This window comes from Streptomyces sp. NPDC042336, assembly GCF_055581985.1.
This window is the reverse complement of record NZ_JBVJEA010000022.1, coordinates 57,230-113,257: the sequence shown is the minus strand read 5'-3', so window position 1 is coordinate 113,257 and position 56,028 is coordinate 57,230. Positions and strand designations below refer to the sequence as shown.

50 protein-coding genes and 1 pseudogene (2 of these 51 only partly in view) are annotated in these 56,028 nt (G+C 71.3%); 28 read left to right on the top strand and 23 right to left on the bottom strand.

Annotated elements, in window-relative coordinates; translation table 11 throughout:
* A protein-coding gene (locus ACZ6IM_RS33410) for an aldehyde dehydrogenase family protein (protein ID WP_469561808.1) crosses the window boundary here: on the bottom strand, positions 1-411 show its start. Its footprint begins 1,056 nt before the window's first position; 411 of the gene's 1,467 nt are visible here — the first part of the coding sequence; its start codon is at positions 409-411; the stop codon falls past the left edge of the window.
* Positions 412-517: 106 nt separating this feature from the next.
* Entirely contained in the window at positions 518-850 is a 333-nt protein-coding gene (locus ACZ6IM_RS33405) for a hypothetical protein (RefSeq protein ID WP_399936888.1), read from the bottom strand.
* A 205-nt stretch (positions 851-1,055) separates the two neighbouring features.
* Here ACZ6IM_RS33405 and ACZ6IM_RS33400 point away from each other — a divergent pair, with 205 nt between their 5' ends.
* Complete coding sequence (locus tag ACZ6IM_RS33400; protein WP_469561805.1) at positions 1,056-3,797, top strand: helix-turn-helix transcriptional regulator; 2,742 nt, start codon at positions 1,056-1,058, stop codon at positions 3,795-3,797.
* Positions 3,798-3,818: 21 nt separating this feature from the next.
* Here ACZ6IM_RS33400 and ACZ6IM_RS33395 read toward each other — a convergent pair whose 3' ends face one another.
* Entirely contained in the window at positions 3,819-4,562 is a 744-nt protein-coding gene (locus ACZ6IM_RS33395; protein WP_469561802.1) for an SDR family oxidoreductase, read from the bottom strand.
* Positions 4,563-4,742: 180 nt separating this feature from the next.
* On the opposite strand from ACZ6IM_RS33395, the gene ACZ6IM_RS33390 reads away from it, so the two are divergent.
* Positions 4,743-5,150, top strand: coding sequence for an OsmC family protein (locus tag ACZ6IM_RS33390; protein ID WP_402678285.1), 408 nt, complete (start codon positions 4,743-4,745; stop codon positions 5,148-5,150).
* 20 nt (positions 5,151-5,170) lie between these two features.
* Here ACZ6IM_RS33390 and ACZ6IM_RS33385 read toward each other — a convergent pair whose 3' ends face one another.
* The 5 genes from ACZ6IM_RS33385 to ACZ6IM_RS33365 all read right to left on the bottom strand — a co-directional run bounded on the left by ACZ6IM_RS33385 (position 5,171) and on the right by ACZ6IM_RS33365 (position 11,260).
* On the bottom strand, positions 5,171-7,942 hold the full coding sequence (locus tag ACZ6IM_RS33385; protein ID WP_469561799.1) for an ATP-binding protein: 2,772 nt from the start codon (positions 7,940-7,942) through the stop codon (positions 5,171-5,173).
* Positions 7,943-8,176: 234 nt separating this feature from the next.
* The gene (locus ACZ6IM_RS33380; RefSeq protein WP_402678283.1) at positions 8,177-8,518 is read right to left on the bottom strand and encodes a hypothetical protein; all 342 of its coding nucleotides are present in this window, start codon (positions 8,516-8,518) and stop codon (positions 8,177-8,179) included.
* A 103-nt stretch (positions 8,519-8,621) separates the two neighbouring features.
* On the bottom strand, positions 8,622-9,341 hold the full coding sequence (locus ACZ6IM_RS33375) for an alpha/beta fold hydrolase (RefSeq protein ID WP_402678282.1): 720 nt from the start codon (positions 9,339-9,341) through the stop codon (positions 8,622-8,624).
* A gap of 79 nt (positions 9,342-9,420) precedes the next feature.
* Positions 9,421-10,371 carry an alpha/beta hydrolase gene (locus ACZ6IM_RS33370; protein ID WP_059296909.1) on the bottom strand — a complete coding sequence of 317 codons (951 nt, stop codon included), beginning with the start codon at positions 10,369-10,371 and terminating at the stop codon, positions 9,421-9,423.
* Between the two features lie 100 nt (positions 10,372-10,471).
* Positions 10,472-11,260 (bottom strand): DUF427 domain-containing protein, encoded by a 789-nt coding sequence (locus tag ACZ6IM_RS33365; protein ID WP_402678281.1) that lies wholly within the window; start codon positions 11,258-11,260, stop codon positions 10,472-10,474.
* Between the two features lie 305 nt (positions 11,261-11,565).
* Here ACZ6IM_RS33365 and ACZ6IM_RS33360 point away from each other — a divergent pair, with 305 nt between their 5' ends.
* The 3 genes from ACZ6IM_RS33360 to ACZ6IM_RS33350 all read left to right on the top strand — a co-directional run bounded on the left by ACZ6IM_RS33360 (position 11,566) and on the right by ACZ6IM_RS33350 (position 14,227).
* Positions 11,566-12,036: a carboxymuconolactone decarboxylase family protein gene (locus tag ACZ6IM_RS33360; RefSeq protein ID WP_159324460.1), complete on the top strand. Its 471-nt coding sequence runs from the start codon at positions 11,566-11,568 to the stop codon at positions 12,034-12,036.
* Positions 12,037-12,151: 115 nt separating this feature from the next.
* On the top strand, positions 12,152-13,687 hold the full coding sequence (locus tag ACZ6IM_RS33355) for an MFS transporter (RefSeq protein WP_402678280.1): 1,536 nt from the start codon (positions 12,152-12,154) through the stop codon (positions 13,685-13,687).
* 45 nt (positions 13,688-13,732) lie between these two features.
* Positions 13,733-14,227 carry a cupin domain-containing protein gene (locus tag ACZ6IM_RS33350; protein WP_399936909.1) on the top strand — a complete coding sequence of 165 codons (495 nt, stop codon included), beginning with the start codon at positions 13,733-13,735 and terminating at the stop codon, positions 14,225-14,227.
* A 125-nt stretch (positions 14,228-14,352) separates the two neighbouring features.
* Here ACZ6IM_RS33350 and ACZ6IM_RS33345 read toward each other — a convergent pair whose 3' ends face one another.
* Positions 14,353-14,805, bottom strand: coding sequence for a cupin domain-containing protein (locus ACZ6IM_RS33345; protein ID WP_159324463.1), 453 nt, complete (start codon positions 14,803-14,805; stop codon positions 14,353-14,355).
* Between the two features lie 287 nt (positions 14,806-15,092).
* Between ACZ6IM_RS33345 and ACZ6IM_RS33340 the strand changes: the two genes are divergently transcribed.
* From ACZ6IM_RS33340 to ACZ6IM_RS33330, 3 genes are all read left to right on the top strand, one after another.
* A complete protein-coding gene (locus ACZ6IM_RS33340) occupies positions 15,093-15,833 on the top strand; it encodes an SDR family oxidoreductase (RefSeq protein ID WP_402678278.1) in 741 nt (246 codons plus the stop codon).
* A gap of 115 nt (positions 15,834-15,948) precedes the next feature.
* Positions 15,949-18,636 carry a pyruvate dehydrogenase (acetyl-transferring), homodimeric type gene (aceE, locus tag ACZ6IM_RS33335; RefSeq protein ID WP_469561790.1) on the top strand — a complete coding sequence of 896 codons (2,688 nt, stop codon included), beginning with the start codon at positions 15,949-15,951 and terminating at the stop codon, positions 18,634-18,636.
* A 109-nt stretch (positions 18,637-18,745) separates the two neighbouring features.
* A complete protein-coding gene (locus ACZ6IM_RS33330) occupies positions 18,746-20,035 on the top strand; it encodes a 2-oxo acid dehydrogenase subunit E2 (RefSeq protein WP_469561787.1) in 1,290 nt (429 codons plus the stop codon).
* A 90-nt stretch (positions 20,036-20,125) separates the two neighbouring features.
* Here ACZ6IM_RS33330 and ACZ6IM_RS33325 read toward each other — a convergent pair whose 3' ends face one another.
* The 4 genes from ACZ6IM_RS33325 to ACZ6IM_RS33310 all read right to left on the bottom strand — a co-directional run bounded on the left by ACZ6IM_RS33325 (position 20,126) and on the right by ACZ6IM_RS33310 (position 24,594).
* Positions 20,126-20,617, bottom strand: coding sequence for a GNAT family N-acetyltransferase (locus tag ACZ6IM_RS33325; RefSeq protein ID WP_469561784.1), 492 nt, complete (start codon positions 20,615-20,617; stop codon positions 20,126-20,128).
* Between the two features lie 107 nt (positions 20,618-20,724).
* Positions 20,725-21,567, bottom strand: coding sequence for an alpha/beta fold hydrolase (locus ACZ6IM_RS33320; RefSeq protein WP_469561781.1), 843 nt, complete (start codon positions 21,565-21,567; stop codon positions 20,725-20,727).
* A gap of 137 nt (positions 21,568-21,704) precedes the next feature.
* Entirely contained in the window at positions 21,705-23,324 is a 1,620-nt protein-coding gene (qcrB, locus tag ACZ6IM_RS33315; protein ID WP_402678274.1) for a cytochrome bc1 complex cytochrome b subunit, read from the bottom strand.
* 331 nt (positions 23,325-23,655) lie between these two features.
* On the bottom strand, positions 23,656-24,594 hold the full coding sequence (locus ACZ6IM_RS33310; protein WP_469561777.1) for a 2-hydroxyacid dehydrogenase: 939 nt from the start codon (positions 24,592-24,594) through the stop codon (positions 23,656-23,658).
* A 179-nt stretch (positions 24,595-24,773) separates the two neighbouring features.
* Between ACZ6IM_RS33310 and ACZ6IM_RS33305 the strand changes: the two genes are divergently transcribed.
* From ACZ6IM_RS33305 to ACZ6IM_RS33285, 5 genes are all read left to right on the top strand, one after another.
* Positions 24,774-25,538, top strand: a complete 765-nt coding sequence (locus tag ACZ6IM_RS33305; RefSeq protein ID WP_469561774.1) for a class I SAM-dependent methyltransferase — start codon at positions 24,774-24,776, stop codon at positions 25,536-25,538.
* Between the two features lie 147 nt (positions 25,539-25,685).
* Positions 25,686-26,948 (top strand): NAD(P)/FAD-dependent oxidoreductase, encoded by a 1,263-nt coding sequence (locus tag ACZ6IM_RS33300; RefSeq protein WP_402678271.1) that lies wholly within the window; start codon positions 25,686-25,688, stop codon positions 26,946-26,948.
* Positions 26,945-27,688, top strand: a complete 744-nt coding sequence (locus ACZ6IM_RS33295) for a PIG-L deacetylase family protein (protein ID WP_402678270.1) — start codon at positions 26,945-26,947, stop codon at positions 27,686-27,688. The genes ACZ6IM_RS33300 and ACZ6IM_RS33295 overlap by 4 nt, the downstream gene beginning before the upstream one ends.
* 91 nt (positions 27,689-27,779) lie before the next feature.
* Positions 27,780-28,880, top strand: coding sequence for a phenazine antibiotic biosynthesis protein (locus ACZ6IM_RS33290; RefSeq protein ID WP_469561770.1), 1,101 nt, complete (start codon positions 27,780-27,782; stop codon positions 28,878-28,880).
* Positions 28,880-30,271, top strand: a complete 1,392-nt coding sequence (locus ACZ6IM_RS33285) for an aldehyde dehydrogenase family protein (protein WP_469561767.1) — start codon at positions 28,880-28,882, stop codon at positions 30,269-30,271. The genes ACZ6IM_RS33290 and ACZ6IM_RS33285 overlap by 1 nt, the downstream gene beginning before the upstream one ends.
* 6 nt (positions 30,272-30,277) lie before the next feature.
* On the opposite strand, the gene ACZ6IM_RS33280 is transcribed toward ACZ6IM_RS33285, so the two are convergent.
* The gene (locus ACZ6IM_RS33280) at positions 30,278-30,895 is read right to left on the bottom strand and encodes a DUF5134 domain-containing protein (protein WP_402678268.1); all 618 of its coding nucleotides are present in this window, start codon (positions 30,893-30,895) and stop codon (positions 30,278-30,280) included.
* Positions 30,896-31,148: 253 nt separating this feature from the next.
* On the opposite strand from ACZ6IM_RS33280, the gene ACZ6IM_RS33275 reads away from it, so the two are divergent.
* Together ACZ6IM_RS33275 and ACZ6IM_RS33270 are read left to right on the top strand one after the other, a co-directional pair.
* Positions 31,149-32,045, top strand: a complete 897-nt coding sequence (locus ACZ6IM_RS33275) for an RNA polymerase sigma-70 factor (RefSeq protein WP_469561764.1) — start codon at positions 31,149-31,151, stop codon at positions 32,043-32,045.
* A 123-nt stretch (positions 32,046-32,168) separates the two neighbouring features.
* The gene (locus tag ACZ6IM_RS33270) at positions 32,169-32,666 is read left to right on the top strand and encodes an Ohr family peroxiredoxin (RefSeq protein ID WP_402678266.1); all 498 of its coding nucleotides are present in this window, start codon (positions 32,169-32,171) and stop codon (positions 32,664-32,666) included.
* A 105-nt stretch (positions 32,667-32,771) separates the two neighbouring features.
* Here the strand turns inward: ACZ6IM_RS33270 and fdxA are convergent.
* A pseudogene (gene fdxA / locus ACZ6IM_RS33265) lies at positions 32,772-33,083 on the bottom strand (ferredoxin); the annotation flags it as partial.
* 174 nt (positions 33,084-33,257) lie between these two features.
* Here fdxA and ACZ6IM_RS33260 point away from each other — a divergent pair.
* From ACZ6IM_RS33260 to ACZ6IM_RS33250, 3 genes are all read left to right on the top strand, one after another.
* Positions 33,258-34,988 (top strand): L-aspartate oxidase, encoded by a 1,731-nt coding sequence (locus ACZ6IM_RS33260; RefSeq protein ID WP_399936933.1) that lies wholly within the window; start codon positions 33,258-33,260, stop codon positions 34,986-34,988.
* Between the two features lie 155 nt (positions 34,989-35,143).
* The gene (locus ACZ6IM_RS33255; protein WP_361462692.1) at positions 35,144-35,890 is read left to right on the top strand and encodes an SDR family oxidoreductase; all 747 of its coding nucleotides are present in this window, start codon (positions 35,144-35,146) and stop codon (positions 35,888-35,890) included.
* Between the two features lie 110 nt (positions 35,891-36,000).
* Positions 36,001-36,597: a YceI family protein gene (locus ACZ6IM_RS33250; protein ID WP_361462689.1), complete on the top strand. Its 597-nt coding sequence runs from the start codon at positions 36,001-36,003 to the stop codon at positions 36,595-36,597.
* A gap of 99 nt (positions 36,598-36,696) precedes the next feature.
* On the opposite strand, the gene ACZ6IM_RS33245 is transcribed toward ACZ6IM_RS33250, so the two are convergent.
* Positions 36,697-36,963 carry a WhiB family transcriptional regulator gene (locus ACZ6IM_RS33245; protein WP_003972036.1) on the bottom strand — a complete coding sequence of 89 codons (267 nt, stop codon included), beginning with the start codon at positions 36,961-36,963 and terminating at the stop codon, positions 36,697-36,699.
* Between the two features lie 383 nt (positions 36,964-37,346).
* On the opposite strand from ACZ6IM_RS33245, the gene ACZ6IM_RS33240 reads away from it, so the two are divergent.
* Positions 37,347-38,273, top strand: a complete 927-nt coding sequence (locus ACZ6IM_RS33240) for an RNA polymerase sigma-70 factor (RefSeq protein ID WP_402678264.1) — start codon at positions 37,347-37,349, stop codon at positions 38,271-38,273.
* A gap of 42 nt (positions 38,274-38,315) precedes the next feature.
* Here the strand turns inward: ACZ6IM_RS33240 and ACZ6IM_RS33235 are convergent, their stop codons facing one another.
* The gene (locus tag ACZ6IM_RS33235; protein ID WP_469561757.1) at positions 38,316-39,200 is read right to left on the bottom strand and encodes a sigma-70 family RNA polymerase sigma factor family protein; all 885 of its coding nucleotides are present in this window, start codon (positions 39,198-39,200) and stop codon (positions 38,316-38,318) included.
* Between the two features lie 478 nt (positions 39,201-39,678).
* Between ACZ6IM_RS33235 and ACZ6IM_RS33230 the strand changes: the two genes are divergently transcribed.
* Together ACZ6IM_RS33230 and ACZ6IM_RS33225 are read left to right on the top strand one after the other, a co-directional pair.
* Entirely contained in the window at positions 39,679-39,930 is a 252-nt protein-coding gene (locus ACZ6IM_RS33230) for a hypothetical protein (RefSeq protein ID WP_469561754.1), read from the top strand.
* 193 nt (positions 39,931-40,123) lie between these two features.
* Positions 40,124-40,663 (top strand): hypothetical protein, encoded by a 540-nt coding sequence (locus ACZ6IM_RS33225; protein WP_469561751.1) that lies wholly within the window; start codon positions 40,124-40,126, stop codon positions 40,661-40,663.
* Positions 40,664-40,697: 34 nt separating this feature from the next.
* On the opposite strand, the gene ACZ6IM_RS33220 is transcribed toward ACZ6IM_RS33225, so the two are convergent.
* Together ACZ6IM_RS33220 and ACZ6IM_RS33215 are read right to left on the bottom strand one after the other, a co-directional pair.
* On the bottom strand, positions 40,698-42,053 hold the full coding sequence (locus ACZ6IM_RS33220; protein WP_402678260.1) for an NAD(P)/FAD-dependent oxidoreductase: 1,356 nt from the start codon (positions 42,051-42,053) through the stop codon (positions 40,698-40,700).
* A gap of 96 nt (positions 42,054-42,149) precedes the next feature.
* Positions 42,150-42,929, bottom strand: a complete 780-nt coding sequence (locus tag ACZ6IM_RS33215; protein ID WP_469561748.1) for an alpha/beta fold hydrolase — start codon at positions 42,927-42,929, stop codon at positions 42,150-42,152.
* A gap of 173 nt (positions 42,930-43,102) precedes the next feature.
* Between ACZ6IM_RS33215 and ACZ6IM_RS33210 the strand changes: the two genes are divergently transcribed.
* The 3 genes from ACZ6IM_RS33210 to ACZ6IM_RS33200 all read left to right on the top strand — a co-directional run bounded on the left by ACZ6IM_RS33210 (position 43,103) and on the right by ACZ6IM_RS33200 (position 45,566).
* Positions 43,103-44,005, top strand: a complete 903-nt coding sequence (locus tag ACZ6IM_RS33210; RefSeq protein WP_402678258.1) for a sigma-70 family RNA polymerase sigma factor family protein — start codon at positions 43,103-43,105, stop codon at positions 44,003-44,005.
* Between the two features lie 186 nt (positions 44,006-44,191).
* Positions 44,192-44,683 carry a hypothetical protein gene (locus ACZ6IM_RS33205; protein ID WP_402678257.1) on the top strand — a complete coding sequence of 164 codons (492 nt, stop codon included), beginning with the start codon at positions 44,192-44,194 and terminating at the stop codon, positions 44,681-44,683.
* 430 nt (positions 44,684-45,113) lie between these two features.
* On the top strand, positions 45,114-45,566 hold the full coding sequence (locus ACZ6IM_RS33200; protein WP_469561744.1) for a MarR family winged helix-turn-helix transcriptional regulator: 453 nt from the start codon (positions 45,114-45,116) through the stop codon (positions 45,564-45,566).
* Positions 45,567-45,593: 27 nt separating this feature from the next.
* On the opposite strand, the gene ACZ6IM_RS33195 is transcribed toward ACZ6IM_RS33200, so the two are convergent.
* Positions 45,594-45,938: a hypothetical protein gene (locus ACZ6IM_RS33195; protein ID WP_402678255.1), complete on the bottom strand. Its 345-nt coding sequence runs from the start codon at positions 45,936-45,938 to the stop codon at positions 45,594-45,596.
* A 236-nt stretch (positions 45,939-46,174) separates the two neighbouring features.
* Here ACZ6IM_RS33195 and ACZ6IM_RS33190 point away from each other — a divergent pair, with 236 nt between their 5' ends.
* Together ACZ6IM_RS33190 and ACZ6IM_RS33185 are read left to right on the top strand one after the other, a co-directional pair.
* On the top strand, positions 46,175-47,131 hold the full coding sequence (locus ACZ6IM_RS33190; protein ID WP_469561741.1) for an alpha/beta fold hydrolase: 957 nt from the start codon (positions 46,175-46,177) through the stop codon (positions 47,129-47,131).
* Between the two features lie 165 nt (positions 47,132-47,296).
* Entirely contained in the window at positions 47,297-48,508 is a 1,212-nt protein-coding gene (locus tag ACZ6IM_RS33185) for a globin domain-containing protein (protein ID WP_402678253.1), read from the top strand.
* A 111-nt stretch (positions 48,509-48,619) separates the two neighbouring features.
* Here the strand turns inward: ACZ6IM_RS33185 and ACZ6IM_RS33180 are convergent, their stop codons facing one another.
* The gene (locus ACZ6IM_RS33180) at positions 48,620-51,430 is read right to left on the bottom strand and encodes a helix-turn-helix transcriptional regulator (RefSeq protein WP_469561737.1); all 2,811 of its coding nucleotides are present in this window, start codon (positions 51,428-51,430) and stop codon (positions 48,620-48,622) included.
* A 244-nt stretch (positions 51,431-51,674) separates the two neighbouring features.
* Between ACZ6IM_RS33180 and ACZ6IM_RS33175 the strand changes: the two genes are divergently transcribed.
* Positions 51,675-52,190 carry an SsgA family sporulation/cell division regulator gene (locus ACZ6IM_RS33175; RefSeq protein ID WP_469561734.1) on the top strand — a complete coding sequence of 172 codons (516 nt, stop codon included), beginning with the start codon at positions 51,675-51,677 and terminating at the stop codon, positions 52,188-52,190.
* Positions 52,191-52,591: 401 nt separating this feature from the next.
* Here the strand turns inward: ACZ6IM_RS33175 and ACZ6IM_RS33170 are convergent, their stop codons facing one another.
* A complete protein-coding gene (locus tag ACZ6IM_RS33170; protein WP_402678250.1) occupies positions 52,592-53,014 on the bottom strand; it encodes a hypothetical protein in 423 nt (140 codons plus the stop codon).
* Positions 53,015-54,612: 1,598 nt separating this feature from the next.
* Positions 54,613-55,818, bottom strand: coding sequence for an alpha/beta hydrolase family protein (locus tag ACZ6IM_RS33165; protein WP_469561731.1), 1,206 nt, complete (start codon positions 55,816-55,818; stop codon positions 54,613-54,615).
* A gap of 111 nt (positions 55,819-55,929) precedes the next feature.
* Here ACZ6IM_RS33165 and ACZ6IM_RS33160 point away from each other — a divergent pair, with 111 nt between their 5' ends.
* Positions 55,930-56,028, top strand: partial view of a TetR/AcrR family transcriptional regulator gene (locus tag ACZ6IM_RS33160; protein WP_311584972.1) — the 5' end (the start) only. Its footprint extends 498 nt past the window's final position; only the first 99 of its 597 coding nucleotides appear in the window; the start codon lies at positions 55,930-55,932; its stop codon lies beyond the right edge, outside the window.

Below are 56,028 nucleotides of genomic sequence, written 5' to 3'. Positions count from 1 at the left end.
CTGCTCGACCGCGGCGATCGCGGCCAGGGTGGACGCGACCGGGAATCCGACCTGCGCCTGCCGGGAGAAGGCGATGGGAGCGCCCATCTCCAGGGTGATGGTGGCCGCCAGCTCCTCGCTCCGCTTCTGCAGGCCGTCGGCCAGGCGTCGCATGACGTCCGCACGGTGCCGCGGGGACGTCGAGGCCCATCCGGGGAAGGCGGCGACCGCGGCGTCGACGGCAATGTTCACGTCGTCGGCGGTGGCCTCGTGGAGGTGGGCGATGACCGATTCGTCGGCGGGGTTCACCACGTCGATCAACGGTCCGGAGCCGGTGACGGCACGGCCGTCGATCCAGTGGGAAGGAGTCGGAAAGGGCATCCTGGGGCTTTCGTTCATGTCACCCAGCGAACACCGCGCGGTGCGGGACATCCATGCCCTCCCGGACCCATGATCCGGGTCACAGGAGCGTGCGCGCCTGGCACTGCCGTGGGACGTCGCGGCCGTGGCGCGAGGCGCCGCCCGACGCTCCGGGCCCTCACCACGAGGACGCGGCCCACCGGTCGCCGGGGCCCTCCAGGCGCGTGCGCCCGAGGGCGTCCAGCGTGATCCTGCGGACCTCCAGCTCCTCCGCCGTGACGGACCCACCGCCCCGCGCCTGCCTCTCCTGAGCACTGTTGGCACGCGCCAGGGCGACGCGCACCGCTCGGGAGACGTCACCCGCCTCGCCCACCACGTAGTACATCCAGACCACGCGGGAAGCGGTGGATCGGAACGGCACGCCGATCAGCCACTTGCCGGGCTGTGCGCACCCGTGGGCCCCTGTCTCCGTGGTGCCCGAAGGGCTGGAACGGTCCATCGCGGTCAGCATGTGAGGTCCTCTCCTCTCGGCTCGCGATGCCGGGCCGAAGGGGTCCGGCGCCGGGACACCGGCGCGAGTGGGCGGGAAAGCGTTCTGCCCTCTTGATGAGACGGCTCGCCGTTCTGTGACAGCCGCCGCCGAATACGGCCGCGGCAGCCGCCCCCTGCCCCGGCCGCACGCCGTGTTGTTATGCTCACCGCGTGTGGGGGGCTGCGTGAGCGGGGACGGTCCGGAGCGGCTGCGTGGCCGGCGCCGTGAGTACGACGTGCTGGACGGGCTGGTCTCGGAGGTGGAGGCAGGCCGCAGCGCGGTGCTGGTTCTGCGCGGCGACGCCGGTATCGGGAAGTCCGCCCTCATGGATCATCTCGCGGCACGCGTCACGGCACACCGGGTCGCCCGTGGAGCGGGTGCCGAGTCGGAGATGGAGCTTCCGTTCGCGGGACTGCACCAGTTGTGCGCGCCCTTCCTCGGGCACGTCGGCTCCCTCCCGCCGCCGCAGGCGGAAGCGCTGGCCACGGCGTTCGGGGTGAGCGCGGGGCCGCCCCCGGACCGGTTCCTGGTCGGTCTGGCCGTGCTCGGGCTGCTGACCGACGTGGCCGCCCGGCGACCGCTGTTCTGCCTCGTGGACGACGCCCAGTGGCTCGACCGGGTCTCCGCGCAGACGCTGGCGTTCGTGGCGCGAAGGATGCTCGCCGAACCGCTGGCTCTGGTCTTCGCCACCCGTGAGCAGCGGGGACGCGACGACCTGGCCGGCCTGCCCGAGCTGACGCTGCACGGGCTGGACGACACCGACGCCCGCGCGCTGCTGGACGCGGGCGCCGAAGGCCCGATGGACGAGCGGATCCGCGACCGCGTCCTCGCCGAGGCCCGCGGCAATCCCCTCGCGCTGCTGGAACTCCCCCACGGCCGCGTCGACGCGGAAGCGGTGGAGGGGTCCGCTCCGCACGGTCCCGGAAAGGTGACCGGCCGTATCGAGCGGAGCTACCTCGCGCGGGTCCGCGCGCTTCCGGAGCCGACGCAGCGCCTGCTGCTGACGGCCGCCGCCGAGCCGGTCGGTGACGTGTCGCTGCTCAAGAGCGCCGTCGAGCGACTGGGCATCGATCCGGACGCGGTGGAACCGGCGGTTTCGGCGGGGCTGCTCGACGTCGGCACGCTGGTGCGTTTCCGGCATCCGCTGCTGCGCTCCGCGGTCTACCGGTCGGCCGGGCTCGCGGAGCTGCGGGAGGTGCACCGCGTGCTGGCCGAAGCGACGGACCCCGGCCTCGACCCCGACCGGCGTGCCTGGCACCTCGCGCGGGCCACGGTCCGGCCGGACGAGGCCATCGCCGCGGAGCTGGAGTCGTCGGCCGGACGGGCGCGGGCACGGGGCGGCACCGCCGCGGCGGCCGCGTTCCTCGCCCACGCTGCCGTCCTGACGCCGCACCCGCGGCGCAAGGCCACGCGTGCCCTCGCCGCGGCTCAGGCGAAGCTGCGCGCCGGTGCGCCCGCCGCCGCGCGCGACCTGCTGGAGCTGGCACGGGCCGGCACGCTCGACGAACTCGGCCGGGCCCGTGCCGATCTCGTCGAGGCCCGCATCTCCTTCGCCTCCAGCCGCGTGGACGAAGCGCTCCCCAGGCTGTTGGCCACCGCGCGCCACATGGTCCCGCTCGATGTGGGCCTGGCCCGCGAGACCTTCCTGGACACCCTGTCGGCCGCCATGTTCGCCGGGCGCCTCGCGTCCGAAGCGCACGTACGCGAGGTGGCGGCGGCCGCGCGCGGGACGGCCCCGCCCCGCACGGGAACGCCGCGCAGCGCCGATCTGCTGCTGGACGCCCTCACCACCCGTTTCCTCGACGGGTATCGCGACGCGGTCGCCGTCTCGCGCGACGCGGTACGCGCATTCCGCCGGGAGACCGAGCCCGACGAGGTACTGCGCTGGTCGTGGGCGGCTTCGGCACTGGCGGCCGAGATGTGGGACCACGAGAGCTGGACGGAACTGGTCACCCGCCATGTGCGCACCGCCCGTGCCGTCGGGGCGCTGACCGAGTTGCCGCTGGCGCTCAATTCGCGGGTGGTCGTCCACACGACCGCCGGTGAACTGGACGCGGCGGCGCTGCTCATCGCGGAGACCGGCCGGGTCCAGGAGTCGGTCGGCAGCGGCTTCTCGCCGTACGGCACGATGACGCTCGCCGCCTGGCAGGGGCGCGCGAGCGAAGCCGCACCGTTGATCAAGGCCGGCACGGAGGAGGCCCTCGGCCGCGGTGAGGGCATCGGGGTGGCCGTCGCGTGCCGGGCCCAGGCCGTGCTCCTCAACGGCCTGGGCAGGTACGAGGAGGCGCTGGAAGCCGCCCGTCGGGCGAGCGCGCACCCGCAGGACATGGTCGCGGCCGGCTGGGGCCTGGTCGAGCTGGTGGAGGCCGGGGCGCGCAGCGGCCGGCTCGACGTGGCCGAGGCGGCACTGGTCCGGCTGACCCGGGACACGGACGCCGCCGCAACGGACTGGGCGCTGGGCGTCCAGCTGCGTTGCCGCGCCCTGCTCAGTGACGGAACGGCTGCCGACGAGCTGTACCGGGCGGCGATCGAGCGACTTGGCCGCACCCAGGCAGCCATGGAGACGGCCCGGGCACGGCTGCTGTACGGGGAGTGGCTGCGGCGGGAGGGCCGCCGCGCCGACGCCCGTGCGCAGTTGCGGACGGCCCACGCCCTGTTCACCCGGTTCGGCGCGCAGGCGTTCGCCGAGCGCGCCGTCCGCGAACTGCGGGCCACCGGCGAGACGGTGGCCCGCCGCGACGCCGCCGCCGTGGCGGCGCTCACGCCTCAGGAGAGCCAGATCGCGCGCCTGGCCCGGGACGGGCTCACCAACTCCGAGATCGGCGCCCAGTTGTTCCTGAGCCCGCACACCGTGGAATGGCATCTGCGTAAGGTGTACGCCAAGTTGGGCATCAGCTCGCGGCGCCTCCTGAGCACGGTCCTGTGAGCGGCGCCGCCTGACCGGGTGTCAGGCAGCCCGGAGGGACGCGAGATGGGCCTCGAACGTCCGGCGTCCGCGCAGGTACTCCCCGCGTGGCAGCAGACCGCCCGAGGTCATGGCCTTGCCGACCTTGCCCGGGAGCGTCACCGGCACGACGAGGCGGCGTCGGCCCCGCGCACGCGCGATGCGACGCGCCATGTCGACCATGTCCAGCTGGTCGGGCCCCGCGATCTCGGGTGCCATCCCCGCCGGCTCCGCGACGGCGTGTCCGACGAGCGTCTGGGCGACGTCCTGGGCGGCGACGGGCCGGGTCAGCATCCTCGGCACCATGACCACGGGTGACACGCTGTTCAGCAGCGGTTCCGGGAACTCGAAGAACTGCGTGGCCCGCACCACCGTCCACGGCACGCCTCCGTCGCGGACCAGTTCCTCCTGGGCGCGCTTGCCGAAGTAGTACCCGAAGTCGACCTCGTCGCTGCCGACGATCGACAGGGTGACCAGATGCGCGACCCCGCCGGTGCGCGCGGCGGCGATCAGGTGGCCGGTCGTCCGGGAGAAGAAGTCGACGGCGGTCTTCCTTCTCGTGGTGACGATGTTCGCCACGTCGATCACCGCGTCGCTGCCGGACAGTTTCTCGGCCAGACCCGCGCCGGTGGTGAGGTCCACACCGTGCGAACGGGCGAGGACCACTGGTGTGTGCCCGGCGGCTCGCAACTCGGCGACTACGTACTTGCCCACCAGACCGGTTCCTCCGGCCACCGCCACCCGCATGTGCTGCCTCTTCCCGCCGACATGGTCCGTGCGCTACACCCTGGTGACAGGACACCCGCCCCGTCTGTGACACCCCCTCACCGGCCGCACTGTCACACACGCCCGCGCCGCTCGGTCACTGCGGAAGAGGGACCTGTCGGACCCCGCCCGGTCCCCGTACCTCGGCCGAGAGGAAAACCCATGATCACGCGCATCGTGACCGTCGCCGAAGGCGCACGGCTCACCCGTTCCGTCTCGATCGGCACGCACCACCTGACCGCCGACGAGCCCGAGCCCGTCGGCGCCGACGAGGGCCCCACCCCGGGCGAGCTGCTGCTGGCCGCCCTGGGGTCCTGCACTTCCATGGCCGTGCGGGCTCTGGCGGACCGGCACAACTGGCCACTGGAGCGGATCGACGTGGCCGTGCGGTTCGGGAAGCAGGGTGACATCGTCAAGAACGTCGGGCTGACCGGCGACCTGGAGCCCGCTCAGCGGGAGCAGTTGCTGGCGGCGGCCGGGCGCTGTCCCGTCCACCGCCTGCTGGCCCGGGAGGCGAACATCCTCACCGTGCCCGCCCTGCTGGCGGAACCCGAGGCGTCGCACGTCTGAGCGGGCCTTCGCCGGGCGGGTCAGGGCGCGGTCGCCATCGCCTCCAACCGCACCGAGCCGATCTCCTTGCGGGAAGAGACACCGAGTTTCGCGAAGACCTTGCGCAGGTGCCATTCGACCGTGTGCGGGCTGAGGAAGAGCCGCGCGCCGATCTCCGGATTGGTGAAGCCTCCCTGCACGAGCCGGGCGATCTCCACCTCCTTCGCGGTGAGGACCGCGGTCTCCGCCGTGGCGCGACCGCGCACCGTCACGCCGACGGCCTTCAACTCACGTCGGGCGCGCTCCGCGAACGCCTCCGCCCCGGCGGCTTCGAGCATCTCGTATGCCTCGCCCAGCCGGGTACGCGCCTGCGCACGTCGCCGTTCCAGGCGCAGCCACACACCGTGCCGAAGCCGCGCGCGGGCGCTGTCCATCCGGACCCCGGCCGTGTCGAGCCGCTCGATCGCTTCCCGGTGCAGGGCATCGGCCGTCTCGCCCTCGCTCACCAGGGCACGCGCGGCGGCGCAGGTACCGAGCGCCCAGGGGGTCCCGCTGACCTGGGCCATCTCCTCGATCGTGCGTACTGCTTCGGCGGCCCGCTCGGTACGCCCGAGGCGCACGGCTGCTTCGACGAGTTCGACCCGGGACTGGAGGGACAGGCCCAGCTCCTGCGGGTTCTCGCAGCCCCGCTCGGCCGCGGCGTAGGCCTCCTCGTACCTGCCGAGGCCGTTGTAGAGGACGGCGGCGGCCCATTGGGTGGCCGTCGTCACCTTGCCCTCCCCGCGCAGGAGGCGGTCCTGGGTAAGCGTCTCGATCGCTTGCCGGGTGGCCGACTCCCGCCCTTTGAAGGGCTCCAAAACGAGTGCGCCGTAGTGGGCGAGGATGCTGCTGTCCGTGGCTTCGCCGATCGCACTCGCCTCCACGGTCAGGGAGGCGGCCCCGCGCAGGTCGCCGGCGAACACCCGGTTCGACAGGCGCAGCAGAAGGGCCGAGGGCAGCACGGCGAGCGCTCCGTTGGCGCGGGCCAGGTCGACCAACCGCGCCGACAGCTCGGACCAGGCTGCGAAGTCCCAGGTGTTGTGTGCCATGCGGCACGCGAACGGCAGCCAGCCCAGGCCCTCCTCCCGGGAGAGTTCTCCCTCCCGGAACGCCGCCACGGCGTCCAGGAGGATCGGCGCGCCCACTGCGTAGCCCTCGGTCACCACCCGGGCGAGACCGGTCAGGAGGCGGGTCTCCCGGCTCTCGGTGCCGGTGTGGCCCGGCGTGCTGAGCACCGCCTCGGCGACGTCACGGACCCCGCCCGTGGCGAGTCGGCCCGCGGTCAGGGCCGCGTAGATCGCGTCCCGGTACGTCTGGTCGGCGAGTGCGGAGTCGAACGGCTGGAGCCTCTTCGCCGCTTCGAGCAGCAGCGGCAGCCCGGCGCTGGCGCTCTTGGCCGCCGACATGATCTGCCCGCGCAGCAAGGTCGCGCGTCCGGCTCCGACCTCGTCGAGCGGGCCCAGCTCCGCCGCGTCGACCAGTTCCCGCGCGGTGTCGAAGGCGCCCGCCTGGTACTTCGCCTCCGCCGCGGCCAGTGCCCTGGCTCCGCGGCGCACCGGATCGGGGGTCAGCTCGGCGGCTCGGTCCAGGAAGGCCGCCGCGGCGGCGACACCACCGCGGGAGTGCGCTCGCCCGGCGGAGCCCTCCAGTTCGGCGGCGACGTTCTCGTCCGGGCCCGTCGCGGCACTGGCGAGGTGCCAGACACGGCGTTCGGGATAGAGGGTGGCGTCGATGGAGTCGGCCAGGGCCGCGTGCACACTACGGCGTTCCTCGAAGCCGACGGCGCGGTACGCCGCGGAGCGCACCAGTGGGTGGCGGAAGCGGACCCAGGTGCCGAGGGTCATCAGGCCTGACGCCTCGGCCTCGGTCGCGGCGTGGTCCACATCGATGCCGAGGCGTTCGGCGGCGCTCCGCAGCAGGGACACATCACCGACCGGTTCGGTGGCGGCGATGAGCAGCAATTGCTGCGCCTGCGCGGAGAGGGACCGGATGCGGCGGAGGAAACCCGCCTCGATCTGGCTGGACAGGGGACGGCTCTCCGGTACGCCGAATCCTCCGGCCAACTCGAGGAGGGTCAGGCCGCGCGGCAGCTCCACCAGGGCCAGCGGGTTGCCGCGCGTCTCGGCGACGATGCGGTCGCGTACCCGCTGGTCGAGCGGGCCGGTGACGACCGAGTCGAGGAGTTCGCGGGAATCGCGCTCACCGAGTCCGCGCACGGCCAGCTCCGGAAGGTCTGCGAGCACCTCGCGGGAGCCGGACTCGCGGACGGCCAGGACCAGCAGGACGGGTTCGGCGAGCAGCCGTCGGGCGACGAACTCCAGCGTCTGGGCCGAGACGCGGTCCAGCCACTGCGCGTCGTCGACCGTGCACAGCAACGGCTGGTCGCCGACGGCGGCGGCGAACAGGCTCAACGTGGCCAGGCCGACCAGGAACCGGTCGGGAGCATCACCGACCTGCATTCCGAAGGCCGTGCGCAGGGCGTTGCGCTGTGGCTCGGGGAGACCGTCCAGGTGGGAGAGCAGAGGTGCGCAGAGCTGGTGCAGCCCGGCGTAGGAGAGCTCCATCTCGGACTGCACGCCGGCCGCTCTGACGACGCGGCACCCGGTGGCCCGGTCGCGGAGGTGGTTCAGCAGCTCGGTCTTGCCGATGCCCGCCTCACCGCGCACCACCAGCACTCCGCTGCGGCCCGCTCTGGCCTGGGCGAGGAGGTCGTCGAGGATCTTGCACTCGTCCTGCCGCCCGATGAGCTCGGTCCGTACGCCGTCCCTCACCATGGCAGCCTCCCGGCTGTCACGATACCCCGGCGTTTCACTTTCCGTAGAGCTGTCTCAAAATGATTGCCCAGGTTCACGCGCAGGTGCTCGGGATCCGGGGGTCCGACGCCCCCGCCTGCGCCTGCCTATGCCTCCTTCCGCGCGCTCGTCCTCCCTACCTCGCCTTCCGGCCGGGCCCCCTGGCCGGAAGCCGCCGCTACGGATCCTGCGGTGACCTGGTGCCGCTTCGGTGGATCAGGTCATCGATCCCACGACGACCGCCGTGCACACGAAGATGGTCAGGCCGATCGCGGTCATGGCGATCAGCGTGCCGCGCAGCCAGCGGCCGAACCGGAGGCGATTCGCCGCCTCGGCCGCGCCGATGCGTTCCGCGATGTGCTCGGTCACCATGCGGGCGACGTACTTCTGTTCCTCCAGATACCACCGCTCCAGGTCCATCCTCTGCCCGTGGGTCAGCCCGTCGGCCTTCGCCGTGAAGGCGGACACCCGCCGACGAGCGGCGCTGAGGTGCGCCTCGCGGTACAGAAACGCCTGTAGGTCGGCCAGCCCGCGAGCGGCCTGTTTGCTCGTGTTCATGAGGTACTCCCGTGTCACTCCGGTCGGGACGTGACGCGGCGCCGCGGCGGGCGCTGTGCCGGTGGGCCGCCGCCGGTACTCCCTGGGGCGGCCCACCCGCCGCTCAGCCGGTCGCCTGCGCCGCCTCGTTGATCAGCCGGGCGACATCGCCCGGACGCGACACGCTGACCGCGTGGGAAGCGGTGACGTGCACCACCGTGGCCTTCGCGCGCTCGGCCATGTACGTCTGCACCTGGGCCGGGATGTTGCGGTCGTCCGCGGCCACGAGGACCCAGGACGGAATGTCCTTCCACGCCGGCGCCGAGGCGCCCTCCGCCAGCGCGACGTCGGCCACGGGCCGCTGGGTGGCCGCCATGACCGCCGTGGTCTCCTCCGGGACGTCAGCGGCGAACTGCTGGTGGAACCTGCTCTGCTCGATGTAGAGGTCCGCGGCCCGGCTGCCGTCGGGGAGCGTGACCGGCACCGGGCGGAGCGTCTCCCCGAGGGTGCTGCCCGGGAACTTGCCGGACAGGTCGACCGCGCTCTCGCCTTCGTCCGGCAGGAACGCCGCGACGAACACGAGAGCCTTGACGTGGTCGAGCCCCGTCGCGGCGTTGCTGATGACCGAGCCGCCGTAGGAGTGCCCGGCGAGGACCACGGGCCCGTCGATGGACTCCAGGAGCTGCCTGACGTACGCGCTGTCCTCGGTCAGCCCGCGCAGCGGATTGCTCGCGGCCACCACCGGGTAGTCGTGCGACCGGAGCCTGGCGACGACGCCGTTCCAGCTGGACGAGTCCGCGAACGCGCCGTGCACGAGGACTACGGTCGGTTTCTGTGCACTCATGAGAGTGGCCTTTCGTTGAGCCGGCTCCCCACGCGCGTCATCGGGCGCACCAAGGGCCGGAAGTGCCGTGCGAAGCGGATCAGTCGGTGCCGAGGGCCTTGCGCAGCACGTGGATCGCCTGCTCGATCGCCGCGGTGGAGGCCTGCGTTCCGCGGACCGGGTTGAGCATCATGAAGTCGTGCAGGGTGGCGTTGTAGCGGACGGTCGTGGTCGGCACCCCGGCCTGGATCAGCTTGCGGGCGTACGCCTCGCCCTCGTCGCGCAGCACGTCGTTCTCGTCGACCGCGACGAACGCCGGAGGCAGCCCCTGGAGGTCCTCCAGGGTGGCTCGCAGCGGCGAGGCCGTGATCTGGTCCCGCTCCGCCGGATCGGGGGCGTAGGCGTTCCAGAACCACTCCATGGCCTTCGCGGTCAGGTGCGGTCCGTGCGCGAAGACGCGGTAGCTCTCCGTGTCCTGCCCGGCGTCGGTGACGGGGTAGTAGAGGGACTGGTGCAGGAAGGTCACGTCGCCGCGCCGCTTGGCCATGTGAGTGAGGGCTGCGGTCATGTTGCCGCCGACGGAGTCGCCGGCGACGACCATGCGGGAGCCGTCCAGGCCCTCATCGGCGCCCTTGGTGGTGACCCACTGGGCGGTGGCGTAGGCCTGCTCGATGGCGACGGGGTACTGCGCCTCCGGAGAGCGGTCGTACTCGACGAAGACCACGGCCGCCTCCGCGCCCACGGTCAGCTCCCGCACCAGGCGGTCGTGGGTGCCGGCGTTTCCGAGGATCCAGCCGCCGCCGTGCACGTAGAGGATCACAGGCAGCACGCCGGTGGTGCCGACGGGCTTGAGGATGCGCACCCGCACGTCACCGACCTCGGCGGGCACGGTGATCCACTTCTCGTCCACGTCCGGCTTCTCCACCGGACCGGACTGGACGTCGTCGAGCAGCTTGCGGGCTCCCTCGACACCGAGTTCGTACAGCAACGGCGGCTTGGCGGTGGCGTCGGCGAAATCCTGCGCGGCGGGCTCGAGAACGATGTCGCTCATGGTCACTCCTTGCGGTGATGAGGCTTTTGGATGGCTTTCCACCTCATGAGACCGTGTGAGGAGTCGATGTGTGACGCTTCGGGCCCGCACAACGCTTCGGCTAGTCGGAGGCCACCCGGGTGGGATCCACCGGCTTCGGCAGCAGGAAGCCGTCGACGTACAGATCGACGTGCTCGTTGTAGAACGCGGTCAGTCCGGCGATGCGGTTGGCGTGGATGGTCGGGAAGTCGTACGTCCAAGCGATGTCCTCGTGGGCGCCGGTGTCGCCGTCGAACGACCAGTAGTCGCTCGTCGTTCCCTTGTAGGGGCACCGGGTCACCGTGTCTGAGTGCCGCAGCCGGGTCCAGTCGATGTTCATGGGGTCGAGGTAGTAGCGGGTCGGCAGACCGGTCTCGAACAGCTTCACGCAGCCGGAGGCTTCCGCCAGTACGACGCCGTCCAGCTCGACCCGGACGGTGCTGCGCGAACGCAGCGCATCCACGCGCGAGTACGGGCTCCGCGGATGGACGAAGACCGGCTCGTCCTCCTCGAACCAGGCGTCCAGCGCCTCCCATTCGAAGCGCACCGTGTCGCGCAGGGCTTCGGGGGATCCCTCGCCCCAGACCCACGCCGCTCCCGCACGGACCTCCGGGCCGACCCGCAGGGTGTGGCGGTGAGCGGGCCCGGCACCGAGCTGTTCGGTGTGCTTGTCGTCGTCGAGCACACCCTCCGCCAAGTCCTCGATCGGGATGCTGAACTGCGGGTACGCCTGCCACTCCCAGACGTACAGCGCGCGGCGGGTGTCGAAGACGACGCGGCCGCCGACCATGCCCCGGATGCGGCGGGGAACGGGTTCGACGTGTCCGATCGGGACGATGAGACTCGGGTGCAGGACGCTCTCGGTAGCCATGGTGATCACCTTGGGTTCGCTGAGGGATGGTGCGCTCGCCGTACCCGGGGCCCGGGAGGGCGGCGCCGACTCGGGCCGACGGGCCTGGTCCACCGGTTCGATGCTATCGCCCGCGCCCTGCGAGCACACCGAATGCGGCCCGCGATGCGCTTTTCTTCACACCGTGTGCCCTGAGGTGTGTAGGCCTGCGGACTCCGAGACCGGGGAACGGAAGGTGGCGCGCATGCGGGCGGATTCGGTTGTCACAGAACGCGCGGGCACCCGGTCAATGGTCCGTAACCGTTCCACCCTTGAGGAGATACGTCATGGACGCGCGCATCAACTACTTCGGCAACGCACTCGCGGGCAAGGTCATGAAGCACCTGAACTCGGCCGGAGCGGCGGTCCAGGCTGCACTGCCGGTCGCCACCCAGGAACTGGTGAAGATCCGGGCCAGCCAGATCAACGGCTGCGGCTTCTGCACGGACATGCACACCAAGGACGCCGCCGCGGCGGGCGAGGACCAGCAGCGACTGAACCTGGTCGCCGTGTGGCGCGAGGCCACGGTCTTCTCGGACGCCGAGCGCGCCGCCCTCGCGGTGACCGAGCAGGGGACCCGCATCGCGGACGCCTCCGGCGGTGTCTCGGACGAGGTGTGGGCCGAGGCCGCGAAGCACTACGACGAGGACCAGCTCGCCGCGCTGATCTCGCTGATCGCCGTCATCAACGCCTACAACCGCATCAACGTCATCAACCAGCAGCCCGCGGGCGGTTACAAGCCCGGCATGTTCGGCTGACGCAGCCTCTCCGGCCGCGCGGCAGCTCGGCCGGACGCGTGCCGTCCGTCGCCTGCTCACCCCGACCCCCGAGCAGGCGACGGACCGCTCGGGCCACGCCACCCCAGGACTCGACATGAATCGCTCCCCCGCTCCCGAGAGCACCGCTCCCCTCCGCATCGCCGGCGCCCGTGGGCGGTGGACCCTGCTGGCCACCGTCCTGGGCTCGGGCGTCGTACTGCTCGGCTCGACCGTCACCAACATCGCGCTCCCGCGCATCGGCCAGGACTTCGACGCCGATCTCGGCGTCCTCCAGTGGACGGTGAACGCCTACATGCTGACCCTGGCGGGACTCATCCTGCTGGGCGGTTCCCTGGGCGACCGGTTCGGGCGGCGTCGCATCTTCGTCCTGGGCCTGGTGTGGTTCGCGGTCGCGTCGCTGCTGTGCGCCCTGGCTCCGGACACCACCACGCTCATCGCCGCCCGGGCCCTGCAGGGTGTCGGGGGTGCGCTGCTCACGCCCGGTTCACTGGCGATCATCGAGGCCTCCTTCCATCCGGACGACCGGCCGCGCGCGATCGGCCTGTGGTCCGGCTTCGGCGGCATCGGCGCCGCTCTGGGGCCGTTCGTGGGCGGGTGGCTGGTGGACGGGCCCGGCTGGCGCTGGACCTTCGTGCTGAGCGCCGTCCCGGCGCTGCTGTGCGTCCCCGTCGCCCTGCGCCATGTTCCGGAGTCCGTGGGCGCACGGCGCAAGGAAGCGGTCGCCACGGCCGGCGCGGGAGCCCGGCGCGGGGTCGGCTTCGACGTCCCGGGCGCCGCCCTGGGAGCCCTGGCCCTGGCGCTGGTCACCTACGCGCTGACGGAGGCGCGCGACGGCGGGACCGTGGCCGTCGCCGCGGCCGTCGGCGGTGTCGTCGCGGGGGCCGCGTTCCTCCGCGTCGAACGACGCAGCGGCGACCCCATGATGCCGCTGGCGATCTTCTCGTCCCGGCAGTTCAGCGCGGTCAACGTGATCACCCTGTGCGTCTACGCCGGGACGGGCGGGTTCTTCTTCCTCACCGCGCTGCAGTTGCAGATCGTCGTCGGGTACTCGGCGTTGGCCGCCGGGGCGGCGATGCTGCCGAACACCGTGCTGATGCTGCTGTTCTCGTCCCACGCCGGGATGCTTGCCCAGCGGCTGGGGCCGCGGGCCCCGCTCACCGTCGGCCCGCTGGTGTGCGGAGCGGGGATGCTGCTGATGCTGCGGGTCGGTCCGGGCGCGTCCTACGTCCATGACGTCCTCCCGGCCCTCCTGGTGATGGGCGCCGGCATGGTCGTCATGGTCGCCCCCCTGACCGTGACCCTGCTCGCCTCGGTGGACGCCTCGAACGCCGGGCTGGCCAGCGGCATCAACAACGCCGCGGCCCGGGCGGCGGGGCTGGTGTCCGTCGCGGCGCTCCCGCTGCTGGTCGGGATGGGACCGGAGGCCTACCGGTCGGACGCGGCCTTCGACGCCTCGTTCGGGCGGGCCATGCCGCTGTGCGCGGTCCTGCTCGCCGTCGGGGCGGCGGTCGCTTTCGGCACGCTGCGGCGGTCCGTCACCGTCCCTGGTCCGGCGCTCGGGCACTCCCACGGCTGCCTGACGGAACCACCGCTGGTGTCCCGCTTCGCCCATCATCAAGCCGTCGAATGACAACCGGCGCCCCGCGCAGCGCCGGCCGTACGAAAGGAACCAGACATGTCGTATCCGTACCCGGAGCAGAAGTACTGGGGTGAGGACGGTGAGGTCAGCGCCGTCTTCCGGCCGGCCACCACACCGCCGAACCTGGGTGAGAGCGGCACCGGAAAGGACGCCACCCACTACCTGGCCACCACGGCCACCACACGGGGCGAGTTCGGGCTGTACCGGGTGGAGATGCGGCCCCGGGCGGGCGGCCCCAAGACCCATTTCCACAAGCGGATCTCGGAGTCCTTCTTCATCCTGGACGGCACCGTGCGCGTCTTCGACGGTGTGCAGTGGGTCGACGCCCGCAAGGGTGACTTCCTGCACGTCCCCCAGGGCGGGCTGCACGCCTTCCGCAACGACTCCGACGCACCGGCCGACATGCTGCTGCTGTTCACCCCGGGCGCCCCGCGCGAGGAGTACTTCGAACAGGTCTCCCAGCTGGGGCACGCTACCGAGGAGGAGCGTGCCGCGTTCTTCGACCGGCACGACTCGTACTTCGTGGAGTAGGAGCGGGGTAGGGGCAGGAGTGGAAGCCACCGATACCGCACGCACGACGGGGCCCCGCATCCGTGACCTCCCGGCCTGGCCGGTGTCACGGGTGCGGGGCCCCGTCGTGCGTGCCCGACCGAGGGTCAGGCGGTGGGCCGGGGTGCGCGCAGGTGGGCGCGCTCCTTCAGCTCCGCCTCGTCGACCAGTTCGAGCATGGGCTTGCCGGGCGCGCACATCATCGTGACGACGAACTCCGTCTTCTGGTCGCTGAGCGCGTTGCCGTCCTGGTAGTGGATGGCGTCGCCGCCCGGCTCCCAGAAGGTGCCGCCGGCCTCGACCACACGCTCGGGCTCACCCTCCAGTTCGAAGCGGACGGCGCCCTTGATGACGTAACCGAACGCCGGGCCGGAGTGGCGGTGCGGCGGGGTGCCGGGGTCGCCGGGCTCCCACTCGACGTGGATGGTCATCGCCGAGGCGCCCTCGGGGACGACGATCGGCGAGGCGTCCTGGATCATCTTCGCCGCGCGGGTCCAGCTCGGGCCGTCCGCGTCGCCGGTTCCGTGTCCGTGGTGGGCGTGCTGTGCATTCTCCGACATCGAGTCGCACCTTCCGTGGTTCCGCCGTGACCGGGCGGCACGTCGTCCGCCGTCACGGGGTCGTCTCCGGTCGTGATGACCGCTCGCCCTCCTGACCGGATACCGGGCGGGTCTGTGACACCGCGCCACGCCGGTCGGGGGCGGTGGTCGGCCGCACGGTGTCACACGAAAGACACGCGTTCTGTCTAGGAGAGACGGGCCCGGTGGCACTCCGGCATCCGCCACCGTCCGCCCAGGACACCCAGGACACCCAGCGGGGTCATCGGCCCCCGACGGAGGAGACGCAGATGAGAGTCGTCGTTGCAGGTGCCACCGGACTGATCGGTTCCCGGACCGTCGCGCGGCTCCGGGACCACGGTGTGGAGGTCGTGCCCGTGTCGCGCGGGGAAGGAGTCGACGTCAGCACCGGCCAGGGCCTGGACGGGGCGCTGCGCGGCGCCGAGGTGGTCGTGGACGTCACCGACGCGCCCTCCCGGCGGCAGGAGGCCAGCACCGCGTTCTTCACCACCGCGACGGGCAACCTCCTCCAGGCGGCCGCCGCCGCGGACGTCGAGCACTACGTGGCGCTGTCAGTGGTGGGCGCCGACCGGATCGGGGCGGGCTACTTCCAGGCCAAGGCGACGCAGGAGGATCTGGCCCGGCACACGACCGTGCCGTACTCCGTGGTGCGTGCCACGCCGTTCCACGAGTCCGTGGAGGCCGCCGCCGCGGCCGGCTCCCGGCCCGACGGCGTGCACGTACCGCCGCTGCTGCTGCGGCCCGTCTCGGCGGACGACGTCGCAGCGGTCCTCGCCCATGTCGCTGTGGGGCTGCCGCAGTTCGGCGTGGTCGAGACAGCGGGGCCCGAGGAGCTCCGGCTGGAGGACGTCACCGCCGAGGTGCTCGGTTTCCTCGGCCGGCCCGGCCCGGTGATCGCCGATGCGGGGGCCCCGTTCTTCGGCGCGGTGCTCGAGGAGCGGGCCCTGCTTCCCGGGCCGGACGCCCGGCTGGGCCATCAAACGTTCACCCAGTGGCTCAAGAGCCGCTGACCCCGCCGGGCGGCGGCCCGTCGCCCGGATCTCCCCCTCAGACCTGTCGCCCCGCGACACCCACCGTGTCAGCGGCCGGTGCCGCCGACACCCACGCCGTGACAAGAAGGCTGCCATGAGTGAACCCTCCCGGCCGACCGAGAACCCTGTGATCAGTGAGCTGGACCAGCTGCCCGACCGCGACAGCGAGGAGACCGCCGAGTGGCGTGCCTCCCTCGACGCCGTGGTGCGCAACGCGGGACCGGAACGGGCGGTCTACCTGCTCCGGCGGGTGCACGAGTTCGCCGCGCGCACGGGCACGTCCCTGCCGGGGCTGCTGTATTCGGACTACATCAACACCGTCCCGGCCGCCGCGCAGCCGGAGTTCGACGGTGACCTGGAGATGGAGACCAGGATCACCGCGCTCAACCGGTGGAACGCGGCGGCGATGGTCACCCGCGGCTCGCGTCTGGGACTGGGCGGTCACATCTCCACCTACGCCTCGGCGGCCTGGCTCTACGAGATCGGCTTCCACCACTTCTTCCGGGGCAAGGACGGCGACGGCTCCGGCGACCAGCTCTTCTTCCAGGGACACGCTTCCCCCGGGATCTACGCCCGGGTCTTCCTGGAGGGGCGGCTGAGCGAGGACCAACTGAACGCCTTCCGACGGGAGGCCGGCGGTCATGGCCTGCCGTCCTATCCGCACCCCCGACGGCTGCCGTGGCTGTGGGAGTTCCCGACGGTCTCCATGGGGCTGGGCCCCCTCAGCGCCGTCTACCAGGCCCGCTTCAACCGCTATCTGCACGCCCGCGGCATCAAGGACACCTCCGCCTCACGGGTGTGGGCGTTCCTGGGCGACGGGGAGATGGACGAGCCGGAGTCGACGGCCGCCCTGACCCTGGCCTCCCGCGAGAACCTGGACAACCTGACGTTCGTCATCAACTGCAATCTCCAGCGCCTGGACGGACCGGTACGGTCCAACTCGAAGATCGTCCAGGAACTGGAGGCACGGTTCCGGGGCGCGGGCTGGAACGTGGTCAAGACCCTCTGGGGCGAGGCCTGGGACCCGTTGCTGGGGCAGGACACCACCGGCGACTTGGTACGGCGCCTGGGCGAGGTGCCCGACGCCGAGATGCAGACGCTCGCCGCGCGGGACGCGGCCTACATACGCAAGCACTTCTTCACGGGCGACGCCCTGTCGGCGCTCTCCGCCTCCCTGAGCGACGCGCGGGTGGTCGAGCTGTTCGAGAATTCGCGGGGCGGCCACGAGCCGTTGAAGGTGTACTCCGCCTACCGGGCCGCCGTCGAACACCGGGGCGCCCCGACAGTGGTCCTCGCCCAGACGGTCAAGGGCCACACGCTGGGCCCGGCGTTCGAGTCGCGCAACGCCAACCACCAGATGAAGAAGCTCACGATGGAGCAGTTCCGGGCGATGCGCGACCTGCTGGGGCTGCCCATCCCCGACAGCGCGCTCGCCGGTGACCAGGTGCCTTTCTGGCACCCGGGAGAGGACTCGCCCGAGGTGCGGTACCTGCGCGAGCGCCGGGCCGCGCTGGGCGGGCCCGCACCTGTGCGTCGAGTGGTCGCCAAGCCGCTGCCCGAACCGCCCGCCAAGCCCTTCGAGGACCTGGAGAAGGGGTCGGGCCACCAGGAGATGGCCACCACGATGGCACTGGTCCGGCTGGTCAAGGACCTGATGCGCGACCCGGGGAGCGGGGCACGATGGGTGCCGATCATCCCCGACGAGGCCCGCACCTTCGGCATGGAGTCGATGTTCCCCACCGCGGGCATCTACTCGCCGCATGGCCAGACCTACGACCCGGTCGACGCGGACCAGCTGCTCCACTACAAGGAGAGCACGACCGGGCAGCTGCTCATCGAGGGCATCACCGAGGCCGGTTCCGTCGCCGAGTTCGCCGCCGCCGCGACGTCGTACGCCACGCACGGCGAACCCATGATCCCCTTCTACATCTTCTACGCCATGTTCGGTTTCCAGCGGACCGGCGACCAGTTCTGGGCACTCGGCGACCAGATGGGCCGCGGCTTCGTGGTCGGCGGCACCGCCGGGCGTACGACGATGATCGGCGAGGGCCTGCAGCACGGGGACGGCCACTCGCACCTGCTCGCCTCCACCAATCCGGCGGCCGTCAGCTACGACCCGGCGTTCGCCTACGAGATCGCGGTCATCGTCCGGGACGGTCTGCGCCGCATGTACGGCGAGCGGCCCGAGGACGTCTTCTACTACCTGACCGTGTACAACGAGCCCAAGCACCAGCCCGCCATGCCACCGGTTCCCGGCATCGAGGAGGGCATCGTCCGGGGCATCTACCGGTTCCGGCCCGCCGAGGCGCCCGAGGCCGGGCCCCGGCTCCAACTGCTCGCCTCCGGTACGGCGATCCACTGGGCCCTGCGCGCGCAGGAACTGCTCGCCTCCGACTGGGGCGTGCGCGCCGACGTGTGGTCGGTGACGTCCTGGACGGAGCTGCGCCGGGACGCGATGCGCGCCGACGACGCCCGGATGCGGGGCGAAGAAGCCATCCCGTTCGTCACCAGCGCCCTGTCCGGGGCGCCGGGGCCGGTGCTGGCCGTCAGCGACTGGATGCGGCAGGTGCCCGACCAGATCGGCCAGTGGGTCGAACAGGACTACTACTCCCTGGGCACCGACGGTTTCGGGCTGTCAGACACCCGTGAGGACGTGCGCCGCTACTTCCGGGTGGACGCCGAGTCGATCGTGGTGACCGCACTGGACCGTCTGGCCCGTGCGGGGCAGGTCCCGCCGGAGACCGTAGCGCGGGCCCGCGCGCGGTACGGCCTCGACCGCTGAACCGCCGTACAAGGCGCCCCCTACCGCCCGCGTCGTCCGACGCGGGCCTTGCACGACAGGTCCGGCAGAGCCGCACGCCCCGCCGGACCGTGAGGAGTCGAACGTCATCATGACCGTATCCGTCACCCTGCCGGCCCTCGGCGAGTCCGTCACCGAGGGCACCGTGACCCGCTGGCTGAAGCAGGTCGGTGACCGTGTCGAGGCCGACGAGCCGTTGCTGGAGGTGTCGACCGACAAGGTGGACACCGAGATCCCCTCCCCCGCCGCCGGCGTCCTGCTGGAGATCCTCGCCGCCGAGGACGAGACGGTCGAGGTCGGTGCCGGCCTCGGCGTCATCGGCGCGCCGGACACGGCACCGACGGCCCCGGCGGCCCCGCCTGCACCCGCACCGGCACCCGCCCCCTCGGCACCGGCACCGGCACCCACCCCGGCACCGGCACCGGCACCCACCCCGGCTCCGGCTCCGGCACCCACTCCGGCACCGGCTCCGGCTCCGGCTCCGGCTCCGGCTCCGGCTCCGGCTCCGGCCGAGCCTTTCGTGCCGCCTGCCGCAACCGCCGTTCCGGCTTCTCCCGCGCCGGCGCCCTCGCCCGCGCCGGCGACTCCGCAGGCCCCGGCATCCGCGCCCGCGCCGGTGCGCGCCGCCCCGGCGGAGGACGCGTCCTCGCTCCGCGGCCGCACGGTTCCGATGACCCGTATCCGCCGGGCCATCGGCAACAACCTAAAGAAGGCGCTGCTTGAGCAGGCGCAGCTCACCTCGACGGTCGAGGCCGACGTCACCCGGCTGATGCGCCTGCGGAACCGGGCGAAGGACGGCTTCCTGGCACGCGAGGGCCTCAAGCTCTCCCCCATGCCCTTCTTCGTCAAGGCAGCCGCCCAGGCGCTTAAGGCGCATCCGGTGGTCAACGCCCGGATCAACGAGGACGAGGGCACCATCACCTACTTCGACACCGAGAACATCGGAATCGCGGTCGACACGGAGGCCGGTCTGATGACCCCGGTCGTCAAGGCGGCCGGTGACCTCACCGTCGCCGGGCTCGCCCGGGCCGTCCACGACCTCGCCGACCGGGCCCGCGGTGGTCACCTGACCCCCGACGACGTGTCGGGCGCGACCTTCACGATCTCCAACACCGGTTCGCGCGGCTCGCTGTTCGACACCGTCATCGTGCCACCGAACCAGGCCGCGATCCTCGGCGTGGGCGCCACGGTCAGGCGGCCGGGGGTGGTGCGCGTCGGTGACGAGGAGGTCATCGGCGTCCGGGACCTGGTGCACCTGTCGCTGTCGTACGACCACCGGCTGGTGGACGGCGCGGACGCGGCCCGCTACCTGACGTCGGTCAAGGCGCTCCTGGAGTCGGCGGCATTCGAAGACGATCTGTATCCCGACGCCGCTGCGTGAGCGGGAAAAGCCGGTGCGGGCGTCGCCCGCACCGGCTTTTCCGTCGGCGGCGCAGGCCGCGGATGCGGTGTCCGAGGGGGCCCGCGCAGGTCACCGTCCGGGGGCGGAGGGGTGGGCCATCAGGTCGTGGGCCGAGACCGAGGCGGTGACGGCGCCGCCCCCTTCCCGGCGCTGTACGGGAACGGCTGCGTGGCGCAGCATGGCGTCGATCCGCTCGTCGCCGGCCAGGAAGAGGCCGTAGATCGTCGTCCAGCCGCCGGCCCGCGCGTGCTCGCCCAGGTGCTGGAGCAGGCGGGTCCCGAGTCCACGGCCCTGCCAGGAGTCCTGGACCAGCAGCGCCGCCTCGACAGCGGTGTGATCCGGCATCAGGTGGCCCACGCCGACGATGCGGCCGGTGGTGCCCAGGGCCGCCAGGTGTACCGATCCCGGGCGGGACAGCAGAGTGGGCACATACGTGCTGGGGTCGGCCATCGCCCGGTGGTAACGGCTCCACAGGGTCTGCGGGGAGCAGCGGCGGTGCATCGCCACGGTGCGGGCGAGTTGGCCGGGGCCTATCGGGATGATCCGCGGTTCGCGGCGCATGAGTCCGTCCTTGGGCGGCCGGGAACCGGTGCGCGGCACGCACACGGTGCGGGGTCGGGAAAAGGGCCGGCGGTGAACCGCCGGCCCTTCGATCACCGGGTGCGCTCTCAGCGCACCGAGCGGGCGGCGTCCTCGATGACGCCGGTGACCTTTCCGGGCTGCGAGACGCTGACCGCGTGGGACGATCGCACCTCCGTGGTGTGGGCACCGGCCCGCCGGGCCATGAACTCCTGGGCCGCGGCCGGGATGTTGCGGTCCTGCGTGGCGACCAGGACCCAGGAGGGAATGGTCTTCCAGGCCGGTTCGGCCGCTGCCTCGCCCAGGGCCGCCTCGGTGACCGGTCGTTGGGTGACGGTCATGAGGTCGGTCTTGTTGCGGGGCACATCGGCGGCGAACTGCTGGCGGAACTTGTCGCTCTGGATGTAGAGGTCGGTGCCCCGGGAACCGTCGGCGTTCGTCACCGGCACCGGGCGCAGCGCCTGGGCGAGGGTGCTGCCGGGGAACCGCCCGGACAGGTCGCCCGCGCTCTCGCCCTTCTCAGGGAGGAAGGCGGCGAGGTACACCAGCGCTTTGACGTTCTTGTTGCCGGTGGCGGCGTTGCTGATGACCGAACCGCCGTACGAGTGACCGGCGAGCACGACGGGGCCGTCGATCCCGGCCAGGACGTCCTTGAGGTAGGCGGAGTCGCCGCTCAGGGAGCGCAGCGGGTTGGCGACGGCAACGACCGGGTAGCCGTCGTGCCGGAGCTTGTCGATGACGCCGTTCCAGCTCGTGGAGTCGGCGAACGCACCGTGGACCAGGACGACGGTGGGCTTGGGGCCCCGGTCGGTGGTGCCCTTGTCGGCGGAGGCCGGGGCGATGGTGGTGGCGAGCAGGCCGGCGGCGATACCGGCGCCGGCCAGGACGGTCATCGTCGTACGGGTCCGGCTTGTGCGGGAGGTGCGGTTCATGTCACATGCCTTTCGGGGCGGGATCATATCGGTGTTCGCGGCACGTTGTGTCGCCTTTTCACCTTTGAGACCGGAGACCCACCAAATGCGTGACATGGTGTGAACATGGTCTCCGCCCGTGTGTGTCGCCTCGCGATTCAGGACCCGTGCCGACCGGTGAGCTCTTCGTGCTCGGTCGCCGTGGGCTTGGGGATCTGCGCGCCGGGGCCGTAGAGGAAGCCACTGAGCCCGGTGCGCAGACGCTGTGTGCGGCGGGCCACGGCACCGTCCCCGTCGCGCGCGGGTACGGCGTCCAGTGGCCGGTTCTGCTCGTGCGAGGTCAGCGTGTGCAGTCGTGCAGGGTCGAGAGGCTCGTGGACCTCGACGTACTCGCCGTGCGGCAGGCGCTTGATGACGCCGGTCTCGCGTCCGTGCAGCACCAGGTCGCGGTCCCTGCGCTGCAGTGCCAGTGCCACGCGCTTGGTGACGACGAAGGCCAGGACCGGGACGACGAAGAGGCCGACGCGCACGGCCCAGGTCACGTCGTTGACGGACACGTGCAGACGGGTGGCGATGATGTCGTTGGCGGCACCGATCAGGGCCACCGAGTAGACGCTGAGCCAGGCCACGCCGAGGGCGGTGCGTACCGGGCGGTTGCGGGGACGGTCCAGCAGGTGATGCTCGCTGTCGTCGTCCGTCACCCAGGCCTCCAGGAACGGATAGGCCCCCATGGCCAGGAAGAGCAGCGTCCCGGCCAGCAGCGGCAGCAGGTTGTCCAGGGCCAGGGTGTGGCCCCAGAAGTCGATCTCCCAGCCGGGCATGACGCGCAGCAGTCCGTCGGCGACGCCCATGTACCAGTCGGGCTGGGACCCGGCGGAGACCTGGTCGGGACGGAAGGGGCCGTAGTCCCAGACGGGGTTGATCTCGGCGACGGCGGCCATGAAGAAGATCACGCCGGTCACGAGGAAGAAGTAGCCGGCGGCCTTCACGGCGTACACCTTGGCCGGAAGACCGACGACGTTGTCGCGGGTACGGCCGGGTCCGGGGTACTGCGCGGGCCGGTGGCGCAGGGCCAGGACCACGTAGCCGACGATGAGGACGACCATGAGTGCGGGGATGACCAGGACGTGCAGGGTGTTGAAGCGGGCGATCAGGTCGTCGCCGGGGAACTCACCGCCGAAGAGGAAGAACGACAGATAGGTCCCGACGATGGGGATCGACAGGATCGTGCCGTTCACCACCTGGAGGCCGGTGCCGGACAGCAGGTCGCCCGGCAGGTCGTAGCCGGTCAGGCCCGCGAACATCGCCAGGACGAGCAGGCCGAATCCCAGCACCCAGTTCAGCTCCCGCGGCTTGCGGAACGCGCCGGTGAAGAAGACCCGCAGCATGTGGGCGAGGACGGCGGCGACGAAGACCAGGGCCGCCCAGTGGTGTGCCTGGCGGACGAGCAGGCCGCCGCGGACGTCGAAGGAGATGTGCAGGGTCGAGTCGAAGGCCTCGGACACCAACTGCCCGCGCAAGGGGGCGTAGTCGCCCTGGTAGACCACGAGGTCGGAGGAGGGGTGGAAGTAGAAGCTCAGATAGACGCCGGTGATCAGCAGGATCACGAAACTGTAGAGCGCGATCTCGGCGAGCATGAACGACCAGTGGTCGGGGAAGACCAGGCGCCGGGCGGAGCGCACGACAGGGCGGCGGCCCAGTCGGCTGTCCGCCCATCGGGCGAGCCTCTCCCCCGTGCGCTTCTGCTCCGGCTCCACCGGCCGGCTGTCGTGGCCCATCTCTTCACCCTTCGTTTCTGCGTCACCCGCAGCTCACCGGCGCCGCGGTGGCGGGCTTGCCGTGGATCCGCGGCACTGGCGCGGCGCGAGGGCTTCCGGCCGTGCGGCCGTGGTGGGGGTGGGGGCGCCCCCGCGGATCGCCCGCCGGGAAGACCGTCGGCCCACATATGGTGCGACGAATCCGATTCGTCCGACGCTGTGCTGTACGGCACGGTTCGTGTACTGCTGTCGTCAGCATGACCGGCGAGACGGTTCGGGTGTGACATGCGCTGCGCCCCGGGCAGAACAGCTGCGGGACGGCCCGGCGCGGCTTCCGCCACGGGACCGGGCGTCAGCGGGACACGACGTTCTCCAGCTCCTCACCTGCGGCGAAACGGCTCAACTGGCGCCGGATGAGCTGTTCGAGGCGGGGCCACAGGGACGACGTGAACGCGCCGACGTGCGGCGTGATCAGCACGCCGGGTGTCTCCCGCAGCTGATGCCCCGGTGGGAGCGGCTCGGGGTCGGTCACGTCGAGCGCGGCCCGCAGCCGGCCCGCATGCGTCTCCTTGAGCAGGGCGTCGGTGTCGACGACGGCCCCGCGTGCCACGTTGACGAGCAGGGCGCCGTCCTTCATGCGGGCCAGCATGCCGGCGTCGAAGAGCTGACGGGTCTGGGGGGTCAGCGGGATGGACAGCACGACGACATCGGCATCGGCCACGAGCCGGGGCAGGTGTGCGGTGGAGCGGACGGGGCCCCGGGGTGCGTCCCGGTCCGCGCCGGCGACACGGGTCACCGCACATCCGAAGGGCACCAGGAGCTCCTCCAGCGCGGAGCCGACGGCGCCGTAGCCGACGATGAGCACGGACCGCCGGTACAGGGACGGGAAGACCTCCGGTCTCCACGCCCCGCCGTCCTGGGCGCGGACCGATTCCGGTATGCCCCGCAGCGAGGAGAGGATCAGGGTCAGGGCCAGTTCGGCCGTGCTCGGAGCGGGGGCCGCGCCCGCGTTGCACAGGGTCACGGGGCGAGGGAGCCGGTCCAGCTCCGCGCGCAGTTCGTCCGTGCCGGAACTCAGGGCCTGCACCGCACGCAGACTCGTCATGTGGGGCAGGGGCTTGCGGATGACATCGATGTCTTTGGTCAGCGGCGGGGCGTAGAAGTCCACCTCGGCCGGGTTCGACGGGAAGGCCGAACGGCCGTCCCAGCGGGCGTACTCCAGTCCCGGTGGCAGGTCGGTGAGATCGGCGAACTGGGCGGGCAGCCATACCTGCGGGGTTCTCACGGTCATGACGGCGTGTTCTGCTTTCCCTCCGGGTTCCGCGAGTCGGAACCAGAGAACTGACTGCGTGTGCCACGCACTTGTGACAGCACGGCCCCGTGACGGGCATCACCTCGGACCCGCTCGGGCCGGGTCCCTCGCGGGGCACCCACTGTCACAGGCCCGGCTCACACGTTGTCTAGCTGGACATGCACCCCGTCATCACCGGAGCATCCGTGTCCCGGCCGGACCCGGACTCCTACGCCGTGACCGCCGAGTTCTACGACATCCTGCAGGCCGACCGGGACGCGGCACCCGTCCGCGACCTCTACGGCCGGCACGTCGCGCGGGCCCGTCTCGGTGTGCTGGACATCGGTGCCGGGACCGGCCGGGTCACTCTGATGAGCCTGGCCGAGTCCGCGGCCGACGTGCACGCCGTGGAGCCCGCGCGAGCCATGCGCACGTCCCTGCTCACCCGCCTCGCCACCCTGCCCGCGCGTCAGCGCGAGCGGGTGACCGTGCACCCGTACGCCCTGGACGAGGCGGCGCTGTACGCGGCGGCCGACGTCGCCGTGTCCCACAACACGGTCGCCTGTCTCCCCCCGGCCGCACGGGACGCTCTGTGGCCGGCGATCCACGCGGCCCTGGCCCCCGGGGGCACGCTCCTGCTGGAGCCGCCGCCCGCCCTGCTGCCCCCTCGCGACATCGTGCGCCGCCTGCCGGAGCAGCGGGTGGGCGCGCACGTGTACGGCGGACGCATGACGATGTCCGCGGCGGGATACCGCATCCGCACACGTGTCGACTACTGGGTACGCAGCGGACGACAGGTGCTGCGGGAGCACACGGAGTCGTTCTGGATGTGGCCCGCCTCGCGCGCGCGGATCATTGACGACCTGGGACGGCACGGCTTCGTCCCGCTGCCGGGGCACGGTGATCCGCGTGTTCTGGCCGTGACGCGGCCCGCCCGCCGGTGAACCGGCGGGCGGAGCGGGCGGCGAACTCCCGGAGCACAGGGCCAGGTGGTCCCGTGCCACGGTGTCACAACGCGTGTAGTCGCCCGGTCTGAAGGGTGACCGGACCACTCGGTCCGTGTGCGCCTCACAGACTGGGACGGGGATCTCATGCCGCGTGCGAAGACGTTCGTGATCGTCGGGGGCGGCCTGGCCGCCGGCAAGGCCGCGGAGGAACTGCGCGAGCACGGCCACGACGGGCCGCTCCTCGTGATCGGGGACGAGCGGGAACGACCGTACATCCGGCCGCCGCTGTCCAAGGGGTACCTGCTGGGCAAGGAGGACCGCGAGTCCATCCACGTCCACCCCGAGAGCTGGTACCGGGACCACGACGTCGATCTGCTCCTGGGCACGAGCGTGACGTCCGTCGACGCGCGTGGCCGGGCGGTGACGCTGGACGACGGCCGTCACGTGCCCTACGCCGGTCTGCTGCTGGCCACCGGTTCCTCGCCGCGCCGCCTGTCGGTGCCGGGCGCGGACCTGGAGGGCGTCCTGTACCTGCGGCGCGTGGGCGACAGCGAGCGCCTCAAGGAGGCGTTCACCGAAGGCGCGCGGATCGTGGTGGTCGGTGGTGGCTGGATCGGGCTGGAGACGGCGGCGGCGGCCCGGGCGGCCGGCGCGGAGGTCACCGTGCTGGAGCGCGGTGAGCTGCCTCTGCTGAAGGTCCTGGGCCGGGAGGCGGCCGAGGTCTTCGCCGCTCTGCACCGGGACCACGGTGTGGACCTGCGTCCCCATGCCCAGATCGAGGCCGTCACCGGGACCGGGGGCCTCGTCGACGGGGTCCGGCTCGCCGACGGAACCCACCTGCCCGCGGACGCCGTGGTCGTGGGGGTGGGCATCACGCCCAACGTCCGCCTGGCCGAGGAGGCCGGCCTCGACGTGCGCAACGGCATCGTGACGGACGCCCGCCTGCGGACCTCCGCCGCCGGTGTCCACGCCGCCGGTGACGTCGCCAACGCCTACCACCCCCGGCTCGGCCGGCACCTGCGCGTGGAGCACTGGGCCAACGCGCTGCACCAGCCCCGTACCGCCGCGCTGAGCATGCTCGGCCACGACGCGGTGTACAACCGGCTGCCGTACTTCTACACCGACCAGTACGACCTCGGCATGGAGTACACCGGGTACACCGAACCGGGCGGCTACGACCGCGTCGTCTTTCGCGGGTCGCGCGAGGAGCGGAAGTTCCTCGCGTTCTGGATGTCCGGCGACCGGGTGCTGGCGGGGATGAGCGTCAACCTGTGGGACGTGATCGGGACGATCCGCGCCCTGATCGAGTCGGACGCGGAGCTGGACGAAGCCGCCCTCGCCGATCCCTCGGTCCCGTTGGAGAGCCTGCTTCCCCCGCACGCGCGACCGGCAGGAGACCAGGCGTGACCGACAGCGCTCCCGCACCGCTGCGCCCGATGCCGGACGACTGGCGGCGGGCCCTGGCCGTGGTGGCCCACCCCGACGACCTCGAGTACGGGTGCTCGGCGGCCGTCGCCTCCTGGGCGGCCGACGGCAGGCAGGTCACGTACGTGCTCGCCACCCGCGGTGAGGCCGGCATCGACACCTTGGATCCCGGGCGGGCCGGCCCCCTGCGTGAGGCGGAACAGCGGGCCGCCGCCGCGGCGGTCGGTGTCCGCGCGGTGGAGTTCCTCGACCACCGGGACGGTGTGATCGAGTACGGCGTCTCCCTGCGCCGCGGCATCGCCGCCGCCGTACGGCGTCACCGGCCGGAACTGGTGATCACCCTGAACCACCGGGACACGTGGGCCACCGGGGCCTGGAACACCCCGGACCACGTGGCGGTGGGCCGCGCCGTACTGGACGCGGCGGCGGACGCGGGCAACCGCTGGATCTTCCCGGAACTGGCCGAACAGGGGCTGCTGCCCTGGAACGGTGTCCGCTGGGTGGCCGTCGCCAACTCACCGGTGCCGTCCCACGCCGTGTCCGCCGAGCCGGGCTTCGAACAGGGCGTCCAGTCCCTGCTGCGGCACCGGACCTACCTCGAAGCCCTGACCGAGGAGGACCCCGAGACGTACGCACGCCGCTTCCTGGGCGAGAGCACCGGTGTCCACCGCGCACGGTTCGCCGGCACCCCCGCCGTCGCCTTCGAACTGTTCAGCCGATGACCGGGCGCCCTCGGCCCTCTTACGCCTCTCGCCGCCGTCGCGACTCCCGCCATCCGCACGGGCCGGTGCCCGTGTCGAGGAAGGACCCATCATGATGTACGACTCCCCCGCCGTCCTGGACGCCGGACCGTCCGACGGCGTGGATCCCGACGAGTTCGTGCGCGCCGCGGTGCGCTGGCACTTCGACCCGGAGACCGGGTCTCGCTACTGGCTTGACCGGGCCGAACGGCTCGCCTTCGATCCGCGGCGGGACGTCAAGGGTGTGGACGACCTGGCGCTGTTCCCCGACCTGAGCGACGAACTGCGCCAGGTTCCGGTGGCGGACCTGATCCCCCGGGGTTACGGCGGCGACGCCCGGCTGCTCAACGTCTTCGACAGCGGCGGGACGACCGGGGCGCCCAAGCGGGTCGTCCAGCTCGACGACTGGATGCGGCACAGCACCGCACAGGTCGACCGGCGCCTGCGGGAGCACGGGCTGCCCGTCGGCGCCCAGTGGCTGACCGTGGCGCCGACCGGTCCGCATCTGGTGGGGGACGTGCTGCAACGGGCGGCGGCCTCGCTCGGCGGCCCGGGACTGAGCATCGACATGGACCCCCGGTGGGTGCGGAAGCTGATCGCCACGGGCCGCGGCGACGAGGTCGAGTCCTACACCGACCATCTCGTCGAACAGTGCCGGCGGATCCTGCTGACCCAGGACATCGGTGTCCTGGCCGCCACCACGCCCCTGCTGGAACGCTTCGCCCGCGAGGACGACCTCCTGGAACGGATCAACGGTTCGGTCCGGGCCATCGTCTGGGGCGGCACCCACATGGACCCCGACACCCGTCACCTGCTGGCCACGGAGGTCTTCCCCGAGGTGCCGCTGATCGGCATGTACGGCAACACCATGATGCTCACCGCACTGCTCGAACGCGCCGGTCTCGACGCCTCGCAGCCCTGCGTCTTCGACCCGGTGTCGCCCTACGTGTTCCTGTCGGTCGTCGACCCCGCCACCGGGGAACGCGTCGCGGTGGGCGAGCGCGGCCAGGTGATCGTCAGCCACGTCGGCAAGTCCATGCTCATCCCCCACAACGCCGAGCGCGACACGGCCGTGCGCGTCCGGCCCGCGGGCGGTCACGCGGGCGACGCCGTGGCGGACGTGGCGCCGGTGCCCACGGTGCGGGGCGAGACCGTGATCGAGGGCGTGTACTGATGGCCACCGCCGATGTCGCCGAGCCGGTGTACCTGGACGCCCTGGGCCCCCGCGGTCCCTACCGCACCCGTGTCCCGGACACCGTGACGGACGTGTCCGGTGTCGAGGTGGCGCGGCTGAGCCTGGTGCCGCCGGTGTACGTCGACCGGGCGCTGGCCGCGCTGCGCAAGGCCGGGCCGGTCCCGGTGGCCGGCCTGGACGCGCTGCTGGAGGCGGCCGCCGAGGAGTTCGCCACCGGCACCCTCGGCGGGCTGGGCGTGCGCGAGTACGAATACCTGGTCAGCCGGACCTCCGGCACCCCGCTGACCGTGGTGCGCGACGCGACACGCGGCACGGCGAGGTTCGTCGGCCGCGCCCGTGCCTCCGCCGAGCAGGGCAGGCCGCGCGGAACGGTCCAGGAGCGCCTGGACTCCTCCGTCGGGCCCGGGTACGCCGTGTGGGCCCGCCGGGGCGAGGTGTTCGCCGTCAACGCCTCCGGCAATCATCCGGGGGTCCACCGGCTGTGGCTGGAGGCGCTGGCCCTCGGCTACCGCGTGGCCGTACGGCCGTCGCGGCGCGAGCCGTTCACCCCGCACCGCCTGGTCGGCGCGCTGCACCGGGCGGGCATCGGCCAGGACCGGCTGGCGCTGCTGCCCACGGACCACCGGACCGCGCGGACGCTGATCCGCGGCGCCGACCGTGCGGTGGTGTACGGCGGTGACGAGATCGTCGACCGCTACGCCCACGACGCCCGCGTGCTGCCCCAGGGGCCGGGCCGGACGAAGATCCTCGTCACGGCGGACACGGACTGGCGCGAGCACCTGGACACGATCGTCGCCTCCGTCGCCGACGAGGCCGGCACGGCGTGCGTCAACTCCACCGCCGTCCTCGTCGAGGGCGACCCGGCACCGCTGGCGGAGGCCCTCGCGGCACGCCTGTCCCAACTGCCCGGCCTGCCGCCTCAGGACACCCGGGCGGTTCTCCCGGTGTGCCCGCTGGACCGGGCCCTGGCCCTCGACTCCTACCTGAGGTCGGTGGCGGCGGGGACCCGCGCCTGGCTCGGCGGTGACGGCATCGTCGACGACCTCGGGGACGGAAGTGCGGCCCTGCGGCCGGCCGTCCATCAGGTCGCCGACGCCGGTGCCCCGCAGGTGGGGACCGAACTCCCCTTCCCCTGTGTGTGGGTGGCGCCCTGGAGCCGCTCGGACGGCATCGCCCCGCTGCGCGGGACACTCGTGCTCTCGGTCCTCTCCCGCGATCGTGCGCTGCTAGACACGCTGGTGGCGGAACCCTCCATCGCCAACGTGTACGCCGGTGACCACCCGACGTACTGGATGGCTCCGGGAGTGCCCCACGACGGCTACCTGTCGGACTTCCTGATGCGCGGCAAGGCCGTGATCGGGATCGAGTGACGGCGGTCAGTGGGGCAGCAGCAGCATCACGGCCGTCCCCAGCGCCATCGCGCCGTCGCGCACGTGCCCGTACGGGTTCATGGCGGCGGCGCGGTGCGCGGGGTCCGTGGCGGTCCGCAGCGCGGGCATGGGACGCGTCAACGACCGCAGGGCGCAGCCGAGGAGATACACCGTCAGTACGACGGTGACCAGGGCCGCCGTCGTCGAGGCGTCGGCGGCATGGCCGTGGGCCGTGGTGTGGTGCGCGGCCGGGACGCCCGCGGCAGCCACGGTTTCGGAGGCGGCGGCGGACGGGGCCCGCGACATCCAGGCCATCGCCGCCATGCCGACGGCGGGCGCCAGCCGGTCGGCGAACACCGTCGCGGCCCGGGCGGTCAGCGGGAACCACAGCGCGGCGGCGGTGAAGAACACCGTCGCGGCCCGGCCGGACAGGGGCGGGCCGGCACTCCAGGGCATCGCCGCCATGGCCGCCGCCATGGCGCAGTGCAGGACGACGTCCACGCGGTCACGGCGGCCCGCACCCGGTGACCGGACAGCGTGCCACAGCACGTGCAGGGCCACTACGGCGAACAACAGCGTCAGCATGCCGTGCACGGCATCGAGGGCCGGCGTCCTGTCCGACACGGTGTGCCCCTTCTGGTCCCTGGCGGTTCGCTGTCCTGACCGGGTGCGCGATCGATCCGTGACAGGGCACGTGCGCGGGGCCGGGCGCGACGGCCGGACACAGGGCTCCGCCGACGACAGTGCGTGTCCGAGGGTGACCCGTTGCCACGGTGTGCCACCTGTGGGGCCCATGCGCACGCGTGCGCCCCTCCGCCGACGCGCCCGTCCGCGCCCGCTTGTAGCATGGGGTGCACGAAGCCAGAAGGGATGTTCCATGCACGCTGGCGCCCCACCCGGCACCCTTGACCAGGCGACGGAGGACTTCCTCTCGGCGCGCCCGCAGCTCTTCGGTATCGCGTACCGGGTCCTGGGCAGTGCGGCGGAGGCCGAGGACGTCGTGCAGGAGACCTGGCTGCGGTGGCAGAGCACCGACCGTTCACAGGTGCACGAACCGGCCGCCTTCCTGACCACGGTCGCCACGAGGCTGGCGATCAACGTGGCCCAGTCCGCGCGGATTCGCCGGGAGTCCTACGTCGGGCCCTGGCTCCCCGAGCCCGTCGACACCACGCAGGATCCGCACCTGGGCGCGGAGCGTTCCGAGGCCGTGGAGATGGCGGTCCTGCTGCTCCTGGAGAAGCTGAACCCCGTGGAGCGCACCGCCTACGTGCTCCGGGAGGCGTTCGACTACCCCTACGGACGGATCGCCGAGATCCTGGAGACCAGCGAGGCCAACACCCGCCAACTCGTGAGCCGGGGCCGCAAGCACCTGGCCGCCGAACGCAAGGAGGCCGTTACCCCGACAGCCCATCGACGGCTGCTGGAGGTCTTCCTCTCCGCGGCGCGGACGGGAGACCTGTCGGGCCTGGAGGACGTGCTCACCGCCGACGTCGTCAGCTACACGGACGGCAACGGTATCCGCGGCGCGTCGAGGATCCCGGTCGTCGGGCTGCCCCACGTCTCGCGCTACCTCGTGGCCTTCGCTCCGCGCTTCTGGCCGCAGTCGCAGGTCCAGTGGGTCGAGGCGAACGGCCGGCCGGCCGTCCTGGTCCTCTCCGGCGAGAAGGCCGTCGCCCTGCTGACCGCCGACATCTCGGCGGACGGCATCGACCGGCTGATGTGGGTGATGAACCCGGCCAAACTGGCGCCCTACGTGGCCTCCCTGCGGGACTGACCTGCGGTCGGGGGTCCTCGGCCACCGACGGGGCAGGCGTCACAACAACGGTCGCTCGTCGGTCATCCAGTCGTCCCGGACGTCTGCCGGGACCGCGTACCACGACGACACCGGAGCCATGCCGTGACCGAGCGGATCAAGTTGCCCACCCTGTCGACCGAGAAGGATTTCGACGGGGAGGAGTTCTCGCCCATCTACACCACCACGGTGACCGTCCACGGTGGTGCGGCCTCGCACGGGCGGGCCTCCGGCCACGCACACTCGGCCGACGGGGCCTTGGACCTCGATCTGCGGATGCCGGCCGAGCTGGGCGGTGACGGCCGGGGAACCAACCCCGAGCAGCTCTTCGCGGCCGGTTTCGCCGCCTGCTTCCACGGCGCGCTCAGCCTGCTGGCCCGGCAGGAGGCGCTGGATCCCGCGGCGATCTCCGTCGTGGCGACCGTCGCCTTCGGCCGGGACCCGGAGGACGGCGGCTATCTGCTGCGCGTCGATCTGGTGGTGCGGTGGCCCGGCGTCGACCCCACGACGGCCGACGAGCTGATCGAGAAGGCCGACGCGTTGTGCCCCTACGCGCGCATGGCGTGGAGAGGAACGCCCACCACCATCACACTCGCCTCCTGACCGGGCATGCTCGGTGGCGGCGGCCGGTCAGGAGGGGAACCACAGATCCGCGTCGGCCGCTTCCTCCTTGCGGACGGTGAAGAAGGAGATCTCCTTCTTGTGTGGCCCGCTCTGCGGGGGCAGTGCCTCGACCACCGGGTGATCGCCGACCGCGTCACGCCGTACGCGCGGTGGGAAAGCCGCCTCGTCGAAGTACTCCGCGTTGACGGCGAGGTAGTGCGCCCAGTGCCGCGGCAGATCGTCCTCGAAGAAGATCGCCTCCACGGGGCAGACGGGTTCGCACGCATGGCAGTCGACGCACTCCGCCGGGTTGATGTAGAGCGTGCGCGCGCCCTCGTAGATGCAGTCCACGGGGCATTCGGTGACACACGCCCGGTCCTTGATGTCGACGCAGGGCTGTGCGATGACGTACGTCATCCGTCTTCTCCTCCTCGGCCGTCGGACATCCCCCGGCGCCTCGTCGCAGGGTCGTCAGGTTCGTCCAGATGACCGGGGACCCCGGCACGTTGTGACACACGCGCGCCGCCGATGTCACAAACCACCGCCCGATGTGGTCCTAGTCAGTGACCACCCAGAGCGACGGGAGCAAGCGTGCCTCTCACCGAACAACGTCTTTCCACCACGGTGCTGGTGATCGGTACCGGCGGTTCCGGCCTGCGGGCGGCGATCGAGCTGGCCGAGGCCGGCGTCGACGTCATCGCCGTCGGCAAGCGTCCCAAGGAGGACACCCACACGTCCCTGGCGGCCGGCGGCATCAACGCGGCCCTGGCCACGATGGACCCCGAGGACTCCTGGCAGCAGCACGCCGCGGACACCCTCAAGGAGAGCTACCTGCTCGGCGACCCCCGTACGGCGGAGATCGTCACCCAGGGCGCGGCCCTGGGCATCGACGACCTGGAGCGGTACGGCATGGCCTTCGCCCGCGAAGGGGACGGCCGCATCTCGCAGCGCTTCTTCGGCGCCCACAAGTTCCGCCGTACCGCCTTCGCCGGCGACTACACCGGCCTGGAGATCCAGCGCACCCTGATCCGGCGCGCGGTTCAGTTGGACATCCCGGTACTCGACAGCGTCTACATCACGCGTCTCCTGGTGCACGACGGTGCCGTCTTCGGGGCCTACGGCTTCGACCTGACCAACGGCACCCGCCACCTCGTCCACGCGGACGCCGTGATCCTCGCGGCCGGCGGGCACACGCGCATCTGGCGCCGCACCTCGTCACGCCGGGACGAGAACACCGGCGACTCCTTCCGCCTGGCCGTCGAAGCCGGGGCCCGCTTGCGCGACCCCGAGCTGGTGCAGTTCCACCCGTCCGGCATCATCGAACCGGAGAACGCCGCGGGCACCCTGGTCAGCGAGGCCGCCCGCGGTGAGGGCGGCATCCTGCGCAACGCCCTCGGCGAGCGGTACATGAACCGCTACGACCCCGAGCGCATGGAACTGTCCACGCGCGACCGCGTGGCACTCGCCTCGTACACCGAGATCAAGGAAGGCCGGGGCACCGCGAACGGCGGGGTCTGGCTCGACGTCTCCCACCTGCCCCGCCAGACGATCATGAACCGGCTGCCCCGGGTCTACCAGACGCTCCTCGATCTGCAGATGCTCGACATCACCCGTGAACCCATCGAGGTGGCCCCGACGGCCCACTACTCGATGGGCGGCGTCTGGGTCCGTCCCGAGGACCACAGCACCGACGTCCGCGGTCTGTACGCCATCGGCGAGGCGGCCAGCGGTCTGCACGGCGCCAACCGCCTCGGCGGCAACAGCCTGATCGAACTCCTCGTCTACGGCCGTATCACCGGCCAGGCCGCGGCGGCCTACTCGGAGTCCCTCACGGCGCAGCCCCGGTCCGCGACCGCGGTGGCCGAGGCGCGTGCCGAGGTCGACGAGCTGCTGGCCGCGGACGGGCCCGAGAACGTCCGGGCGCTCCAGCGCGCGATCCGCAACACCATGACCGAGCACGCCGGTGTCGTCCGGGACGAACAGGGTCTGCGCACCGGCCTGGCGGAGCTGGACGCCGTCGAGAAGCGCATGCAGAACGTCGGCGTCCATCCCGACATCGCCGGTTTCCAGGACCTGGCCCACGCCTTCGACCTCAAGTCGGCCGCCCTGGCGGCCCGCGCCACCCTCGAAGCGGCACTGGAACGCCGGGAGACCCGTGGTTGTCACAACCGCAGCGACTTCCCGGACATGGACCCCGCCTTCCGCGTCAACCTGGTCTGGTCTCCGACGACCGGAATCACCCACGAGCACATTCCCGACGTCCCGGACGAGATCGCGTCCCTCATGGCGGACGTGTCCACCGACGGAAAGCTCGTCGAGTAACAGGCGTCCGATCACCGGAAAAGCAAGAACACCTGAACTCCAGAAGCGCCAGAAACGCCAGAACACCGATATGGCAGTCCGCCTTGTCACAGAGCGAGTGAGCATTCGGTCTTGTCTGGTACAGGCGACAACGCGCATCCCGAAAGGATATTCACATGAAGGTCGTAGTCATCGGCGGTACCGGACTGATCGGTTCCAAGCTGGTCGCCAAGCTCAACGAGCACGGTCACGAGGCGGTCCCGGCCGCTCCCAACACCGGTGTCAACACGCTCACGGGCGAGGGCCTGGCCGAGGTCCTGACCGGCGCCTCCGTCGTGATCGACGTCTCCAACTCGCCCTCCTTCGAGGACGACGCCGTCATGGAGTTCTTCCGCACCTCCACCACCAACCTCCTCAAGGCAGAGGCGAACGCCGGTGTGACCCACCACGTGGCACTGTCCGTGGTCGGCACGGAGCGGCTCCAGGACAGCGGCTACTTCCGCGCCAAGCAGGCGCAGGAGGGTCTGATCAAGGACTCGGGCATCCCGTACTCGATCGTGCACGCCACGCAGTTCTTCGAGTTCATGAAGGGCATCGCCGAGGCGGCGACCGACGGTGACACCGTCCGGCTGGCCCCGGTCAAGATCCGGCCCATCTTCTCCGACGATGTGGCCGCCGCCGTCGGCCGTACCGCGGTCGGCACCCCCGTGGGCGGGGTGGTGGAGGTCGCCGGCCCCGAGGAGTTCCAGCTCGACGAGCTGATCCGCAAGGGGCTGGCCGCCAAGAAGGACCCGCGCCAGGTCGTGGCCGACGTGCACGCCCCGTACTTCGGCGCGGAGCTGAAGGAGACCACGCTGCTCCCCGGTCCGGACGCGCACATCGCCGAGACCCGGTTCGCCGACTGGCTCGCGCAGCAGCGCTGAGTCGTCGGGTGGCGGGTCCCGTGCGAGGGGTCCGCACCCACCACAGGGGGCCTGTCGTCCGCACCGCGGCGCGGCAGGCCCCTCTCGTCACAGAAAGCCAACTCACCATCATGATCCAGCGCGACAACGCCACTTCCCCGGCCCTCGGTGCGCACCCGGCCGTGACCGGTGCCTACACCATCGACCCGGTCCACAGCACGATCGGCTTCTCCGTCCGGCACGCCATGATCACCAATGTGCGCGGCCGCTTCGACCGCTTCGAAGGCCTTCTCGTGCTCGACGGCTCCGCCCCGTCCCGTTCCAAGGCGTACGTGAGTGTCCAGACCGACAGCATGGACACGGGTGCGGCGGACCGCGACGCCCACCTCGCGGGGCCCGACTTCTTCGACTCCGCGACGTTTCCCCTGATGACCTTCCACTCCACCGGGATCGTCCCGCTAGGCGACGACGAGTTCCGCCTCACGGGCAGCCTGCGCATCAAGGACATCGAACTGCCCCTGGACATCGACGTCGTCTTCGGCGGGGCCGGTGACGACGCCTTCGGCAACCACCGAGTCGGCTTCGCGGGCTCCGCCACCCTGCGACGTTCGGACTGGGGGCTTGCCTGGAACACACCGCTCGACACGGGGGGTGTGCTCATCAGCGACAAGGTGACGCTGACCCTGGACATCTCGGCCATACGGACAGAGCAGGAAGCGGCGGCCTGACGGGACACCGAGGCGGGTGGGCGGTGGTGGTCTGGGCTGTGGACCGTCCCCGCCCACCCGCATCGGTGTCCGGACCACGCCCGCGCGTCGTCCGGCCGCTCAGGCGGCGCTCTCCGTCGCGCGTGACGCGCGCACCGCGCGCCGCCGCAGGGCGCGGCGCTCCCCTTCCGTGGTGCCTCCCCAGATCCCCTCGACCGGCCCCACATCGACGGCCCACGCCAGGCACTGCCGGGTGACGGGGCAATGACGGCAGACTGCCTTCGCCTCGTCCGTCTGTATCGCCGCCGGCCCACTGTTGAGGCCGCCGATCGGGAAGAAGAGATCGGGGTCCTCGGTCAGGCAGAGGCCCCTTACACGCCAGTCCATGAATTGTTCTCCTGTATGAGCAACGGATACCGGTTCGGTGGGTGGCTCGTCGAACAAAGGTAGTGCGGGAATAATTCGGATTGCGCAGCGTCGCTTTCACTGGAAGACCGGGCGGTCGGTGCGAATGTGACATCCCGCCGTGCCCCGTGTCCGCGCGACAGGACCGCCTCCGGACACGGCCGTGCACCGGTCCGCAAGATCCGCAGAAAAAGCCCGCGCAAAGGTGTAACGAAATGTCGGCGCCGCCGGTCGTTCGGAGCGAAGGTGAGCACCGCGCCCTGCCGATCCCTCAGTACGCCGGGCCAGCGCTCCGGCGGTCAGGACGAAGAGTCGTCCGACCGCCTCCGCACACACCGGCAACAGAGAAACGGAGACCCGGGATCATGCATCCAGAGGCGACCCCCGTGGCAGGCGACCTGAGCGAGGCCGTTTCCGTCTTCGTCGAACTCCGGCCCCGCCTCTTCGGCATCGCCTACCGCGTGCTGGGCAGTGCGGTGGAGGCCGAGGACGTCGTCCAGGAAGTGTGGCTGCGCTGGCAGCGCACCGACCGCACCCTCGTGATCAGCCCCGTGGCGTTCCTGTCGAGCACCACCACCCGGCTGGCCATCAACGTGGCCCAGTCCGCCCGCGTCCGCCGCGAGACCTACATCGGTCCGTGGCTGCCGGAGCCCGTCGACACCAGCAACGACCCGGAGGTCGGTGCCGAGCGGGCGGAGGCACTGGAACTGGCCCTGCTCCTGGTGCTGCAGAGGCTCTCCCCGACCGAGCGCGCCGCCTACGTCCTGAGGGAGGCATTCGACTACGCCTACCCCGACATCGCGCGCATCCTGGGTCTCAACCCCGTCAACGTCCGCAAGATCGTGAGCCGGGCCCGCAAACACCTCAGCGAGGACCAGCGGGACAGCGTCGACGCCGCGGAGCACCGGACGCTGCTCCAGACGTTCGTCGCCGCCGCCCGGCAGGGTGACGTCGCCGGCCTGGAGGCACTGCTCACCCCGAACGCGGTCAGTCTGTCCGACGGCAACGGAATCCGGGGAGCGGCACGGGTGCCCGTCCTGGGCCGTGCCCGCGTGGCGAACCTGTCCACCGCGCACCCGCGGTTCTGGCCCGCGGTCGAGGCCGAACCGGTGGAGGCCAACGGACGTGGCGGCATCCTGATCCACCGGGACGGCCGACCCGCAACCTTCATGACGGTCGCGGCCACGTCCCGTGGCATCCACCAGGTGATGTGGGTCTTCAACCCGGCCAAGATCGCCGCTTTCCTGCACTCCCGCACCCGTCACCGCTCCGCACCCGCCCTCTGCGTCTGAGCGGGCCGCTGACGCGATAGGTCAGGCGCGGGACGGGGCAGGTCAGGCGCGGGGGCGGTTCCAGGAGCGCAACTTGTCGGGATTGAGGACGGCCCATACCTGTACGACGCGTGTGCCGGCCAGGTCGAGGCAGACCACGGCGGCGACCTGGCCGTCGTAGCGTGCGACGAGACCCGTGCGCCCGTTGACGGGACGGGTGTGCACAGTGGTGCGCGGGTGCCGGGCCAGCAGGGTCAGGAGACTCCGGGCGACGCGTGGGCCGCCGACGACGGGCCGTGTCAGCGTGCGGACCTTGCCTCCGCCGTCGTAGAACGCGACGGCGTCGGGGTCCAGCATGGTGGCCAGACGGTCCGCGTCCTCGTCGGCACACGCCTGCCGCACAGCCTCGACCAGTTCGTCCTCCACGCGCGGTGGCGTGGGGCATGCGGCCCTGGCCCGGAGACTGTGCCGGGCTCTGTCCAACGGTTCGGTGTCCGCCGGTCCCGGCCGGTCCCGGCCTGCCGGTCCCGCGGTGCTCACGGGTTCTGCGACCGCGCTGCCGAAGGCGTCGTTGAGTACGAGAGCCGCTCGCTCCGCAGGTGTGAGCGCGTCCAACGCCCCGGCCCACAGCGCGCCGAGAGCGTCCTCCAGAGCCGGATCGGACACTCCACGGCTCTCCTTGCCCGCGGGACCCTGGGGGCCCCCGCCACCATCGGACAGGGCCAGCCGTGCCAGGGAGATGCTGCCCACGACACGGGTCAGCCAGGCCCGCGGGTGGCCTATGCGGTCCCGCTGGTGCTCGGAGAGCGCGTACCACTCCCGGTACGCCTCGTCAGTGACGTGCTCGGCGGCGATGCCGCTCCCCAGCATCCAGTGCGCGACGTCCAGCAGGTGCCGCCGCTCGTCGAGCAGCTCTCCGAGCGGCATGGTGTCAACCACTGGCTCCATACCGGCTCCTCCTTTTGAACGACCCGTCCTTGTGACGACTCGTCCTCCTGCGTGCGGCTCCCGCATCGCGCGCATCGCCACGTTACCCGCGGCACCGCAACCGCCGCATCCATGTCCCGGGGGTGCGCGGGAACCTCCTTCCCACGCCACACCGCGCAGCTTCACACGGTCACACTTTCCGACGTTGTGTCCAAGGCATTGGAACGTGTCGTGCCCTACGGACAAGCCCTGCGGTCCTCCTACCCGTGACGGCCTCTCACACACCCGTTTCGCGGAAGGAGTCAACTTGCCCCCCATGTTGCGTGCCGCAGCCGCGGGAGCCTGTGTGAGCGGGCGCTCGCCGGCCGCCCCCGAGCCCGGCTGCACACCGGGGTGACGCGCGGGCCTCGCACAGGGCTGTCACAGCGCTCGTCACTGTCCGGTCAATGCGATGTCGACGGTTCACGAGCCGACGGCACGAGCTGAGGAAGGACCAGGGATGTCCCGAAGCACTGACCGGCAGACCGATCCCGCCGCCGCCACCGCCTCGCTGGCGGCGGAGGCCGCCCTGCTCGAAGGGCGGTTGAGCCTGCTCCGAGAGGCGATCGACTCGGTGGACGCCCGCATCGACGCGGTCTCCGAGACCCTGCGGCGACTGCAGCGCCCGGTGACCGGGCCCACGGACGGCGAGACGCCCGAGGAGCGGGAGAGCGGCACCGGGCCCGACCGCTCGAAGCGGGGCCGGGCCTGACACAGCGGACGGGCGGGTCCGGTGGCGCGTGGCGACGGACATCGTGGTCGTCGTGCCGCCGGTCCGCCGTGCTCGCCGCCCGACGTGGGCCGTTTCCCGGCAATGCGGGTATCCTGCCCCCGGTGCCGGGCCGAGTGACGGAGTCCGCATCGGGCGGCCCCGCCGGAACAAGGGGTGAGAACGAGAGGAACGCATGGTCTCCGTGACCCCCAAGGCTCGCAACATCGAGATCACCGCCGAGGGCCTCCAGGAGGACCTGGCGCGGCTGGAGATCCAGAAGCAGGCACTGGAGCGGGAACTGGCCGCGGTCACCGCTCACCTCGGCTCCGTGCAACGGGCCCTCAGTGCACTGCAGGCCCTCATGCCGGAGTCCGTTCCCTCCGCCCCGGCGGCCCGTCCGGCGGACGTGGTCGCGGAGGTGCCGGCGACGGTGGCACCCGCACCCGTGCCGTCCGCGGACGAGGCGGAGGACGGTGCCGGTGACGGCGACCGTGCGGAGGACGGCTCCGGCCCTGACGGCTCGAAATCGTACGGCAAACTGACTGAACAGATCCTGGCCTACTTCGCGGACGCCGGAAACACCGACGTCCGCGCCAGGGATGTGGCGTCCGCGCTGGGCCGCGACACCGACAGCGGCAGCATCAACGCGGTCAGGAGCACGCTCGACCGTCTGGTCGGCCAGTCCCGTGTCCGCCGTGTGGGCCGCGGTCTCTACCGCGCCGCCAAGCGCTGAGCCGCCCTGCCTTGTCCCCGGGGTCCGCGGGGGCTCATCCGGCGATGGCGTCCGCGTCGGCGGACTTCTCGCTCCGCCGTGGGTCACCGCTGGAGACGAAGGCCTCCCTCGGGCGCTGGACCGAGGCGAGGGAGATGACGTCGCGGCCGAAGAAGGCGGCGGTCACCCAGACGGCGAACACCCGTGCCTTGCGCTCCCAGCTCGGTACGGCCAGCACGTGGTAGCCACGGTGCATCAGCCAGGCCGGGAACCCCTTGATGACCAGACGCCGGTACTGGAAGATGCCACGGCCCAGCCCGAGGGTGGCCACCACGCCGAGACTGTGGTGCACATAGTCTTTGGTGGGCCGACCGCGCAGTGACGCCAGGATGTTCTTCGCCAGCCGCTTGCCCTGACGGACGGCGTGCTGGGCGTTGGGCACCGTACGGGCGTCCGGCCGGCCGGCGGCGAGATCGGGCACGGAGGCGTCGTCACCGGCCGCCCACACGTCCGCCACGGCCTCGCTCTCCGTACCGACCCGGAGATCCGCGCGCACCGTCAGCAGACCTCGCGCGTCGACGGGGAGGTCGGTGTGGTTGTGCACGATCGGGTTGGCGGCGTTGCCCGCCGTCCACACGAGCAGCTCCGAGTCGTACTCCGATCCGTCCGACAGCACCACGCGACCGTCCTTCGCGGAGACGAGCTGAGTGTTCAGATGAACCCGCGCACCCCGCTTCTCCAGCGAGCGCACCACCCACTCCCCCGGCCCGTCGGTGACCTCGGGCAGGATGCGTCCCCGTGCCTCGACCAGGTGGAAGGCGAGTTCGTCCGCCCCGATCTCGGGATAGTGCTTGAGCAACGCGGATGCCAGGCCCAGCAGTTCCCCGAAACCCTCGACCCCGGAGAAGCCGCCACCGACGACGGTGGCGGTGAGCAGCCGACGGCGTTCGGGCCCGTGGGGCAGGATCGCCGCGCGGTCGAACGAGGTGAGTAGCCGGTCGCGGATCGCCACGGCCTCCTCGACGTGTTTGAGCCCGTAGGCCTGGTCACTCAGTCCCGGGATCGGGAAGGTGCGTGTGACGGCTCCCGCGGTCATCACCAGGATGTCGTAGTGGAGGTCGAACTCCGGCCCGGACGGCGGCCGGACCGTCACCGTGTGCGCGCTGTTGCGGACCTCGGTGACCGAACCCGCGATCAGGCGGGTGCGGTGCAGGTGCCGCCGGAGCGAGACCGCGGCATGACGGGCCTCCACCGAACCGGCGACCACCTCGGGCAGGAACGGCTGGTACGTCATGTAGGGGCGCGCGTCGACGACGGTGACCCGCGCCTCGTCCCGCCGCAACTTCTTCTCCAGGCCCCACGCGGTGTAGAAGCCCGCGTAACCGCCGCCCACGATCAGGATCTCACGCACGGTGTCCTCTGTTTCTCTTGGTTTCACCCCTCAAGACCGGCCGGCACCGCCCCGTGTGACAGCACCGGGCCGGGTCCTGGCGTCCCCGCCCGCCCCTCAGGCGGCGTGCGCGCTCCAGTGCTTCTCCAGGATCTCCGCGACCTCCGCCGGGCGCTGGAGCACCGTCCAGTGGTTGCAGTCCATCTCGACCACCTCACTGGAGTGCAGGGATTCACCCAGCCTGCGCCCGAACTCGATCTGACAGGCGGGGTCCCGAGCTCCCCAGAAGACGACGCACGGCGCGGACACCGCGGACAGCTCCGGCTCCCACTCCGCTCCCATGGTGAGCGCCGACCTGTACAGCCTGAGCACCGCGTCCTTCATCGGCTCGTCCACGCGGCTCGCCATCGCCCTGGCCAGGTGAAGGGGTACGTCGAAGCCGGCCGCCACCTCCTCCGCGAAGGGCTCGGCACGCAGTTCGGCCATGTACCGGTCGCCCTGGACCCGGTCCTGCCAGATCCTGGCCAGCGGATGCCAGACGTACCCGGCGTCGACCGGCCCGTTGCCTCCGGCCCAGGTACGGACGAGGTCGGGGCGCAGGGAGGCGACGCGGAGGGTGAGAATGCAACCCCAGTCGTGCCCGACCAGGTCCACCGGCTCACCGACCCGCTCCAGTCGCCGCACGAGCCAGTCGACGTACTCCTCCTTGGTGGAACCGAAGCCGGCGGAGCGCTCGGCGCCGAAGCCGGGCAGGTCCCAGGCTTCCACGTCGGATCGGGTCAGATGACGGCGCACACCGTCCCACACATGGTGGGTGTCGGGAACGCCGTGGATCAGGATGGCGGGCATGGTGAAGCCTTTCGTCGGTGGGACGAGGCCGCGTACGGTCGGCGACATCTCATGGTGTCACACGGTTGTATTGTCCCTTCGTCTGTTCCTCCGCCTCCGTTTCCGACTCTTTCGCGGCCCCCTGTGTCACATGATCCGCGCTTGTGCGGTCTGCTCTGCCGAGGGCACGGCCAGCCGACCGCGGTGGTGGCGTTGTGGTGCCGGCAGAGGAAGGACACCTCATGGGTGGGACCGGTGACACGACACCGCTCGCGGAGCTGCTGGACGAACGACAGCATCTGATCGACGTCGCTCGCTGGATGCTGGGCGCCGGGCCGACCGCCGAAGAAGCCGTCACCGAGACCTACCGGCGGTGGTACGGCCTGACCGACGACGAGCGGTCGGGCATCGGCGATCCGCGTGTCTGGCTGACCAAGCGCACGGGCACCATCTGTCTGGCGCGCCTGTCCGCACCCGCGCGCCAACTGGCGGGTGCGGGCGAGGCGGGCGGCGGCATCGATGTCGAGCCCGACCGGGCTCTGTCGGAGGAGGTCAGCGACGTCCTGCTCAGCGCACTGGACGCCCTCTCCCCGTCCGAACGGGCGGTTTTCGTGCTCAACGACGTCTTCTCCATGCCCCCTCGGACGGTCGCCGACATCGTCGGGCGTACCCCGCACGAGTGCGCCGAGCTGGCTGAGAGCGCCCGCCGCAGCCTGCGTGCCGACCGCGCGCGTCCCACCCCGTCGGACCAGCACGACAGGATCGTCCGCGCCGTCCGGCAGGCCTGCGTACTCAGCGACGCGGGGCATCTGGTGTCCCTGCTGTCCCGGCACGCCATCGCGTTCTTCGACGGCGGAGGCAAGATCCGTGCTCTGACCAGGCCGGTGCACGGCGACCAGCACGTCGCCCGGGCCCTCCTCACGCTCCTCGCCCCCCGCCCCCGCACGGTTCTCCACCTCCAGGCGGCCAACGGTCGCACCGCGATCGTCGTGCGCCACCACGACCAGGTCGCCGCCGTCATCAGCTTCGACATCACCGACCAGCGCGTCACACACGTCTGGGCCGTCCTGAACCCCGACAAGCTGCGCGGGTGGAACCGCCCCCACCCGCCCGCCGACGGACGCGGAGCGGTCCGGCGCCTGTGAGGAGGCTGCCGGAAGGTGCCACCGGCCGTGGGACTCGGTGCCCAGGGTGCGCTCACCCGTTGCGCTTTCCACGTGTCAGTGGCAACAATTGTCAGGCGGGCTTCCATCAAATCGCCACCACATCTTCATCACGGTGACAATGGGACCCATCCGATGACGACGTTCCAGCACTCCTTGAAGGAAAACATGGTTCCGGCATCTCGCTCGACACGCGACCTCGAAGTCACGGCTGAGAGCCTCCAGGCCGATCTCAGCCGTCTGGAGCTGCAGAGGCGGGCGCTGGAGAGGGAGCTGGCTGCCGTCGTCGCTCATCTCGACACCGTTCAACGGGCACTGGGAGCTCTGGAAGTCGTCATGGCGTCCCCCGCGGCGGCACCGGCCTCCGAGGCCGCGCCCGAGACCGCCGACGGCGCTGCTCGGCGCCGTGTCACAGGTCCGGCGCAGGCCGCGACCCGGTCGCGAGTCGGCAGGGAGCGTACGTACGGCAGGCTGACCGAACAGATCCTGGAGTACTTCGCGCAGGTCGGTGACGCCGACGTGCGCGCCCGGGACGTGGCGGTGGCCCTGGGCCGGGCCACCGACAGCGGCAGCATCAACGCCGTCCGCAGCACGCTCGACCGGCTCGTCGGCACCTCGCGTGTCCGGCGCAGCGGTCGAGGTCTCTACCGCGCCGGATGATCCCGGGCAGTCACTCGGGCCCACGAGAGTGGCCCCGGACGCCGACTCGCGGGGGATCGGTGGGCGCCCGGGGCACAATACCCCCGCCAGGCTCTAAGTGGCAGGGGAGCGATCCCGGCGCCGTGTGTGGGTGTCAAACCCGACGCCGTGAACACTGTGAAGAGTCTACCTCACTTTCACACGCTCCTGAGACACCGTCGTAGCCGTTCTCCGTCGTCCTCCATAACGGTGTGAGCGCGAGTGGCTCACCGGCTGGACGAAAAGCCGCTTCCGGCGTTCCATACTGGTAGTCGTGAACGACCCGTGCGTGTCTCCGAACCCCTCCCCCTCAGCGGAGGACCCCGCGCCGCGGTCCGCGGTCGAGCCGTCCCCGGATCATGGGGACAGTGTGGATGCCATGCTGCGCCAATGGGGGGAACACCGACCGGGCGTGGACGTCTCCTCCAGCGAGGTACTCGCGCGGCTGCTGCGCGCGGCCCGCCTGGCCGAGGAACTGTTCGAGGATCGGCTGCGCCGTCAGCCCGGCAGGACCATCACCAATGTCGGGGATTTCGACCTGCTGCAGACCCTGCGCCGGGCAGCTCCCGGGAACGCCCTGACGCCGGGGCAACTGATGCGGCACCTCGTGGTCTCCTCCGCCGGGCTCAGCGGCCGCCTCAACCGGCTGGAGCGTGACGGCTGGATCGTCCGGACCGCGTCACCCGACGATCGACGGCGCTCGCTGGTCAGTCTGACGGTGCAGGGGCGGGAGGAGTTCGACCGCCGGCTGGAGGGCCACCTGGCTGTCGAGCGTGAGCTGCTGTCCGTGCTCGATGCGCGGGAGCGGGAGATCGTCGTCGGCGCGTTGCGCAAACTGCTGCTTCTCCTCGAAGCGTCGGAGTGACGGACGGACACCGCGGTGCCGAGCCGCTCAGCCCGCCGCCACCAGGACGAGGGAGATGACCAGAACGATGACGGTCGACGCGAGTACGGCCATCGCCACCCGGGACATCCGGCGCAGCCGGGCGTAGCGTCTGGTGTGCCGCGCTTCCACCATCGTGATCTGATCGGTGAGGTGACGGGCGATGGCGCGAGAGACCCTGATCTGCTCCTCGACGTACCACCACTCCAGGTCGGTCTTCTGTCCTTCGCTGAGTCCGGGCACGTGTGCGGCGAACTCCGCCGCGCGGCGGTGAGCGGCCCGGCGGTGGGAGTCCCAGTACAGGTAGTCCTGAATGACCGTCAGGCCGCGTTCGGCCTCGTCCTTCGCATCCATGGTGTGCTCCAGCCATAGGTGTGCCGCCTCGTGCCCACGACGCCGCGGCCACCGCCTCGCGAGACGCCACCGTGGCGGCGTCCGGGCGTGCGGCAGATCGTGTCACACCATCGTATCTCTCGCTCGCGAGAGAGGGACGGCGAGGCATCACTCGGCCATGCGCGGTACATAACAGTGTCATCACTCATTGTGTTCTTCCTTGTGATGTTTCTGCCCCTCACGGATCATGGGACGACGTGAAGCACACGCATCGGCCGGGGATTCTCCCGCGCACACCCGAAGATCCTTCCGCCCCCCTGTCTCCCGGCACGCACACGATCACCGTTCCGCACGGTCCCGCCCGCGTCGCACTGCGCTACCACGTCGCCGGCTCGGGGCCCGTGTGTCTCGCTCATTCGGGCGGACCGGGCATCGGCTGGGAGTACCTGCGCATGCCCGGTCTTGAGGATTCCCTGACCATGGTCTACGTCGAACCGGTCGGCACGGGCGACTCCGGGCGGCTCCCGGACCCGCGCGACTACACCGTGGCCACGTACGCGCACTTCCTGCACGCCGTGGTCGAGCACCTGAACGTGTCACGGTTCGCCCTACTCGGTCACTCCCACGGTGGTTTCGTGGCCCAGCGGTACGCCCTCGACCATCCCGCGCGGGTCACTGCCCTCGTTCTCTACGACACCTCACCGGTCGCGGACGAGGAGTTCTGGTCGGCGGCAGCCACCGCCATGGAACGGTTCGTGAAGGACCACGTCGAGGACCATCCGGAGGTCGCGGACTACGCCGCCACCCTCACCACGCGGCTCGGCCTGCTGGACGACGACGGCGCCACCGCCGTCCTGCGCGCACTGATGCCGGCTTACCTTCACGACTACTGGGGCAGAGAAGCGGAGTTCGCGCCCGCCCGTCGGACGCTGCGCATGTACGCTGCCCCCTCCCTGGGGGAGGAATCTCCCTTCGACGTCCGGGACGAACTGCCCCTCCTCAGCCCGCCGGCCCTGGTCCTGGCGGGCCGTCACGACTTCATCTGCGGGCCACGATGGGCCGCCCTGCTGCACGAGGGGCTGGACAAGGCCGAGTTGACGGTCCTGGAGGAGACCGGGCACCTCGCGCACCTCGAACAGCCCGCACGGTTCCGCGCCTCCGTCCTCGCGTTCCTCCATGCCCAGGGAGTCGTCCGCGGACCTGGGAACTCATAGCTCCGGCACCCGGTCTCCAGCTTTCCCGTCGTCCGTCAGCGGCCGGTTCCTGACATGGCGTCACAAGTCCGGCCGCTGTCCGGTCTCTCACTGAGAAGACGAGCCGCACATGCGGTCCGTGGCACGTCGGATAACAAGCATCTGAGATCCCAGTTCGGAGTAGGCATGCTCTCCAGTCAGTCGGCCCTGATCGTCCGCGACACGCTCCCCGCGGTCGGAGCCTCTCTCGGCACGATCACCGACCTGTTCTACCGCCGCATGTTCGAGGAGCGTCCCGAGCTCCTGCGCGACCTGTTCAACCGCGCGAACCAGGCCAGTGGCGTCCAGCGCGAGGCACTGGCCGGTGCCGTCGCCGCCTTCGCGACCGCACTCGTGAAACACCCGGACGAGCGCCCCGACGCCGTACTCGGCCGCATCGCGAACAAGCATGCGTCACTGGGCATCACGTCCGACCAGTACACCCTCGTCGGCCGCCACCTCCTCGCGGCCGTCGCGGAGGTCCTCGGCGACGCCGTGACCCCGGCAGTGGCGGCCGCCTGGGACGAGGTGTACTGGCTCATGGCGAACGCCCTCATCGCCATGGAGGCGCGTCTGTACGCCCGGGCCGACGTCGAGGACGGCTCCGTCTGGCAGAACATGAAGATCGTCGAACGCCACGAGGAGACCCCTGACACAGCCTCCTTCGTCCTGCGCCCCGCCGACGGCTCGCCCACCCGCCCCTTCGTCCCCGGCCAGTACGTCAGCGTGCGGGCCGAACTTCCGGACGGAGCACACCAGATACGGCAGTACAGCCTCTCCAGCGCCCCCGGCGGCGGAACCTGGCGCTTCACCGTGAAGCGCGAGCGCTCCTTGGACGGGCAGGTGCCGGACGGGGAGGTCTCCACGTGGCTGCACACCCACGCCCGCCCCGGTGACGTCCTGCGGGTGTCCCTGCCCTTCGGCGACCTCCTGCTGCCCGAGGGTGACGGTCCGCTCCTGCTGGCCTCCGCGGGCATCGGTGTCACCCCCATGCTCGCCATGCTGGAGCATCTGGCCACCGCGGCGCCCGACCGTCCGGTCACCGTCGTCCACGCCGACCGCTCCCCCGCTCACCACGCTCACCGGCTCGAACTCACCGCGCTCGTCGAGCGGCTGCCCCACGCCTCACTGCACCTGTGGTACGAGGACACCGCGAACCACCCGGATTCCTCGGCGGACCACGTCAACGAGGGCTGGGCCGATCTCACCGTCCTGTCCCCGGTCCCCGGCACCATCGCGTTCCTGTGCGGGCCGCTCTCTTTCATGAAAGCCGTCCGCGCCGACCTGCTCGCCCATGGGCTGAGCCCCAGGGACATCCACTACGAGGTGTTCGGCCCCGACCTGTGGCTCAGCAAGTAGCAGCGTCGGCCGCCGGGCGGTGAACGGGCGGGCGACGGTCCGCTGCGCCTGGTGCCGGCCGTCGCCCGCGTGCGGACGCGGGCGAGGGGTCCGGCGCCTGGGCCCGGGCGTTCATGTGCTCGACGCGGTCGCGGTGAGTCCGGCGAGGGCGGGCTTCAGCTCGGTGCGCCGCTTGATACCGAGCTTCACGAAGACCTTGCGCAGGTGGTACTCGACGGTGTGCGCACTGATGAACAGGCGGGCGCCGATCTCCCGGTTCGTCAGCCCCTCGCGGGCCAGGCGCGCCACGTTCAGTTCCTGCTCGGTGAGCCGCGCCGCCGGCCCTCGTGTGCGGACCCGCAAGGTCTCGCCGCTCGCGCGCAGTTCGTCCGCGGCGCGCTTGGCGAATCCGTTCACTCCGCAGGCTGTCAGCACCCGGTGCGCGGTGCGGAGCTGTTCCCGCGCCTCGGCGGACCGCCCCTGGCGGTTGAGGGCCTCGCCGTACAGCAGGCGGCAACGCCCCACCCAGATCGGGATCCGCTCGTGCTCGAAGCGCTTGATCGCGTCCAGGAAGAGCTTCTCGGCGTCGTCGTCGGCACGCAGTTGCGCCTCGGCCATCGCCAGCACGGCCAGCGCGTAGCTGGTGCCCACCGGCCGCGTGACGCCGGCCAACTGCTCGAGTGCCTGCTCGGCGAGCGCGCGCTCACCGGTGTGCGCGGCCGCTTCCACCAGTTCGAGCAGCGTGCGCATCGCGAGGTTCAGTTCGTGGGTGTACGGCAGCTCGCGCCGGCCGCTGGCCACCGCCTCGGCGAAGCGGCCCAGGCCGTTGTAGAGGACGGCCTCGGAGAAGTTGGCCGCGCTCAGCGCGTGTCCCTCGCCGCGGGCGAGCCCGTCGGCCCTGACCCGCTCGGCCAGGCGCTCCGCCTCGTCGGCCTGGCCCCGGTACGCGGTGAGGAGGAGCCGTCCGTACGGCGGCAGCGGGTTGCCGGTGACCTCCTTGATGGCGTCGATCTCGTCGCAGGAGGCTTCGGCGGCGTCCAGGTCGCCGTCGATCGTCTGCACCAGCATCAGCAGGCTCAGGGCGATCGGCAGTACGGTGACGACGCCTTCGGCACGAGCGAGCTCGACCTGCCGGTCGGCGAGCGCGCGCAGCCCGGCGGGGTCCCACAGATCCTGGGCGGCGCGGGAGGCGAACCACATCCAGTGCAGTTCCAGGAAGTCCGGCGCCTGCTCGAGAAACGCACGCTGCGCCCGTCGCAGGGTGGGGAGCGCCGCCGTCTGCCCTTCGGTGGCGAGCAGCGCCTGCCCGCGCAGGATCAGGTCCCGTGCCCGGTTGGTCCCCTCGGCGGCGGGCGTGGCGCCGAGGATCGCGTGCGCGACGGCGGTCACCTGCTCGGTGTCACCGAGCCTGCCGCCGTAGGTCGCCGCCGCGAGCGCTTCGATGTAGGTGTCGCGGGCGAGGACCGGGTCGAGCCCTTCGAGTCCCCGTGCCGCGTCGAGCAGGTGCTGCGCCCCGCTGCGGTCACGCCGTAGCGCGTATCCGGCCCGCGCGCGCAGCCGCACCACGAGCGCCTCTTGGAGCGCGGTGAGGGGAAGGGCGCGGGCGGTCCCGAGCAGGCGCAGGGCCGCGTCCGACGCGCCCGCGTCGTGCTTGGCCTCGGCGGCCGCGATGAGCCGCTGCCCGCGCCGGAACGGCGAGGGTGTGAGCTCCGCCGCCCGCTCCAGAAACGCGCCGGCGGCCGCCGCGCCGCCGCGGGTCCGGGCACGCACGGCGGACTTCTCCAGATCGGCGGCGACCTCCTCGTCCGGTTGCAGGGTCGCGCTGGCCCGGTGCCAGGCCCGGCGGTCCGGGTCGTGCTCGACGCTGGTGACGTCCGCCAGAGCGGCGTGGACGCGACGCCGGTCCCCCGGTGACGCCGCCCGGTACACGGCCGACCGCACCAGCGGATGGCGGAAGCCGACACGGGTGCCGACGACGAACGCCTCGGCGTCCTTGGCGGCGTCGAAGGCTTCCGGCCCCAGTCCCAGTACCGCGCTCGCACGCCACAGCAGCCCCGGGTCACCGGTGGGCTCCGCGGCCGCCAGGAGCAGCAGGAGGCGCGCCGGTGCGGGCAGCGGGGCGAGCTGGACGACCAGGCTCTGCTCGATGCGGCTCTCCAGCGGCAGGGAACCCGTCAGGGTGAAACCCCCGGCGATCTGGGCCGGACTCAGGGCCCGGGGCAGTTCGCGCAGGGCGAGGGGATTGCCGCGGGCCTCCGCGACCAACTGGTCGCGTACCCGCAGGTCGAGACCACCGGGTACGGCCAGGCGCAGCAGTTCGCACGCGTCCTCGTAACCGAGCCCTTCGACCACCCTGTGGGGCAGGCCCGCGAACACCGGGTCGGCCTGCCGCATGGCGAGCACCAGGGCGATGCCCTCCGCGTCCAGACGCCGGGCGGCGAAGGCGAGGGCACGCGCGGACGCCTGGTCGAGCCACTGTGCGTCGTCGACGACGCACAGCAGTGCCCGCTCCTCGGCGGCCTCGGTGAGCAGCCCCAGCAGGGCCAGCCCCACGAGGAACGGGCTCGGCGCGGCGGCGCTGCGCAGCCCGAACGCCACCTCGATCGCCTCCTGCTGCGGGGCCGGCAGCCGGGCGGCGGAACCCATCATGTGCCCGCAGAGCTGATGGAGTCCGGCGTAGGCGAGTTCCATCTCCGACTGGGAGGCGACGATGCGCTCGGTACGGACGTGTGCCGCGGCCCGTGCCGTGAGGTGGTCCAGGAGTGCCGTCTTGCCGACACCGGCCTCCCCGGAGACGACCAGCGCTCCGCTGCGGCCGCCGCGGGCACGGCTCACCAGCGCTTCCAGCTCCGCCAACTCGCGGCGTCGCCCCCGCAACGGCGCGATGCCAGCCACCATGTCCGCCTTCGCCGGGAAGTACCGCTCCGCCATGCCCTCGCCCACGCATCTTATCGGAGCATGTCCTGGACCGCCGAGCGCCGCGGTGCCGTGCGCAGCGACCACCGCCCGCCCCCTCGCCGACGGCCCGCGGACAAGAGAACCGCTTACTCAAATGCATCTGTCACACCCGGCCGGGCCGGCCTGTCTCTGTTGTACCGCCACGACTCGGCCACGGACCTCTCCATCCGGCCAGCATCTCCGGTCACCATGGCTATGACGCGGCCGTCACTGATCGATCCGGAGCTCAATGGACGAGGCGATTCGAAAAGCGACAGAAAGGAGTTGCGCCATGAACAACGACCACGGAAACGTGCAATCACCATGTACGGGTTCGCAGAACCTCTTCCTCACTCTGCACCGCATGCTGGACGGCGTGGCATGGGAGGACGTTCGAGCCGAATTCCGATTCGACCCCGCATCTCCTCTGCTCGTCCGGCTCACCTTTCTCGTGACGCATGGCCCTCGGGTGACCTGGTATGTGGGTCGGGACGTTCTGCACCAGGGTCTCCGCTCCGTGAGCGGCACCGGCGACGTCCAGGTCTGGCCGACGTACATCGGCGAACAGACGACGGTCTGGATGCAGCTCGCGTCGGAGGAGGTCACGGTTGTCTTCGAGATGTCCGCCCGGCCGCTGGAGGAGTGGCTCGACCACACCTACCGTAGCGTTCCGGCCGGCTCGGAGATGGCCAGGTGCGACGTGGACCGTTTCCTTGCCGGGGTCCTCGGCGGGGGCCCCGGCCTCGATTCACCGCACATCCGTTGAAGGGGGCGGGCCGAGGGCCCGAGCCGACTTTCCTGGTCATCGAGAGGCGAGACGCTGCCGTCACAAGCGCTCCAGCACTGCGCCGAGCTGGGAGATCGGGCTCCTGTGACAGGGGACCAGCTGCAAACCACCGAGAGCCGGTCATTGCTCTACATGATCGGCTACTCCGGGGTGCGGCATCTCCTCAATCGCCGAACAGCACCACGGCCTCCCGTGGCACGTCCGGGCGCACACGGTGGAGGCGTACGGGGCGGCGCCACCGGCCGGACCCGTCGCGGGCAACGTCCACCATTCACCTCCACCACAGCAGCGGGCCGACGAGCGTGACGTCCAGGACGTCACGCGCACCCACCCGGCAGTGAACGTCCGCCCCTCCCAGGAGTGCTCGCCGACGGCCGGCGTCAGCGCGCGGCCCGCAAGTACCGCCGCCGCAGTGCGGGCGAGCACAACGGTAGGCCGGTGTAGCACAGCATCCCCGTGTCGTCGTAGCGGCCGAGCAGCAGCGTGCGGGGCAAGGCCGCAGATCCGGTGACGGCGCCGACGACGGCCTCGGTGGCGGCGCGGACCTTGTAGTTGCCCCACGCCCTGATCCCCGCGCGGTACGGCTCCGACAGCCTCTTGAAACACAGGCCTTCCAGACCTGCGGCTGTCCAGGTGAGCCAGTCCCGCGCGGTGGCCGCGGTAGTGGTCGACGGACACAGCGTGAGAGGCACGAGCAGGGGCGCGTCTACGAACAGCGCCTCCAGCGCTCTGCGAGCGCCGCGACAGTGGGCCAGACACTGCTGCAGCCACTCGAACGCCAGCCGCGCGCCCTCCCACACCACCAGCTCTCCCTCTATGCGGGCTGCCGGCCCTGTCTCGTGGCGGGGGACGCCTTCCTGCGGGCAGATTCGGCGGTGGGTGGTTCCGGAGTCGGTCGAGATGCCGTGCTCGCGTGCCCAAACGCGTTGTTCGCAGGGCATGGCGCGAGAGGACGACGCGTACGGAGGGTCGTCATTTGAGTGTTTCGCCAATGCTGGTCTGGCGGTTGCGAAATGATCCGCGATGCGGCGGCTCGTCGGCGGGGATGAGGCGGAAGTGAGTGAAGCGGGGAGGCGTGGCAGTGCGTGATGAGCTTCTGGGGGGCCGTTACCGGTTGGTGCGGCAGCTCGGCGAGGGCCGGCCGTTGGCTGGTCGCGGCAGCCGGCGGCCTGACGGCCCTGCAGAGTGCAAGCGCCGTCGTGCAGTATCAGGTAGTGGGAGGGCCGCCGGCCGTCGCAGCGATGATCTACGTGGTCTTTCCGCTGACGGCCGCATCGGCAACGGCCGCCGCGGTCATGGCCGTACGTCCGGCCACGGGCCGTTGGTGCAACCTGTCACCGGGACCGGGAACAGAGCTGGGCACGGGGCCGCACCTCTCTCCTCTGCAGCCCCGCGCCAGAGCCACGACTGCTGCGTCGCGCACCAGATGGTTCCGTCTGCGGACCCGTCGACTTCCGCCCCCCGCTGCAACCACAACCGCAGCCCCTGCGTTCGGGACGCGGCCGTTCGCTCCTTCTGAACCGGCAAGCGTTCGGCAGGCGGCACAAGGCCGGTGAGCCCCCGTCACCGGTGCGGTAGCACCGGGCAGGCGCGACGGAACGGTTGGCACAACACGGGCCCTCTGCCTCAAGGCTGGCAGTCGAGGCGGGGCAGCGGCTCCGTCACCAGCGCGGGTCTCGCGCCTCAGTGTCCTTGACTGGAACGTCGGGTCCGGGAGTGCCGAGGGTGCCGCAGGGGAACCGCATCGTCGGCGCCCAGGGCGACCGGTGAGGGGAAACGGCCCGCAACGGCCAGCCTTGCGGGCACCGGCTTCTGCGCGATAGGGCGGTCGGGAGTGCGACAGAGCCGCTCGGCGCGGCCAGAACGTGGCATTCGGGAACAGTGACGGGCAGGCCTCGCAGACCTCTTCGTCGCTCCAGACGTGTCGCATGACCGGGTCCGTGGCGCAGCATCAGCAGGACGGCGTCGACGCAGCACACCTCGGCGTCGGGGTGGCCGCCGCAGCGCTGGGAGCCACACTGGCACCGGGCGATGGGGCGGACGGTGGCCCCCTTCGCGTGAGCGGCGGTGCGCCGGGCAGTGAAGGCCCGCAGCGCCGTGAGTCTTCGGAGCGGGGGCATCCGGCATGCCCCAATGCTGCAGGTGACACCGCCGACGCCCCTTGCCCCTGATTCTTTTGGCCGCCATAGCGAACGAAGCGCCCGGCGAGTGTCGTGCCGTGATCGGGCCAGTGACTGCCGCCACGGGACAAGACGTCGATTCCTCAGGGCCTGTGACGTGTTGTGGGCCCGTGGCGTGTTGTGCAGGACGAGCCTTGCTGAGCAGACGGTGTCCGAGGAGCCGGGGAGCAGCCTCGTCAACCACCGCCGGCTCGCCAAGTGAAACGACGGGCCAAGGTCCTTCAGACGTGGGCCCGGAGGGTCTCGTCGAGCCAGTCGTACATGTGCTGGTGGAGGGTGGAGCGGCCGCCGTAGCTGCAGTGTTCACCGGCTCCGTCCATCTCGGGGAGGGTGATCAGGGTGCTTTGGCTTTTGAGGGCTTGGTGCATGCGGAGTGGTTCGCCGTTGAAGGCGAAGTCGTTGTCCGGGTCGAAGATGAGGGCCTGGGTGGTGATCTGCTGAGCGACACCCTCAAGGGTGTAGGAGCGGGAGAGGCGCACGTAATCGGGCATGGAGTCGGCGCCGAAGGTCCAGACGCCGTTGCGCAGAGCCCAGCGCAGGGATGTGCTGTGTGTCAGAGCCAGCGGCAGGACCTGCTCCACTTCTTCGTCACGGCCGTCCAGGGCCCATTGCAGCAGCCACGACGGGACCAGCCGGGTGGTGGCGTCGTAGTAGCTGTAGATGCCGCCGTCCAGTACAAGGGCCGCAGCACGGTGCTCGAAGGCGGCGGCACGGGCTGTCAAGTGGCCGCCGAAGCTGTATCCGTGCAGCGTGATGCGGTCGGGCTCGATCTCCGGTCGGGTGAGGGCGTAGTCGACGACAGGGGTGAGGACAGCTTCCCAGTCGGGGCGGAAGAACAGGCGCTGCTCGCGCAGGGCGGCGCCCTGCCCGGGGCCGTCGTAGGCGAGGCAGTTGTAGCCGCGGCGCAGGGCCGCCGCTGCGACGGCGAAGTACGACTCTTCCAGGATCGAGTCGAATCCGCTGGTGAAGATGACGGTTGGACGCGGGGTCCCGGAGTCGTCGACCAGGAAGAGGTAGCCGGGCAGGGTCGTGTTCTCGTAAGGGATCGAGACCGGCTCGACCGGGGTGTCCAGGTGGGCGGCGGCCGTGGCGAACGTGCTGCGTGCCAGGCGCGAGAGTTCCTTGGCCCGGTCATCGTCGAAGGGGTTGTCGCGGAGGTAGAACTCAGCGGTGCGGTAGTAGTTCGAGGCCCTCAAGAGGGCTTCGCGAGCGCTCACTCGGTGGCCGGCGGCGAGCGCCTTCTCGCCCAGAGACTGGACCCGGGCGGCGGTGGCGCGCCACTGCTCGTACCAGGCGTCCTCATCACCGTCGGGTATGGCACGCGTAGTAACGATGATTTCGCCGAGATCGGCGCCGCCATAGGGGGCGAAGCAGGCGGTGCGCAGGGTCTCGAAAGCGAAGGACTCGTCGTCGAAGAGAAACTCCATGGCTGCCCTCATCCATTACCGAGACGGAACGGTTCCGTCTCGTTCTTGGTGAGACCGTACGCCCCCCACCACCCGAGACGCAACCGTTCCGTCTTGGGTATGCTTTCGGCCATGAGCCGATCAGCCCCAGCCCGCCCTCCGGGCGGCCCGGTCCTGCAGGACACTGTCACCGACGCACTCCGTACCGCCTTCTTCGAGGAGCTCGCCGAA

Coding starts and splice junctions, on each gene's coding strand:
- ACZ6IM_RS33405 (WP_399936888.1), bottom strand. CDS start 850: ATGCTGACCGCGATGGACCGTTCCAGCCCTTCGGGCACCACGGAGACA.
- ACZ6IM_RS33395 (WP_469561802.1), bottom strand. CDS start 4,562: ATGCGGGTGGCGGTGGCCGGAGGAACCGGTCTGGTGGGCAAGTACGTA.
- ACZ6IM_RS33390 (WP_402678285.1), top strand. CDS start 4,743: ATGATCACGCGCATCGTGACCGTCGCCGAAGGCGCACGGCTCACCCGT.
- ACZ6IM_RS33385 (WP_469561799.1), bottom strand. CDS start 7,942: ATGGTGAGGGACGGCGTACGGACCGAGCTCATCGGGCGGCAGGACGAG.
- ACZ6IM_RS33380 (WP_402678283.1), bottom strand. CDS start 8,518: ATGAACACGAGCAAACAGGCCGCTCGCGGGCTGGCCGACCTACAGGCG.
- ACZ6IM_RS33375 (WP_402678282.1), bottom strand. CDS start 9,341: ATGAGTGCACAGAAACCGACCGTAGTCCTCGTGCACGGCGCGTTCGCG.
- ACZ6IM_RS33370 (WP_059296909.1), bottom strand. CDS start 10,371: ATGAGCGACATCGTTCTCGAGCCCGCCGCGCAGGATTTCGCCGACGCC.
- ACZ6IM_RS33365 (WP_402678281.1), bottom strand. CDS start 11,260: ATGGCTACCGAGAGCGTCCTGCACCCGAGTCTCATCGTCCCGATCGGA.
- ACZ6IM_RS33360 (WP_159324460.1), top strand. CDS start 11,566: ATGGACGCGCGCATCAACTACTTCGGCAACGCACTCGCGGGCAAGGTC.
- ACZ6IM_RS33355 (WP_402678280.1), top strand. CDS start 12,152: ATGAATCGCTCCCCCGCTCCCGAGAGCACCGCTCCCCTCCGCATCGCC.
- ACZ6IM_RS33350 (WP_399936909.1), top strand. CDS start 13,733: ATGTCGTATCCGTACCCGGAGCAGAAGTACTGGGGTGAGGACGGTGAG.
- ACZ6IM_RS33345 (WP_159324463.1), bottom strand. CDS start 14,805: ATGTCGGAGAATGCACAGCACGCCCACCACGGACACGGAACCGGCGAC.
- ACZ6IM_RS33340 (WP_402678278.1), top strand. CDS start 15,093: ATGAGAGTCGTCGTTGCAGGTGCCACCGGACTGATCGGTTCCCGGACC.
- aceE (WP_469561790.1), top strand. CDS start 15,949: ATGAGTGAACCCTCCCGGCCGACCGAGAACCCTGTGATCAGTGAGCTG.
- ACZ6IM_RS33330 (WP_469561787.1), top strand. CDS start 18,746: ATGACCGTATCCGTCACCCTGCCGGCCCTCGGCGAGTCCGTCACCGAG.
- ACZ6IM_RS33325 (WP_469561784.1), bottom strand. CDS start 20,617: ATGCGCCGCGAACCGCGGATCATCCCGATAGGCCCCGGCCAACTCGCC.
- ACZ6IM_RS33320 (WP_469561781.1), bottom strand. CDS start 21,567: ATGAACCGCACCTCCCGCACAAGCCGGACCCGTACGACGATGACCGTC.
- qcrB (WP_402678274.1), bottom strand. CDS start 23,324: ATGGGCCACGACAGCCGGCCGGTGGAGCCGGAGCAGAAGCGCACGGGG.
- ACZ6IM_RS33310 (WP_469561777.1), bottom strand. CDS start 24,594: ATGACCGTGAGAACCCCGCAGGTATGGCTGCCCGCCCAGTTCGCCGAT.
- ACZ6IM_RS33305 (WP_469561774.1), top strand. CDS start 24,774: ATGCACCCCGTCATCACCGGAGCATCCGTGTCCCGGCCGGACCCGGAC.
- ACZ6IM_RS33300 (WP_402678271.1), top strand. CDS start 25,686: ATGCCGCGTGCGAAGACGTTCGTGATCGTCGGGGGCGGCCTGGCCGCC.
- ACZ6IM_RS33290 (WP_469561770.1), top strand. CDS start 27,780: ATGATGTACGACTCCCCCGCCGTCCTGGACGCCGGACCGTCCGACGGC.
- ACZ6IM_RS33285 (WP_469561767.1), top strand. CDS start 28,880: ATGGCCACCGCCGATGTCGCCGAGCCGGTGTACCTGGACGCCCTGGGC.
- ACZ6IM_RS33275 (WP_469561764.1), top strand. CDS start 31,149: ATGCACGCTGGCGCCCCACCCGGCACCCTTGACCAGGCGACGGAGGAC.
- ACZ6IM_RS33255 (WP_361462692.1), top strand. CDS start 35,144: ATGAAGGTCGTAGTCATCGGCGGTACCGGACTGATCGGTTCCAAGCTG.
- ACZ6IM_RS33250 (WP_361462689.1), top strand. CDS start 36,001: ATGATCCAGCGCGACAACGCCACTTCCCCGGCCCTCGGTGCGCACCCG.
- ACZ6IM_RS33245 (WP_003972036.1), bottom strand. CDS start 36,963: ATGGACTGGCGTGTAAGGGGCCTCTGCCTGACCGAGGACCCCGATCTC.
- ACZ6IM_RS33240 (WP_402678264.1), top strand. CDS start 37,347: ATGCATCCAGAGGCGACCCCCGTGGCAGGCGACCTGAGCGAGGCCGTT.
- ACZ6IM_RS33235 (WP_469561757.1), bottom strand. CDS start 39,200: ATGGAGCCAGTGGTTGACACCATGCCGCTCGGAGAGCTGCTCGACGAG.
- ACZ6IM_RS33230 (WP_469561754.1), top strand. CDS start 39,679: ATGTCCCGAAGCACTGACCGGCAGACCGATCCCGCCGCCGCCACCGCC.
- ACZ6IM_RS33225 (WP_469561751.1), top strand. CDS start 40,124: ATGGTCTCCGTGACCCCCAAGGCTCGCAACATCGAGATCACCGCCGAG.
- ACZ6IM_RS33215 (WP_469561748.1), bottom strand. CDS start 42,929: ATGTCGCCGACCGTACGCGGCCTCGTCCCACCGACGAAAGGCTTCACC.
- ACZ6IM_RS33210 (WP_402678258.1), top strand. CDS start 43,103: ATGGGTGGGACCGGTGACACGACACCGCTCGCGGAGCTGCTGGACGAA.
- ACZ6IM_RS33205 (WP_402678257.1), top strand. CDS start 44,192: ATGGTTCCGGCATCTCGCTCGACACGCGACCTCGAAGTCACGGCTGAG.
- ACZ6IM_RS33195 (WP_402678255.1), bottom strand. CDS start 45,938: ATGGATGCGAAGGACGAGGCCGAACGCGGCCTGACGGTCATTCAGGAC.
- ACZ6IM_RS33185 (WP_402678253.1), top strand. CDS start 47,297: ATGCTCTCCAGTCAGTCGGCCCTGATCGTCCGCGACACGCTCCCCGCG.
- ACZ6IM_RS33175 (WP_469561734.1), top strand. CDS start 51,675: ATGGACGAGGCGATTCGAAAAGCGACAGAAAGGAGTTGCGCCATGAAC.
- ACZ6IM_RS33165 (WP_469561731.1), bottom strand. CDS start 55,818: ATGGAGTTTCTCTTCGACGACGAGTCCTTCGCTTTCGAGACCCTGCGC.